At 45.6% G+C, this 43,221-nt stretch carries 33 protein-coding genes, 2 tRNA genes and 3 pseudogenes; 7 read left to right on the forward strand and 31 right to left on the reverse strand.

The window, feature by feature from the left end:
- Positions 1–154 precede the first annotated feature (154 nt).
- From nfo to DXA15_RS13855, 3 genes are all read right to left on the reverse strand, one after another.
- Positions 155–991, reverse strand: a complete 837-nt coding sequence (gene nfo, locus DXA15_RS13845) for a deoxyribonuclease IV (RefSeq protein WP_010802820.1) — start codon at positions 989–991, stop codon at positions 155–157.
- 29 nt (positions 992–1,020) lie between these two features.
- Positions 1,021–1,506 (reverse strand): PaaI family thioesterase, encoded by a 486-nt coding sequence (locus DXA15_RS13850; protein WP_128134420.1) that lies wholly within the window; start codon positions 1,504–1,506, stop codon positions 1,021–1,023.
- 171 nt (positions 1,507–1,677) lie between these two features.
- Positions 1,678–2,217 carry a pyruvoyl-dependent arginine decarboxylase gene (locus DXA15_RS13855; protein ID WP_007655998.1) on the reverse strand — a complete coding sequence of 180 codons (540 nt, stop codon included), beginning with the start codon at positions 2,215–2,217 and terminating at the stop codon, positions 1,678–1,680.
- Positions 2,218–2,511: 294 nt separating this feature from the next.
- Here DXA15_RS13855 and DXA15_RS13860 point away from each other — a divergent pair, with 294 nt between their 5' ends.
- Both DXA15_RS13860 and trxA read left to right on the forward strand, forming a co-directional pair.
- On the forward strand, positions 2,512–3,177 hold the full coding sequence (locus DXA15_RS13860) for a superoxide dismutase (protein ID WP_007655997.1): 666 nt from the start codon (positions 2,512–2,514) through the stop codon (positions 3,175–3,177).
- Between the two features lie 202 nt (positions 3,178–3,379).
- A complete protein-coding gene (gene trxA / locus DXA15_RS13865; protein WP_007655995.1) occupies positions 3,380–3,742 on the forward strand; it encodes a thioredoxin in 363 nt (120 codons plus the stop codon).
- Positions 3,743–3,860: 118 nt separating this feature from the next.
- Here trxA and DXA15_RS13870 read toward each other — a convergent pair whose 3' ends face one another.
- A complete protein-coding gene (locus DXA15_RS13870) occupies positions 3,861–5,237 on the reverse strand; it encodes a Gfo/Idh/MocA family protein (RefSeq protein WP_128134421.1) in 1,377 nt (458 codons plus the stop codon).
- 229 nt (positions 5,238–5,466) lie between these two features.
- On the opposite strand from DXA15_RS13870, the gene DXA15_RS13875 reads away from it, so the two are divergent.
- A tRNA-Thr gene (locus DXA15_RS13875) sits at positions 5,467–5,540 on the forward strand.
- Between the two features lie 44 nt (positions 5,541–5,584).
- A tRNA-Tyr gene (locus tag DXA15_RS13880) sits at positions 5,585–5,667 on the forward strand.
- Positions 5,668–6,245: 578 nt separating this feature from the next.
- Here DXA15_RS13880 and DXA15_RS13885 read toward each other — a convergent pair.
- The 24 genes and pseudogenes from DXA15_RS13885 to DXA15_RS13995 form a co-directional block, all read right to left on the reverse strand.
- Positions 6,246–7,244 carry a glycoside hydrolase family 130 protein gene (locus DXA15_RS13885; protein ID WP_046147332.1) on the reverse strand — a complete coding sequence of 333 codons (999 nt, stop codon included), beginning with the start codon at positions 7,242–7,244 and terminating at the stop codon, positions 6,246–6,248.
- A 34-nt stretch (positions 7,245–7,278) separates the two neighbouring features.
- Entirely contained in the window at positions 7,279–9,225 is a 1,947-nt protein-coding gene (locus tag DXA15_RS13890; RefSeq protein ID WP_048316226.1) for a sodium:solute symporter family protein, read from the reverse strand.
- Positions 9,226–9,370: 145 nt separating this feature from the next.
- On the reverse strand, positions 9,371–10,258 hold the full coding sequence (locus DXA15_RS13895; protein WP_007655987.1) for a hypothetical protein: 888 nt from the start codon (positions 10,256–10,258) through the stop codon (positions 9,371–9,373).
- Positions 10,259–10,342: 84 nt separating this feature from the next.
- Positions 10,343–11,215, reverse strand: coding sequence for a 3-hydroxy-5-phosphonooxypentane-2,4-dione thiolase (gene lsrF, locus DXA15_RS13900; protein ID WP_128134422.1), 873 nt, complete (start codon positions 11,213–11,215; stop codon positions 10,343–10,345).
- A 38-nt stretch (positions 11,216–11,253) separates the two neighbouring features.
- Entirely contained in the window at positions 11,254–11,868 is a 615-nt protein-coding gene (locus DXA15_RS13905; protein WP_007655983.1) for a DAK2 domain-containing protein, read from the reverse strand.
- 10 nt (positions 11,869–11,878) lie between these two features.
- Complete coding sequence (locus DXA15_RS13910) at positions 11,879–12,895, reverse strand: dihydroxyacetone kinase subunit DhaK (protein WP_007655981.1); 1,017 nt, start codon at positions 12,893–12,895, stop codon at positions 11,879–11,881.
- Positions 12,896–12,931: 36 nt separating this feature from the next.
- Positions 12,932–13,252, reverse strand: a complete 321-nt coding sequence (locus tag DXA15_RS13915) for a hypothetical protein (protein ID WP_007655979.1) — start codon at positions 13,250–13,252, stop codon at positions 12,932–12,934.
- A 48-nt stretch (positions 13,253–13,300) separates the two neighbouring features.
- Positions 13,301–15,742 carry a cytochrome c biogenesis protein CcsA gene (gene ccsA / locus DXA15_RS13920; protein WP_128134423.1) on the reverse strand — a complete coding sequence of 814 codons (2,442 nt, stop codon included), beginning with the start codon at positions 15,740–15,742 and terminating at the stop codon, positions 13,301–13,303.
- A 112-nt stretch (positions 15,743–15,854) separates the two neighbouring features.
- A pseudogene (locus DXA15_RS13925) lies at positions 15,855–19,864 on the reverse strand (SUMF1/EgtB/PvdO family nonheme iron enzyme).
- A gap of 43 nt (positions 19,865–19,907) precedes the next feature.
- Entirely contained in the window at positions 19,908–20,645 is a 738-nt protein-coding gene (locus tag DXA15_RS13930) for a hypothetical protein (RefSeq protein WP_007655974.1), read from the reverse strand.
- Positions 20,646–20,713: 68 nt separating this feature from the next.
- A pseudogene (locus DXA15_RS13935) lies at positions 20,714–21,807 on the reverse strand (endoribonuclease L-PSP).
- Positions 21,808–21,819: 12 nt separating this feature from the next.
- A pseudogene (locus DXA15_RS13940) lies at positions 21,820–23,591 on the reverse strand (YVTN family beta-propeller repeat-containing protein).
- Positions 23,592–23,599: 8 nt separating this feature from the next.
- Positions 23,600–24,409, reverse strand: coding sequence for an IclR family transcriptional regulator (locus tag DXA15_RS13945; RefSeq protein WP_007655969.1), 810 nt, complete (start codon positions 24,407–24,409; stop codon positions 23,600–23,602).
- A 173-nt stretch (positions 24,410–24,582) separates the two neighbouring features.
- Positions 24,583–25,677, reverse strand: a complete 1,095-nt coding sequence (locus DXA15_RS13950) for an ABC transporter permease (protein WP_128134424.1) — start codon at positions 25,675–25,677, stop codon at positions 24,583–24,585.
- 11 nt (positions 25,678–25,688) lie between these two features.
- A complete protein-coding gene (locus DXA15_RS13955; RefSeq protein WP_048316211.1) occupies positions 25,689–26,804 on the reverse strand; it encodes an ABC transporter permease in 1,116 nt (371 codons plus the stop codon).
- A gap of 2 nt (positions 26,805–26,806) precedes the next feature.
- Positions 26,807–27,541, reverse strand: coding sequence for an ABC transporter ATP-binding protein (locus tag DXA15_RS13960; protein WP_010802809.1), 735 nt, complete (start codon positions 27,539–27,541; stop codon positions 26,807–26,809).
- Between the two features lie 134 nt (positions 27,542–27,675).
- Positions 27,676–28,575: an ABC transporter ATP-binding protein gene (locus DXA15_RS13965; protein WP_010802808.1), complete on the reverse strand. Its 900-nt coding sequence runs from the start codon at positions 28,573–28,575 to the stop codon at positions 27,676–27,678.
- Between the two features lie 30 nt (positions 28,576–28,605).
- Complete coding sequence (locus DXA15_RS13970) at positions 28,606–29,520, reverse strand: HlyD family secretion protein (RefSeq protein WP_128134425.1); 915 nt, start codon at positions 29,518–29,520, stop codon at positions 28,606–28,608.
- A gap of 12 nt (positions 29,521–29,532) precedes the next feature.
- Positions 29,533–30,825, reverse strand: coding sequence for a TolC family protein (locus DXA15_RS13975; protein ID WP_128134426.1), 1,293 nt, complete (start codon positions 30,823–30,825; stop codon positions 29,533–29,535).
- Positions 30,826–30,836: 11 nt separating this feature from the next.
- Positions 30,837–31,064 (reverse strand): hypothetical protein, encoded by a 228-nt coding sequence (locus DXA15_RS26565; RefSeq protein WP_233567274.1) that lies wholly within the window; start codon positions 31,062–31,064, stop codon positions 30,837–30,839.
- The gene (locus DXA15_RS13980; protein WP_233567275.1) at positions 31,034–31,474 is read right to left on the reverse strand and encodes a TetR/AcrR family transcriptional regulator; all 441 of its coding nucleotides are present in this window, start codon (positions 31,472–31,474) and stop codon (positions 31,034–31,036) included. Before DXA15_RS13980 ends, DXA15_RS26565 begins: the two co-directional genes overlap by 31 nt.
- Positions 31,475–31,604: 130 nt before the next feature.
- Positions 31,605–32,837, reverse strand: coding sequence for an L-serine ammonia-lyase, iron-sulfur-dependent, subunit alpha (locus tag DXA15_RS13985; protein ID WP_128134427.1), 1,233 nt, complete (start codon positions 32,835–32,837; stop codon positions 31,605–31,607).
- Between the two features lie 27 nt (positions 32,838–32,864).
- On the reverse strand, positions 32,865–33,998 hold the full coding sequence (locus DXA15_RS13990) for an acyltransferase family protein (RefSeq protein WP_128134428.1): 1,134 nt from the start codon (positions 33,996–33,998) through the stop codon (positions 32,865–32,867).
- An 11-nt stretch (positions 33,999–34,009) separates the two neighbouring features.
- Positions 34,010–35,125, reverse strand: a complete 1,116-nt coding sequence (locus tag DXA15_RS13995) for an acyltransferase family protein (RefSeq protein WP_128134429.1) — start codon at positions 35,123–35,125, stop codon at positions 34,010–34,012.
- A gap of 103 nt (positions 35,126–35,228) precedes the next feature.
- On the opposite strand from DXA15_RS13995, the gene DXA15_RS14000 reads away from it, so the two are divergent.
- Entirely contained in the window at positions 35,229–36,710 is a 1,482-nt protein-coding gene (locus tag DXA15_RS14000) for a cobyric acid synthase (protein ID WP_128134430.1), read from the forward strand.
- On the opposite strand, the gene DXA15_RS14005 is transcribed toward DXA15_RS14000, so the two are convergent.
- Together DXA15_RS14005 and DXA15_RS14010 are read right to left on the reverse strand one after the other, a co-directional pair.
- Positions 36,711–37,436 carry a tyrosine-protein phosphatase gene (locus DXA15_RS14005; RefSeq protein WP_233567276.1) on the reverse strand — a complete coding sequence of 242 codons (726 nt, stop codon included), beginning with the start codon at positions 37,434–37,436 and terminating at the stop codon, positions 36,711–36,713. It abuts the gene before it with no gap.
- A 38-nt stretch (positions 37,437–37,474) separates the two neighbouring features.
- Positions 37,475–37,969, reverse strand: a complete 495-nt coding sequence (locus DXA15_RS14010) for a UpxY family transcription antiterminator (RefSeq protein ID WP_007655929.1) — start codon at positions 37,967–37,969, stop codon at positions 37,475–37,477.
- Positions 37,970–38,105: 136 nt separating this feature from the next.
- On the opposite strand from DXA15_RS14010, the gene DXA15_RS14015 reads away from it, so the two are divergent.
- Positions 38,106–39,374, forward strand: coding sequence for a Gfo/Idh/MocA family protein (locus DXA15_RS14015; RefSeq protein ID WP_233567277.1), 1,269 nt, complete (start codon positions 38,106–38,108; stop codon positions 39,372–39,374).
- Between the two features lie 104 nt (positions 39,375–39,478).
- Positions 39,479–41,638, forward strand: a complete 2,160-nt coding sequence (locus DXA15_RS14020; protein WP_128134433.1) for an ATP-binding protein — start codon at positions 39,479–39,481, stop codon at positions 41,636–41,638.
- A 15-nt stretch (positions 41,639–41,653) separates the two neighbouring features.
- Here the strand turns inward: DXA15_RS14020 and DXA15_RS14025 are convergent.
- Positions 41,654–43,221 (reverse strand): Helicase associated domain protein (locus tag DXA15_RS14025; protein ID WP_128134434.1); only part of this gene is annotated, 1,568 nt, incomplete at its 5' end.

Raw genomic sequence — 43,221 nt, forward strand, 5'->3', positions numbered from 1 at the left:
AGCAGACGGCAAATAAACCTGTAACAAGGCTTGTTTTATTGACTGGCTTTAACACACCCCCTACCCCCTCTCAAGAGGGGAGCCAGGTACAACCAGTCAATAAACAGATAGCTCAATTATTTCTAGCTTTGAGACTCACTTTTTTCTACTTCTATCACAATGTATACAGATAACCGATCTCTTCCGCCCAGATCGATTCGTCAGGGGTTTCAAGGATCAGAGGGATGTCGTCAAAACGAGGATCGGCCATCAACATCTTAAAGGTTGTCATCCCCATCACCCCTTTTCCGATACTGTCATGCCTGTCTACCCGGGTCGCCAGGTCTTTCTTCGAATCGTTGATATGCATTCCGCGCAAATAGGAAAATCCGATCACTTCATCGAAGTGGCGGAAGGTTTCGGTAAAGCCTTGCTCCGTTTTAATATCATAACCGGCAGCCAGCGTATGAGCCGTGTCGATACAGACACCGACGCGCGTTTTATCTTCTACCCGATCGATGATGGCTGCTATTTGTTCGAATGTATATCCCAGGTTCGTACCCTGTCCGGCCGTATTCTCTATAACGGCACAAACACCTGCGGTCTGGTCCAACGTCCGGTTAATCGACTCGGCAATACGAGCCAGGCAATCGTCGACCGACAATTCGTTCAGATGGCTTCCCGGATGGAAATTCAGCCGGTCCAGCCCCAGTTGTTCGCAACGCTGCATTTCGTCCAGGAAAGCATCGCGCGACTTCTGCAACCCGTCCGGGTCCGGATGTCCGAGGTTAATCAGGTAACTGTCATGAGGCAGGATATGTTTCGCCTCGTAACCGAACTCCTCACAACGTTCTTTGAATAAGGAGATACTTTTCTTCGTCAACGGGGATGATTTCCACTGACGTTGGTTTCGGGTAAAGAGGGCGAATGCTTTTGCCCCGATAGCATTCGCGTTCAGAGGGGCATTCTCAACCCCGCCCGACGCACTTACATGTGCTCCGATGTACTTCATTTGTTAATCGTTTACTTTATTCTTTTTGTCTACTGTTCATTTTTTTCATCTTCGGTCTTACAACCGGCAAAATGAAACTTCTCCGTCGCCTGTTCTTTTGTGACGACAAAATATACGATGTCCGCCCGCGAACAAAGTTCGTTCTGCGAATTGTATATCTCCGTCTCTATGAATATGGCATTCCGTTTCTGCTCTTTGATACGCCCCCGTATCATCAAGCGCGGTTCCCGGGTCGAGATACTTTTCAGGAAACGGGCATCCAGCCGTGAAGTCACGCCCGACGTCTGTAATTTCCTCAATACCACCCAACCAGCCAGTTCATCCATCATGGTAGTCTGGATTCCCCCATGCAATGTCTCCAACCATCCCTGGTAATGGCTTTCCGGCTCCCAGAAAGCAACTATATCTTCACCATCTTCGTAAAACTCCATGTGCAGACCCTGCGGATTTTCGGGTGCACACCCGAAGCACATATAGCTATCCAACCCTTTCCAGGGATTAATAATCTTTTTCATACAACAACAGCTTTAAACGGATTGTTTCTTAAATAAAGAGAATTTTATACTATAAGCCGATTACAAATATAACAAACTTATGCCGTTTTTCCCAAAGGCACAAAAAAAACAGAGATAAGGCCGGGGCCTTACCTCTGTTTCCATACTGATAATCAGATATTTTATTTTCTTTTAATCTTCAATCTCAGGCATCAGGAAATCTACGAAGCACAGGGCAGCCAAAGCTGTTCCGTATCTCTTTTCGATGGTAATACCTTCGGTAATGAAGTTCAGTTCACCCAGATAATACTTACCGTAAGTCTTCTGGTGCAAGTCGTTGATTACACGGATCAGACGTGATTCCAACTCCTCGATACGATAACGGCCGCTGACCTCGCATACCAGGCCTCCAACCTTCTCATCGAAGTTTTCGTCCTTGTACATCCAGGCGTAAACCACACCGGCAGATACAAACTCATCCTGATAACCATGCGATACCGCCATAATGGTTTTCAATTCCGTACCAAATGGAGGAAGATCGATCTCGTCCATGGTTGCAAGATGTGCAGTTGCTGGAATAACAGACGAATAAGTCATAATGTTAAAGTCTGAAATACCGGCATCATAAAGAGCCATGTGATAAGAACCTGCATGCTTTTCCAGGTCTGAATCACCACTACCCTTTGTAATAAAAAAGGTGTTTGGAATTAAATTCCCAACTTTCTTTACCATCTACAAATATGTTTTACTTAATTAATAATATGAGGGCACAAAAATAGAAACTTCTTTGGGATTATTTTCTTTACAAATGATAAAAAAACAGCTTTTTACATATTATTATTCATTTTATTTTAAGGCATATCGCATAAGGTATAATTATCAGCCGTCACGGAGACTTCCGCCAACGTCCATAAATTTCACTTATCGCCCGATTGACAAAAGTGATGGGAAATACCGGCTTTCCGGGTGAACAAATAAGAAACCCGCCGTGTTAGAATAGTAGAAACAACATAAAACTTATTAGTCATGCTTACATTATGCCTCAGTTTATTATTGTTGGTAACTAATAATAGTAATAATAGTAGTAGTCAAATAACAGATAAAAAAGAAGAAATTATGAAATTCGAATTAATTAAATTGCCTTATGCGGCAAATGCATTGGAACCGGTTATCAGTAAAGCAACAATTGAGTTCCATCACGGAAAACATTTACAGGCTTACGTAAACAACCTGAATAACCTGATTCCGGGTACAAAGTTTGAAAACGCTCCCCTGGAACAGATCGTAGCAGAATCCGACGGCGCTATCTTTAATAATGCCGGACAGATACTCAACCATAACTTGTATTTCACCCAGTTCTCCCCCAAAGGCGGCGGCGAACCTAAAGGAAAGCTGGCGGAAGCCATCAAAGCAACCTGGGGTTCGTTCGATAACTTCAAGAAAGAGTTCAACGCAGCAGGCGCCGGTCTATTCGGTTCCGGATGGGTATGGCTGGCAAAAGATAAAGACGGCAAACTTTCAATTACCAAAGAGCCAAACGGCAGCAACCCCGTTGCACACGGACTGGTTCCTCTCCTGGGATTCGATGTATGGGAACATGCTTATTACCTGGATTACCAGAACCGCCGTCCCGATCATCTGAATGCCTTATGGAATATCGTTGATTGGGATGCCGTTGGCGAAAGATATTGATATTAATAAGTAGTGTGATTTAAACCAGATAAGGCCGTCCGGGGGAAATGTTCTCCGAACGGCTTTTTGTTTACCGATCACCCCAAGGGAAAAATGTCAATTATTAAGGAAATACAGCAAACAGTTACAAGCATATAAGGTCGTAACTTTGTTATGTAAAATAGAAAGAGAAATAATAACTAAACAATAAGGAGTTAGAATCATGAAAGTAAAAGAGTTGACAAAACAAGAATTTCTGAGTAAAGTGGCCAATTATGAAGCAAGTCCCGATAAATGGATATACGAGGGTGACAAACCTTGTATCGTCGATTTCTTCGCTACCTGGTGCGGTCCTTGTAAAATGATTGCCCCTATCCTGGAAGAGCTGGCAGGCGAATATGAAGGAAAAATAGACATCTATAAGGTCGATACGGAAAAAGAAGAAGAACTGGCAGCTTCTTTCGGCATCCGGAGCATTCCTTCCCTCCTGTTCTGTCCGATGGGCGAACAACCGCAGATGGCAAGAGGTGCCATGAGCAAGGCTGATTTCAAAAAGGCTATCGAAGAAGTTCTTTTGAAGAAATAAACAATGCTATCATATTACTTACGGAACTCCTGAAAGTGCAGGCTATCGAAAGAGCAGCCGGCTTTCAGGAGTTTTATTTTGTCTACAATTTATCCGTGTAAAATATCTTTCATGTCAATCACAGGCCAGGCTTATAATCACGCCAGGCACCGCGGGTAAAATCAGGAACAGCCACAGAGCAGCTCTTGTTCAGGACAGAACGTTCGCTCAATTCGACGATACATGACCAGGCAGCCGCATCGTACACACTCTGATCCAGCGGATAACCGTTACGCAGGCAATAGATAAGACGCCAGTCCATGATAAAGTCCATACCACCGTGACCACCGACTTTCTTTGCCCGTTCGCCGATGTATTTGCTCAGAGGGTGTTCATAATCCGCCATCACTTCCTTTTGAGGCCCTTCTTTCAGGAAAGAATGCGTATCGGGCTGTACAGCCACCTTCTGCTCCGGATATTTAACAGCCATCCCTTTCGTTCCCTGCACCAGATGGATACGGGAATAAGGACGGGGCGATGTCGTATCATGCTGAATCATGATAGACTTGCCGTTCACAGTATGGATAATGGTCGTATTCATATCCCCCAGGGCATACCGTTCCGATTGGGTGATACGTTCGTCATCTTTCAGATTTTCCTTCGCCCAAAGAGCCAGGCCGAACTGGTTGGTCGAAACAGATGACAGGTAATCCATCCGGTCTCCCTGGTTGATTCCCAGAATCTGGGCAACCGGGCCGAGTCCATGTGTTGGATACGGGTTTCCGGTATGGTATTTACTGTATTCCAGGCGCCAATGTTTATAATAGCCTTTAAACTTCGAGCCTCTCAGGTCGTGGATATAAGCGCCTTCGGTATGAATAATTTCTCCCAGCAATCCCTGGCGGGCCATATTCAATGTGGCCAATTCAAAGAAATCGTAACAACAATTTTCAAGCATCATGCAATGAAGCTGCGTTTCTTCGGCCTTGTCGACCAACGCCCAACAATCCTTTACCGTTAGCGCAGCCGGCACTTCGATGGCAACATGTTTTCCATGATCCATGGCATAAAGGGCGATAGGCACGTGCATCTCCCAAGGGGTGGCATTATAAATCAGGTCGATATCATCGCGTTCGCACATTTTCTTCCAGTCTTCTTCTCCGGTATATGCGACTGCTTCTTTCCGGTTACTGTTTTTAAGTGTTTTTTGGCTATTCTCAATCCGTTCGGGATTCAGATCACAGATAGCCACAATCTCCGTTCCCTCGATCTGTGCCATACGCTTTACGGCGCCTGCCCCTCTTCCCAGACCGACAACACCGATACGGACGGTACTCAATGGTTTACAACGTAGTCCTAAAACGGATTTTCCTTTTGCCGGGGGAGACAGGTCTTCTGTCTGTGAAAAAGAACTCCCGCTGACCGGCGTATTGGCAGCATTCATCTCTTTGCCTACAACGATAGCTGCACTTCCCGCCAATGATCTTCTTAAAAATTGTCTTCTGTTAATGCTCATGATAATAGATTTTAGATTAAGTGATATTATATGAGTCGGCAAAATAAGAATTTATTTTCACTTCTACTATTTTTCTTAAAAAAATGTCTAATCTTTTCTTATTATTAATCAGGGAGATAGATTGTATTTGAAAAGAAAGATGAAAAAAAGTATACAAAAAAACACCCTCCCCTATTGCGAGATTAGAAATAATCACTACCTTTGCACTCGCAAAACAGAAATACTGAATGCCTCTTTAGCTCAGTTGGCCAGAGCACGTGATTTGTAATCTCGGGGTCGTTGGTTCGAATCCGACAAGAGGCTCAAAGGAAAAGAGAGATTTTCCTATAAAACGTAAGTTTTGCACTGGGCAGTTACCAGAGTGGCCAAATGGGGCTGACTGTAACTCAGCTGTCTTTCGACTTCGGTGGTTCGAATCCATCACTGCCCACAGAGAACCTCAGGAATTTAATTTCTGAGGTTTTTTGTTTTATGTCATTTCGTGTTTCTGACTATCCCATGAAGAACAGGAGTGTCAAGAGTCTCATCAGTCTCACCCCCATTTCTGAAAATACGCTTTTTCTAAAAAGCACATATAACACACTGATATACATTCATATACACCCTGTTTTAAGATTTAAATCCAAGCATAAAAACCCGTTTTTTCTCTTTATTTCGGACATTTTTAGTGAGTAGTTATCCGTTAACTCACCAGTGCCTATCCGTTCTTCCTCCGGTGCTTACCCGTTTTTCATATTATGCTTACCCAATATAACAGAATAACCATACTCCAAGAGAAGAAGTGCGTCCGAAACTTTAATAAAAAAAGGAATAAATTGAAGAGAGAAAAAAGAGAATACAAATATAATAAGCTATATTTCAGACACATAAGTACAGAATTCTTTATCTGAACCAAAATGCAGAAAATGAAAAAGGGGGGTGAGACTGATGAGACTATTGAGACTCTTTCCTTTTGACGCACCCCCCTTTTTAGAAAACGTATTCTCCTATTAATGGAAATATACGAATTTATACAATAGAATTTTTCTTTGTAAACTCGATGATTTCGCTGATATAACCGAAAGCAAGACCTGTCACGGTATCCGCACAGCCGTAATAGATAGCGATACGGTCAGATTCGGGATCATGCAGGGCGGCACACGGGAATGTCACGTTAGGCACGTCACCTACACATTCGTAATCCTTTTGCGGAGAAAGCAGGTACGGACCCGTGCGATATTTTACCTTCCAAGGCTGATCCAGATCCAACAGGGCGGCACCGAAGCTATATACATAGCCATTGCATGACTGCAACACGCCATGATAGATCAGCAACCAGCCTTCCGATGTCTCGATAGGAATAGGACCTGCCCCGATCTTCAGACATTGCCAGGCGCTCACTTCAAACGGAGCCGGAGCCATCACATGACGATGTTTTCCCCAAAAGCACATATCAGGCGATTCGCTGTAGAAAATGTCGCCGAACGGAGTATGACCATTGTCACTCGGACGGTTCAGCATGGCGAAATTACCGTTGATCTTACGCGGGAACATCACACCGTTACGGTTGAAAGGCAGATAAGCATTTTCCAACTGATGGAATGTTTCAAAATCGAATGTATAAGCCACACCGATCGTCGGGCCATGATAGCCGTTACACCAGGTTATATAATAGCGGTCTTCGATGAAGCATACACGAGGGTCATACGCATAAACGAATTTGCCTATCTCTTCGTCGTCGCATTCGAACTCCAGCTTTGTCTCAGAAATATTCCAGTGGATAGCATCCGCACTGAAACCGACATGCAGACGCATACGGCGGTTGGTATCGTCGCAACGAAACACGCCGGCATAACCTCCCTTGAACGGAACGACAGCACTGTTGAACACACTGTTTGATGTAGGGATAATATCACGGGGGATCACCGGATTATTCGAATATCTCCAGATCACATCTTTACAATCAGCCGGGCGGTCTTCCCAAGGCATATCGGGCAGCGGTTCGCCAATAATTTTCAGTTTATCCATTTCTTATTGATTTGTTTTATTTGACAATACAAAATTACTTCTTTTCATTCAATTTCAGTTCTTCCATCAAAGCATTATACTCGACTTCATCCTTGCTCATCTTGTCGTACCAGTTCTTTTTCAGCACCAACGTAGTGATAGCCAGGATCAGGATGCTGGTTATCAACGGCATGCCTTCACGGATCACGATATACATCGGGATAATGGTCAGACACATCTGCCAGATAATACCGACAGCCACATTGAACATATCGCGTTTGAAGTTTTTATTTGCCTTCACCTGCGGATATTTGGCAACAACCTTATTATAAACTGGTTTCCAGTAACCCCAGGGACGTACGGTGATGTAGAAACGTTCCAGCGTTTCGTCTTCTACCGGAGGAGCCGCATAAGTACCGACGATACAACCGATCAGCGAAACAACCAGCAAAACCGGGAAGTAGAACAACGGCAGCATCGGAGCATTGTTGGCATACTCGCCCACCCTTTCCACAAAATGTCCGTCTACCATCGTATAGCCGTCGAAGATGAACGGACATACCATAGCGGCCAGGATACCGGTAATCATTCCCCAGAAATAACCGTTCCCGTTAAAACGCCACCAATGCCATTTCAGCAGGTTGGCTGCAATATATCCGCCATACAAAGCAGATGTGATCCATTGCAAGACGGAGTTTACGCTCTCGACGAAGAAACCGATCACCACACTGACAACAACCACCGCTACCGTTACGATATAGCTGGCACGGATCATCGTCTTGTTGCTGGCATTCGGGTTGATATATTTTTTATAGATATCATTTACAATATAAGCAGGCGCCGCGTTGGCCGTAGAGGCAAAAGTAGACATAAAGGCAGCAAGCAATCCGGCAAGCAGCAATCCGCATACTCCAACGGGCACGAACTGATTAATAGCATTCGGCAGGATCAGTTCAAAGTCGATCGCTCCGGTCTTTGTCGTCAAATCCAGGTCTTTGAAGAAAGCCAGCGCCAGGATCGTAAATCCCATAATCATCAGATAACGCGGGATAAGCAGGATGACAGGAACAGAACCGCTCATTAAGGCTGCTTCCTTACCGTTACGGCAGGAAAGGATCTTCTGCATATCGTAGTTGGGGGCAGGTCCCGCCATACTATTGAACACTCCTTTGAAAAGCATCATCATAATAAAAATCCCGAACAAACCAAACTGGTCGTTCATTATCTTTGTATTTACATCGCTGAAAATGTCGGTCCAATGCAAATCAAGGTTCCACCCAGGCATCAGGCTGTCCCAACCGGCAGGTACGATAGAAGCAATCGTTTCAGGGCTTACCTTCATCATAGCGATAACGGCAATCGTGATACCGGCAACCGTCATAATGGCAAACTGAACCACATCGGTCCATACGATACTCAGCATACCGCCCAGCATCACATAGATCGTGGCGATGGCTGTAAAGAATATACCGTAAGCATGCGGCACGTATTCAGCCGGTATATCAAACGGGACATACTGGGAAACAAAATCCCACGGGAAGAATATCTCCATAAATTTACCCACGCCGATAAAGCCGTAGCTAAGGAAACCCAGCACACCGATCAGGGCGTAGATAACGACAATCGTATGCGACAGGCTGGCGCCTTTGTTCTTTCCGAACCGTGTCTGTATCCATTCCGCCCCCGTCAACACATTCGACCGGCGCAGCCAGACAGAGAGATAGACCATCAGGAATATCTGGTTAAATACAGGCCAGAGCCAGGGCACCCAGGCACTTTTAATTCCATAAATAAAGGCTAGTGTAACCATCCACATAGTACCAGAGATATCGAACTGGCCGGATGCGTTAGACAAGCCTAACATATAAAAAGGTAGTGTTTTTCCTCCCAGGAAGTAGGAGTCCATGTTTTTCGACGCCTTTTTCTTTAACACTAATCCGATGACGATCATGGCCACCAGATAGAGTCCGATGATAAAGATGTCGATTGGTTGCAATTTCATGATATTAAGTTTGTTTTTAGGTTTAACGTTTAGCAAAGATATATAAAAAATGGAGAAAGTTATAAATCCTTCTGTGGAGAGTGAAGAAAGTAACTGTTTCCCTCTCGGGAGGGGAAACAGTTACAACCAGTTATAGATAATTTACTTAGTCGATCGGGCAGACAGAAGAGATCATGCCGAATGTATCGTTGTCATTCAGGCTCCAGATAACTTTGTTGTTACCGTCGATCTCCATCAACTGCGGATTGTTTGATTCTTTTGCACTGGGGTCATGTCCCTGCCAGTTACAGATATACAGACCGTTGTTTGAAGTAGGCAACAGCTGGGCAACAAAGAATAAAGAAACACCTTCGATGTCCTTTTCGCCGATCCGGCGGATTACTTCGCCTTTATCCAGATTTACTTCCATCAGAGAATGTCCGTCACCGCAAGCTACCATGTAATTGCCGTTGTTCAGCAATACAGTGCTGTACGGAGTACCTTCCAGCTTCGTTGTTTTAACAAGTTCGCCGGCCGGAGAGATTTCACGTACTTCAGATGTAGCGAAAAGAGGCATCAGATAGTTGCCTGCCTTGTTCTTGTTCACCTGGCGGAACTGAGCATGCGGGTGGTCGATACCTGTTTCGTATACAGTTTCTGAAAGTATCTCGCCTTTCGGGCTTACTTCCATGATCTTAGCCGGATGGCCGCACCATGCCAACAGGTAATTACCGTCGGGCAATACACGGGCTGTCTGCATCTCGCAAGTATCCGGAGCCGGAATGTTCCATAACTCTTTCTGATCGCGGGTAATCAGTTTTGCACCTTTTTTATAGGCGAACAGGATATTTCCGTCCGGAGTAGCAACGGCTGAATTACATTCCCAACCTTTTTGTATAGGATGCTCCCATTCTATCTGCTTTGTATTCTTATCGATGATAACGACTTTATTCCAGCCTGAACCGGCCAACAATAATTTCTGAGCCTTTTGCTGGCAGGAAGTGGCAGCAAATAAGAAAAGAGCAGAGCACAATAATGTGAATATTTTCTTCATGGCAATTCAATATATGTATTATGTTATGTTTAGATACAACAAGGGGCAGAGCAGAGCCCCGCCCCTTCGGAGTATAATAATTAATTACTTAGACAAATCCTGGAACTTTTCGAAACCTTGTTGCGGAGTCAAACCGTCATGAACCACTGCGTGAACAGCCTGGATCATAGCGACAGGATTTTCAGACTGGAATACGTTACGTCCCATGTCAACACCGGCAGCACCGTCGTTGATAGCCTTGTAACACAGTTCCAATGCTTCCAGTTCAGGTAATTTCTTACCGCCTGCAATCACAACAGGAACCGGACAAGCAGCAACTACTTTTTCGAAACCTTCGCAATAGTAAGTCTTCACGATATTTGCACCGTTTTCAGCACAGATACGGGAAGCCAGACCGAAGTAACGAGCGTCGCGTGCCATCTGTTTGCCGACAGCAGTCACACCCATTACAGGAATACCATAACGAGTTCCTTTATCTACAGCCTTGTACAGGTTAGCGATCGTCTTCGCTTCGTGTGCTTCGTCACCGATAGCCAACATCACAGCCATAGCTGAAACGTTCATGCGGATAGCATCTTCTATGTCGATCAGAACGTTGTCGTTCAGGTCAGTCAGGATAGAAGTACCAGCATCCGAACGCAAACAGATAGGTTTGTTTGTTGTTGTCGGGATTGAAGACTGAAGGATACCGCGTGTACACATGATACAGTCGGCATATTCAATCAGCGGTACAATATTCAGGTCGATACGTTCCAAACCTGAAGTCGGTCCCATGATGAAGCCGTGGTCGAAAGCCAACATTACGGCTTTGCCTGTTTTCGGGTTGAAGATACGTGATAAACGATCTTTCATACCCCAGGGAAGGTTTTCAGCACCTTTCACATGGAAACTCTGTTGTTGAGAGCTAACACCTAAACCGAAGTTACAGCCTTCTCTCAAATCATCTAAATCTGCCATTTTTCTATTTTCTATATTTAAAAAAGTTAGTTATTCTATTATAATGCTTCTGCGAAAGAGGCAAACATACAGCTCCAGGAAGTAGCACCGCTATCGGCGTAACCGATAGAACGTTCGCCGTAGTTACGGGCACGTCCGAAGTTTGCTTTCATGTTGACAGTTTCTTCAGCACCTCTGATAGCTGCTTCAGCACCTGCTGTCATGATTTCCTTGATATCGTCCGAAGTAGATGCTTCGATTGCCTCGATTGCGGGGATCAGGGCGTCCATCATGGTTTTATCACCCTTCTTAGCCTGTGTCTGTTTCTGCACATTTGCAAGGCCTCCGGCAAACATCTTCTTCACAGCGGCAGCATCCAGTTCAGTGCCGGCAGCGTTGTCGCTCATTCCAAGAAAAAATGCTCCTAACAGGGTACTTGTCGATCCGCTTGTTTCCAGCATCACGCCAAATCCCATGTCATTCAGCATAGATTTGAATTCTGTTCCTTTCTCGCCTGCTTTCACTACAACAGAGAAAGCAGTTACGATAGCCTGTCCGTGATCGCCGTCACCGATTACCGCATCCAGTTTAGAGAATTCGTCTTCGCGGGCTTTGATATGCGTTAAGGCGTTATTCAGCATACCTTTGAAAGCCTCAATAGTCAGTTGTTTCATGTTTATTTGTTTATTTACCGATAGTTGTCCAATACGGTGCGTTTGCACTCTTGTTCTTTAAATAGTCAATATGATCTTCATCCAAAATACCTACGATCATCTGGAAACCGGCTTGTTCCTGAACTGTCAGGATTTCCTGGATACGACCGAATACTACTTCCAGACCACGTGCTTCCAATTCTTTGTAAGCCTTGCGGAAGATGATATTCAATTCCATATGAGTAGTAGCACCTACGCCGTTGATGATAAGCATCATCTTGTCGCCAGCCTTCGGTTGCAGTTGCTGACACAGCAGGTCTACCATTTCGGCAGCAGTAGCATCGGCAGATACCAGCGGTTTCTGGCCGCCACCACCTTCACCGTGCTGTCCCATACCGATTTCCATGATACCGGCAGGCAGGTCAGTGATTGTAGCATCGTTTTGCGGATGAGTACAAGAACGCATAGCAACAGCCAAAGTAGCTACTTTTTCGTTGTAACGTTCGCCGATCTCGATCAGTTCGTCCAATGATTTGCCTTCGTCGGCAGCAGCACCCAGAATCTTATACAAAGGTACGCAGCCAGCCAAACCGCGACGATCGTTTGTCGGAGCACCGATACCGGCACTGATATCATCGTGAGTCAGAAGCTGTTTAACTTTAATGCCTACGCGTTCTGCCAGCTGGCAAGCCATGTTTGCACTCATCACGTCGCCTGAGTGGTTCAATACAACCAACAGGATACCTGCTTCGCGTTTCATCAATTGCAAAGCCTGGAACAGACGCTGTGCACCCGGAGCTGCAAATACGTCGCCTACAACGGAGCAGTCGAGCATACCGTCGCCTACGAAGCCGCTCAATGCAGGTTCGTGACCAGAACCGCCTAATGTAACGATAGCTACTTTGTCTTCGCTTTTCGGATTAGCGCGAACAACAACGTTTTCTGCAGCCAGCTTTACCTGATCAGGATAAGCCAATACATAACCTTCCAGCAATTCCGGAGTTACTTGTTCGGGATCATTTATAAATTTAGTCTTAATTTCTGCCATGGTGTTTTTCCTCCTTGTTTCGTTTAGGTTTATAAATTATTTGATTTCCATTAATTCGATTGCGATGCCTTCTTCTTCGATGAAAGCGATAGTCAGATGTTCGTCGCATACAGCCGGGCCAAAGATTACCTTTGCATCTTTCAGCGCTTCGTCCAGTGAAGGAACTGTATAAGCGATATGACCATTTGATTTAACCAATTCAGGCAGACAACTCTTTGCAGGATCGTCAAACTTCAGGAATTCGATCTTGTTAGGGCTCTTGCTGTAATCGGTTAACCATACGTTCAAACCTTCGTTGAACATTGCACCTTCTTGGTTTTCGTTGGTAATGATACCTACATGATTAAATGTTCTCATGATCACTAAAATTTAATGTTTAACTTCTATATTAATAATTCATTCGTTTTATTCTTCTTTCGTCTTATTATACCCGATCCTTGACAATACTCCGAGGATTATCACAACTGCACCGGCTATATACAAATAAGTAAAGATTCCATGTACATTATCGTTCTGTCCGTACGAGTGCATGCCACTCAGGAAATAATTCACTCCGAAGAATGTCATCAATACGGATGAGAAAGCAACGACCGAGCACAGATTGAATAACCAGTCGCTATACCAGCGTCTCACCAGATGAAGGTGAACAACCACGGCATAAACCACCATTGTAATCAATGCCCATGTTTCTTTCGGGTCCCATCCCCAGTAACGTCCCCATGACTCGTTCGCCCAAACGGCACCGAGGAATGTTCCGATCGTCATCAAAGCCAGACCTACCCAGAGCGACATTTCATTGACGATAGTCAGTTCTTTCACACGGGCTTTCAGTAATTCCGTATTTTTCTTTCCGGCGATACTCGTCATCACCAGGTTCGTCAGTCCGATCAGGCAGCTGATACCAAAGAAGCCATAAGCGGCAACGATTACGGCTACATGGAACATCAACCACGGCGATTTCAGTACCGGAACGAGCGGATTGATTTCCGGGTCCATCCAGTTCAGTCCGGAGACGAACAGGATAATACCGCCGAACAAAGTAGCCAGTGCAAAGGTCACCGTACTGCGTCTTACAAACAGCAGACCTGCCAAGACTGTCGCCCAGGCAACATATACCATTGTTTCATACGAGTTACTCCATGGCGCATATCCGGCAATATACCAACGCATCCCCATGCCGTACATGTGTAAAAGGAATACAGCCAACACGCCTATTCCCACTATCCAGAGACCTGCCTTCATCCACTTCTGCTGTTTGAACAGCATGGCGAAAGAGAGTACAAGCATCAATCCTCCCAGGATCAGATAGCCTTTCTTACACTGACGAAACACGTCCATCTTGTTATATTTCAATTCAGTCTCTATCTTTTTCGGAGAGATATCCAGTGTTTTGTTCTTTGCCTGCTGATAAGTACTGATCATGTCGATCACCTCATTGGCTTTCGACCAGTCGCCACCCTGCAAAGCATCCTGCACTTCGGCCAGATACCAGCCCATGATGCGGGAAACAAACATGGAGTCCTTGCCGGCAAATTCGGACAAGTCATCACCGGGAGCATACCATTTATGGTTAGGGTCGTCCTCTTTCGGGAACAGGTTCAACATCTGGTAATTGATCAACTGGTGGAAGATGTTGATCTGCTCGTCCAGTTTCAGCAAGTCCTTGTCGAAACGGGTCCGTTCGGCAGGCATCTTGTTGTAGGCTTCCTCCAGTTTCTGTTGCAATTTATAATCGCCTTTATTATCGAACGCCTGAAGATAGGCACATTCGCCGTCTGTCAGGTCGTAATAATTAGCCAGTTCTTTATTGGATAAAGCGATAAAAGGAACGCGCATCCACATATCCGGCATGGAAAGCAGGCTCAGCAGGAACTGGTCGGAATTCAGATTTCCGATCTTATCCGACTTATGCAACTTACGCAGGATTTCCGAAGAAAAGGTATTGATAGGCATCATACGGCCGCTATGCGACTGGATCGGCAATGCGCCGAACTTAGCGGCATGTTCCGGAGACACCACATATTTCTGTACGGCATCCAGCATGGACGAAGTTTCTTCTTTCGCATTTACCGACACCGATAATGCCAGCAAAGCGATAATCATTGTTGCCGATTGTGCAACAGAGCGAAATTCTTTCAAACGGCGGCTCAACGCCATAAAGCGGGAATTCTTCCCTACTAAGGATAAGATAAGACCGATTACCAACAACAGGTAACCTGTATACGTTATATTCCGTCCGGCTACATCGCGGTTGACGGAAAGTACGGTACCCTGTTCGTCCGGATCGTAAGAAGCCTGGAAGAAACGGTAACCTTTTACATCTAACACATTATTCATAAATACATGTTCGTGGCGTGTTTTACCGTCTACATGCACCAGCAATTCGCTTTCATAAGAAGACGGACTGGACGAACCCGGATAGCGGGTTAAAGTAAATTTCACCAATTCTACGGTGAAGGGTAAAGTGTGGAATGTTGTCAGATCGCCCTGGCGGACTGCTATCTGATCGGTTGATTCTCCTTCGCGGATATGAAGGATGCCTTCTTCGCCGAACTGGAAGGATGTAAGGGCGCCAAGAAGGATAATGATAAAGGAAGTATGAACTACCATTAAGCCCCATCTGTGCAGCTTGCAATATTGGTACTTAACAGCAATGACAATAAAATTAACGACTAAAAGAAACTGCAACAAAAAGAATAAGGGGGAATAATAAATCATTGCTTTGGCAGCTGCTGTTCCATGATACTTTTCTATAAAAGTGGCGACAGCCAGGCCAAAACCATAGAGGAGTAACAAGACAATTGTTGTTACAAAGGAAGATAGTATTCTTTCGAGAGTTGCTTTCATTTGTTGTTTTATTAAGTTATGCCGCCAAAGATAAGAATTTTCAATTAAGTGACCCCGGCCTTACCGGGGCCACCTAATAGATTTTATCTATATCTAGGACATATCTTAGGGATTAGTCTTCGATGATTACACGGAAACCTACGTTAAATACACGCTGGTACGGATAGTAAGCCTTACGTGCATAAGCAGTAGAGAATTTCGGACGTTCGATATATGAACCACCACGAACCACTTTATGATCTGAAGTCAGTTTTGTCTTCGGATTATACGGATAAGGCACATAGTCTGAACGGGTCCATTCTGAAACATTACCGTGCATGTTATACAAACCGAACGGGTTGGCTTCATACACCTTTTCGCCTGTCTGGATCAGCTGACCGTCGTCTACTCCTTCTTCTTTCGGCAAATAAGTATAATACTTATACCAATAAGAATTCGGAGACATCGGTTTCGGGTCTACACCACTTACTGCGAACAGTAAAGTAGTCTTGTCAGCCAGGTTTTCATATTTACCGAAGTCAGTATTCATATCACCATACCAGAAATCACTGTCGCTACCTGCGCGGCAAGCCCATTCCCATTGTGCTTCTGTCGGAAGCGTAATGTTCAGACCTGTCTTTTCGCTCAGTTGCTTACAATAATCCATTGCATCATTGTAGTTTACACGGATTACCGGTTGATTCGGCTCGTTAGCCGGATAACCCTGTACCACGTGGTCTTTCCACAACTGGTCTACGAAACGGCTGTCATGATCCGGATAAATCGCATTGAACTGCTGGTTGGTAATTTCCATTTCACCCATCCAGAACGGTTTGTCGATCTTCACCTTAGCAGTAGGATAAGCATCAGATTCGCCATTATAGCTACCCATTACGAATTCACCGGCAGGGATACGAACGAAATTGATCTTCACGCCCGGAGCGATTTCAACCTCTTTACGGTTGCTCGTTTCCTTTGCAAGCATATCTTTGATAGCTGCTTTGTCGAACGGCCAGCCTTTAGCTTTCACATTCTTCACCTTTACAGGAGCTGCCTTTTCAGGCATAACCGGAGTGATCGGGCCCTGAGCTTTCAGATAAGAAGCGTAGTCAGCGATTTCTTTCTTCCAGTCTACACCCATGCCATTAGCATATTTGTCAGTCAATTCTTTACGACGTTCGATCTGATCGAATCCCTGGTACGGGATGATTTCCTTACCCAGAACGTTTGCATCGAAGTAACCTTTATCAGGAGCATTATAGTCGATCCAGTTGTACAGTTTCAACCATTCTGCGTCAGTCAATTTCACGTTATGGTGACCCTTCTTCAGGATACGAACCAATTCGCTGGTGTTCGGATGATATTCATACGGCTGAAGAACAACCATATCGCCTTCACCACCCTGACGGTGTACGTACGGATGAATGTTCAGATAAGATGTGCCATAACCCAGTTTGTCTTTCTTACCGCCACGCAGGTCGAATGCCTTGCCTTCGCCATTATGACAAGCGATACAAGCACGATCCAGGATAGGCTGAATTTCCAGGTCGAATGTGAATGAACGAACACCACCTTCAGGAGCCTTCAACGGAACAGCCGCTTTCTGAGAAGCCATCACACGTTTCGGAATAGGAATCTGATTCTGGTCTTCGTGACAACCGATACAAGATACCACTTCACCCGGCTGGCCGGTTACCCAACTACGCATCCACTGAACAGCAACGCCGTCCTTGTCGATCGGCTGGATAGAAATCGGAGTATTAGCCGGAACTTTGAAGATAGCCGAACCGTCTTCTTCAACAGGTACAGTACCTAACAAACGTTTGATATCCCAACCACTCTGGATACCATGCCAGTTGTGGTCTGAACGAGTCTTCACATAAGCATATTCATAAGCATGCAGACGAAGTCTTTTACAGTTCCGCGAGGAATACCGCGCAGACCTTCACCTTCATAAATATCCTGAATAAAGATAGTAGCTTCTTTTTCATTCAGCTTCACACGATCAGGAATTGCCGGAGGTGTTTTTGTTTCCTTCACCAGGATCGGGCTGATATAACCTTCACCTTCTGCCTGCATCAGACAAGTAACGTTATCATAGATATCGACCAGATAAAGTCCCCACAAAGACTGCGGGTCTAACTTGGCTGCAACCAGGAAATATTTGTCATTCAGCGGAGTCGGTTTAACGAACTGAGGCCATACGCCATTTACCAATTCGTCTTTGATCAACTCTTGGATAGGACGGTTACGGTGAGGAATTTCCTGAACCATACCCTGTACATTCTTACGTCCCTTTGTCGGGTCGAAGATGATCAGACGTCCTGAACGGGCAACACCGTGGTGTCCTGAGATAATACCAACGAAAGCAGAACCATGTCCGGGCAACGGCTGAATGTCGAACGTACTGTTCGGGAACATTGAACCACTACCATACAAAGCCTTGTTTTCTGTTCCGTCCGGATTCATATGCATCACGATACGAGAATAATAGTGAGTCAGGTCAGTATATTCCCAACGGGTATACATCACACGTCCGTTATTCATTACAACCGGGTTCCAATTGGCATCCTGGTCAAATGTCAGACGACGCAGATTCTTCTGTTCCGGAGTATAAAGAACCATATTACCAACCGGGTCATCACCACTTACACAAGGAACACCCTGGTAACCGATGTTGGAGTTAGCAATAATACGTCCGTCCGGAAGATAAGTACCATCATAGAATTCCAAGTCAGGTTCTTCATTCTCGATCAGCTTTTTGCAGCCTGTTCCATCCAGTTTTACTTCGTATACATTCCAACGTTTGTCGTTCTCGCCCATCAGGGTTGTGAACATAACGCGGTTTGCATCCCAGTGCATTCTCAGGTCAGCGATAGAGGCATCGGGGACGATCGGTTTGAAGATACTCTTCATCTGCATGTCACCACGCAGGTTAGACAATTCAACGATCTCTGCATCGAAACCACTACGGCGGGCAGATTCCTGGTTACTCCAGTTGTTAGCTTGTGTTCCCAAAGAAGGAGCCATTGCCTGACGAGCAGTAGAGCCTAATTTATAACGTACGGCAACAATCTTGTCTGCATCCAACAACGGGTTGCCTAACAAAATAGCCTTCTTATTATCCAATGCCTTGCGGGCATCGGCAATAGCTTGTTCGTCTCCTTTATAAATACCACTGAAACCTTTCTGCTGAAGTTGTACCAATTCATTCAGCATCGGCTGATATTTAGCAGCATCAAAACCTTTCTGCTTGCTCATATCTGCAAATGCCAACTTGATAGCATCAATATTCAGCCATTCCAGTTCGCCCTGAAGCGCATAAACATCCTGAAGTTTTTCAAACAACTCCAGATATTTACGGATTTGTGTATTTACATCTTTTTCGTTAGCGATCTGCTGAACGACACTCTTATAATAAGAACCGTCTTTCAACTTACCTACCATTGCTTCTACTGCTTGTTTTTCAATAGAAGCATCCGGGGTGATCAACCAAGTGTCCAGACCGTCCATCATAGCGCCCAGCATACCGATCTGTTCCGGATATTTAGCGATCAGTTCATCGCCGACAAACTTCGGAACAACGTTCAATGCCTGGAAATACACACTACCGCCGGAAGAAGTATCGTCGATACCTACTTCAGCTTCAAAACGAACATATTCACCTTTAATAGGATAAACCAAAGTTCCGTTTGCATGACAGAAAACACCGTGTTTGTATTCTTTGCCTGCAATGAAAATCTCATGGTCGTAAGCATTAATATTCATTTTTGGCTTTGCCCAACCGGCAACACCATATTCGAAAGGAACTTCATCCAACCAAACAGCAGTACCGTCCGCTTTAATCAAACGGGCATTACCCCAAACAGCCTGGTCGTAATCAGAACCATCCGGACCTCCGGCAGTGATAAGCACCAGCTTATCTACGCCTTTCAAGTCAACAGCAAAAGGTTCTGCTTTTTCCTTATGCTTCTTGAAAGAGGAAATAATCGGCATTCCTGTTTTCTGAAGCTGGGTTTGCAGTTCCGTTTTTGCTTTAATTGATGCATCAATCCAGGTATCCACCTTCTTTTGTTTCGGCGCGGCCGAAACAAAGAAAGAAGTAGATAAAAAGAGTGATACTAATAAAAAATATTTATTCATGTATCTCAATATTAATATAAGGTGTTAACAACTACGATTGGAGTTAGAGAGACGCCTTCGGGTTTGTGAAACGCAAACCGTCATTGTCATGATAACAAGCCCATTCGTCAACGATAGCACCTTCCGGTCCTGCCATCATGAAATGGAATGATTCAAGTTCTTTCAGACGCAATACATCACCGACTTTCTGAACTACGAAGTTTTTGCTCTTGATAGGTCCGTGACTTGCAGGAATTGCAGGAGCGTTCGGAGTTTCGTCACCAAGTACAGAGAAGTTATAAACCCATCCCTTTTCAACCATCCATGATTCGTGTTTTGCAGGGAATTTAGTTTTTACGTGAGCGTGTTCAGGGATCATCTGTCCCGGAAGCAGATAGATAGCGTGAGCGAAGTATCCGTGTTCTGCATCGTTGATCCAGAAAATACCACCCATACCAACGTTTTCAAAGTCACCCAGACCGAAATCTGTAACCCACATGTCTTTAGCCATCAGTTCTGTAAAAGGAACATCATAGAACTTAAACATGTCTTTCATTGCTTCGATAGCTACTGCCTGATCGAATTTGCCGTCTTTGTAGAAGTCGGCGTTTGTGTACTTCTTAGAATAAGTCATTTCTTTATTAGTTTTACAATTAGAATTTTTATCGCATTTGCTCTGTTCAGTGCATTCGCCCTCTCCGTTGCAACAAGTAGCGTCACTTGTTTTGTTACCAGTACATGCAACCATAGAACTTAATAAAAGCCCCACAGCCATTGTTTTAATACTCAATCCTTTTTTCATTTTTGTTTTAATTTATGTTAGTAATATTTGCTTTATTTCGCCAAACGGTCAACATGATATGGCAGGGGTTACAACACTGCTATTCCCTCAATCTCAATTAATAATTCATCCCGACAAACATCAGCCACATATATGATATGGGGATATTCAACTCATACGCATTCAAAAGCCTTTCAGCTTCTTCAAAGAAAGATTTCTCTTTCAGATAGACCCGGAGCATTTTCAATTTCGCCTCACCGATCAGTTCAGCGATATTCTCCATCGTAATATGAAGCTGACGCTCCAACCCCACTCCTATCAAACTCTCCTCGCCACGGATAGCCGCAGTTCCGGAGATATAGATCACCTCACGTTCTCCAAATGTCATGCTCTTGGCGCGCTCGAACTTCGGAGTCGTCTTTTTGCTGTGGGCCGGCTCCAGTACTCCTTCGGAATAAGCGTGGGCAGCCACCTGCAATTTATTGTCGATCGGTGTTGCATAACAATCCGGATTCGAGAATACGGCAGCATCCAGATCAACCAGTATGCCTCCCAGATTCGCACCGATACCCGTTGCTGCCGGATAACCGTTTTCCCAGGTTGTCATGGCATAATAATCGCTACGGGCATTATTGAATATCTGATAATGCTGGTCTTCACCGTCAAACTTAGTGATCTGCTCGATATAGTTCCACTGGCGGATGATGCTGTTGATCGGGAATCCTTCCTTCCTCAACAACTCCGATACCAGCTTGAACACTTCTTTCGACTGTTGCTCGATACCGAAATTAATCACATCGCCATGGAAACCTCCGGCAAACAGGAAACGGCCGCTGCCATTTACCAATACCACATACGGGAATGTCCCGATATGTTTATATGTAATATGGTCTCCTTTATCCGGCGTATATGTATGAGCCTCCAGTATCAAACCTCCGTTCAATGGCGGCTGGGATACATAACTCAACACCGGTTCATGGTTCCCATAGTATTTACGTACCTTTTCACGCAACATTACGCGGCGCGAAACATATTGTTCATTATCATCCGGCATGCCGAAAAAGGCCAACCTGAATATTTGTTCGTTCTGCGGTAATTGGGCAAGCAGCTTATCCACCATTTCCTCAAAATCCGCTTTCTCAGTAGTGTAAATGTTATAACGTATCTTCTCGCAATAATTCATCGATCCCTCCTTTTAGAGTGAGTTTACATATTCAACCAAAGCCTCAATATCTTTCTTGGATACCTTCTTATCAATTCCATGCTTGTGCACTTCAAAGACTTCCTCCATTGTAGCTGCACGACCATCGAACAAATAAGGAGCCGTACGCCAGACTTCTCTTAAAGTCGGAGTATCCCACCCTTTTTCAAACTCGATATCTTCACCGATACGATGCATCTTCATGTCTGTATAATAAGGTCCGCTATGACATTCACCACATTTTAGTTTTTCAAAGACTTTACGTCCTTCTTTCGCCTTATCGGACAATTCGCCGTTCACCAGCAAAGGACTCGGCACCGGACGCAATGACGTCAGATATTCATCCACGCATTTTGCATCATCTTCAGTAATATCGAAGAACTGGATGAAGTTATATCCTGCACGCACAGCAACCTCCGCAGAAGCACGGATTCCTGAAATCATATTAGGAGGAGTCACATGGCTAAACAACAAACTTTTGCAGTTCTTTGAGTTTCCTACGCCATCGTTCATCAAATCCCAGTTCATGCCATCCGTACGGGCATCCCCCGGGTGGCAACCGTTACAACTCTGCCAGTTCTGGAAACAGTGGGAGGCGTCGTTGAAATATTTTTCTCCTTTATTTATATTGCTTTCCGTACGTCCCGGATTCAATTCTGTCGACGTTACTTCACGGGTATTAATATCCATTACATTCAGAACATCGGCAAAATATGTAGGAACAACCAGTTTCTCGTTAGTCAGAGCCATCGCACGGGGACCGTTACCCTGCAACGGAACACGTTCGCGGATGCCATACAGGAAATTCAGGTCATAATCCAGCATCGCCTTATTGGGATAGCTTCAAACTTTTCACGCAAAGCCGGATGATCGATCACACTCACCTCGTGAGTACCGGAATGTGAAATAAAGATATGATCGTCATTACAATCGATACTCCAGATACCGGCAGCACCTCTTTCCGGTTCGTCAACAACAACGGCACCGACAAACTCCTGCTTTTCCGTATCGATGATACTGAAAGCGCTCGTATTCATCCATCCCTGCTGCAACTGCGAAGTCGGTACGGCGAAACGTCCCAAATTATGCGACACATATACATATTTGCCGTCAGGCGTAATACAAATGCCACGCAAAGCATTACTACCGTTTGCCAGCTGAATATCTTTCACTTTGGTAAAACCATCCATTTCAATCACGGAAACACAGGCTGCCACATAATCCAGGTCCGCACGTTGTGCCGGCAGGAAGTTTGTTACATACATATATTTACCGTCTTTGCTGAATACGGCGGATTTCGGTTCGCGAAGTACCTTAACCGTGCGTAGTACTTTATGATTCACCGGATCAATTTCCGACACGGTGTTTTCGAACTGGTTACAGACATAGATTGTCTTTTTATCCGGTCCGAACATCGGATGGCAGGCACCCGACCCTGTAGGGATAGCAGCTTCCACCCTACCCGATTCCAACAATAAGATCTGTAACTTCCCCGTCTTCTCAAAGGTCGTCACATAGGCCTTATCGCCGTCAACCAAAATACCGGTCGGTGTTTCATCCATGGGGAAAGAACGCAGCAGTTTGCCGTCGGCTGAAAATACATCCACCCGCTTCATTCCTTTTTCAGTCAGAAGCATTTCCCCTTTATCATTCAGTTTTATATCAGTCGTAAAAAAAGGCGGATTATCAGCCGATGCAAATGAGATGCAACAACTGACAAAGCATGCCATCAATGAAGTTCTTAATATGTATTTACTCGTCCTCATGGTATTATTTATTTTTTTGTGTTTTTACTATATCCTAATTCAGCCGAAATATTCTGAGCGACCTCCTTGATGCTCGCAACCGTTGAATGGAATATTTCTTTTGTTAACCTGTCTTTGGGACCCGATATCCAGATGGCGCCACATGGATAGCCTGTGTAGTTAAAGATAGGAGCACCTACACAGATCACACCATTCAATTCTTCTTCATTATCCATAGCATAACCCAGCTTACGGACTTTTTCCAATTCTTCCAGGTAAGCATCCCGGTTAGTAATCGTCCGCGCATTATACTTCGCAAATGTCATATACGACAAATACCGATCGCGGACCGTGTTTGGCAGATAAGCCATAATCGCTTTTCCGGGTGCAGAACAATGTAATTCAAATGATTTCCCCGGCGATAGAACAAAGCGGAACGTATGATGTCCCTGCGCCTGCTCTATAAAAATTCCTTTCTCATCTCCTAGTACACCAAAACAGGCAGTCTCCCCTACTTTATCACGCAAATCACGCAAACAAGGCAATACTGTCTCCAACAAATTATGTTCATTCAACGATCTGAAGCCCAAAGTTAGCAATTTTCGGGACAATTTGTAGCGTTTCGTGTCTTCATTATAGTTAAGATAATCCAATCGAACCAATGTATTCAAAATACGATAAGCAGTAGTCTGGGAGATATCCAGCTTATTCTTAATATCTTGCAGCGTCTCACCCTGTGGACGAAGCGAAAGATATTCAAGCACCGCAATTCCTTTCTCCAAATTCGGCACCTTATAATTTTCTTCTCCTTTTTCCATATTTGGAATAACGCTTTCCATATTTGAAATATTGTTTCAGATTTGAATCAAATATAAAAGAGTCACGTTAAAAAGCAGTAAGATGTTTGTAAAATATCGTTAAGTATGCTGTAAAACATTCAACTAGCCAAAACCATTATCTCCGTTTGTCCGTTTCTACCATCCGGCACTCTATATTACGTATTTGGGATTTACTATTTTTTCCTATAACTTATCACAGCCAATACATTAAATAATACAGCAAAAAGACAAACGACAATGAAATGTCCGCTCAAATCGGAAAACGAACTGCCTTTCAGATAAACCATACGCATCACTTCTATAAAATAACGTACCGGATTAAATAATGTTATAGTCTGTGCCCATTGCGGCATACTGCTGATCGGGGTAAAAAGTCCACTCAACAAAGCAAATATAATCAAGAAGAAAAAAGCCGTGAACATCGCCTGTTGCTGGTTGGACGATATAGAAGATATTGCCAACCCCAAACCTGTAAAAGCAATCAGATAAACTGCCGCAAACAAATAAATAATCCCCATATTGCCGACCGGCAGCAAACCGTAAATAATCCATGCCACAATGGCTCCGATCGTCAACAGAATAAAACCGATTACCCAGAAAGGAATCAGCTTCGACAGCAAGAACAATGTTTTGGGGACGGGCGTCACATTAATCTGTTCGATGGTCCCTTTCTCCTTCTCGCTGACTATATTCAGGGCCGAAAGGAAACCACCGATAATCGTCAACAAAAAGACCAGGATACCCGGTACCATATAATTCTTATAATTCAGATGCGGATTAAAAAGAGCCGTTGCCCGCACTCCACTGCTCACGGCAGCAGAGGTGAAACCTTTATCCTGATTAAAATCCTGAATAATTTGTGTGAGGTAAGAGCTACCCATCCCTCCTTTTGTTCCGTTCACTGCGTTTGCAGCAATCAGGACATCCGCCTTTCCTTCCCGGCCGAGTTCCTGTTCAAACTTTGCCGGGATTTCAAGCAACAGGTCCGACTCGTTACTTTCTATCGAGGTGATCGCCTGATCATAACTGGAAGACACATCGGTCAGCCGGAAATAACCGGACGAAAGAATCTTTTCGACCAGCTGCACAGACACCACGGAATGATCATGGTCAATCACTCCCAGATTGATATTACGCATTTCGAAATTGGCGGCAAAAGGCAGGATAAGCAATTGCATCAATGGTACCAAAAAGATGATGCGCGGTAAAAACCGGTCGCGCTTGATCTGCTTAAACTCTTTTTCAAGTAAATATCGTAATGTTTTCATAACTTCTTATCTCACAAACGAGTCTTAAAACGTTTCACACTAAGAATCACCAGGAATATGACCATAAACGACAGTATCCCTATCTCCTTCAGGATGGCTCCGGCACTTAACCCTTTTATCATCACATCTTTCACTGCGATAATATACCATTTGGCCGGCACGATATTGGAAAGCCATTGCAATATATCAGGCATGTTCTCTATGGGAAATACCATGCCGCTAAGCAGAATCACCGGCAGCATCAACACCATAGCACTAATCAGCATGGCTGCCTGTTGCGTGTCGGCTATCGTCGATATCAACAGACCGAGGCAAAGGGAAACCAGGGCGTACAGGATGGAAACTGCCACCAGCAGAACCAGGCTCCCCGCAATCGGAACCTTCAGCAGGAAATAAGACAGGGCAAGGATTGTCGCCACATTCACTATACTCAATAAAAGATAGGGAATCGCTTTTGCCAGAATGATATAGACCGGCTTCATCGGCGAAACCAGCAACACTTCCATCGTACCCATCTCCTTCTCCTTCACGATGCCTACAGAGGTCATCAGGGCACATATCAGTATTAAGATCAATCCCATTACCCCCGGCACAAAGTTGTAGGCGCCTTTCATGGTGGGGTTGTAGAGAAGGTGAGTGACCGGCGTAATGCCAGCCTGCATAAGCTGCGCTTTTTCTTCCGGCTGAAGGAGATTTCCTTGTATCTCCGCTTTGGCAGAAGCGATGATGGTGGTTGCATAAGCGGTCAGCTGGGTCGCTTCGTTCGGGTCGGTTGCATCTGCCAGCAACTGGACATCCGCATCCGCCGTGGAAGCATATTGGGGCGGAAAAACAACGACCAGTTTAATCTTACCCTGTTTAAAGAGGGATTGAGCTTCCGCTTCGCTGTCTACCATTTTATACAAATCAAAATACTCGCTTGCCCCCAGATGTTCGGTGATTTTCCGGCTCACTTCATCCCGGCTTTGGTCGAACACGGCAATCGGCACACATTTTATTTCCGTCGTAATCGCATAGCCGAACAGAATAATCAGGATAATCGGCATAGCCAATAAAATCAACATGGTCCGTTTGTCGCGGAAGATGTGGAAGAATTCTTTGCGGATAAAAGATATAAACTGTTTCATAACTATTCACCTCTTGTTGCTTTTCGCGCCAGGGCACGGAACACATCATTCATATTTTCGGCATGGAAAGACGATTTCAAAGCAGCCGGACTGTCCAGCGCTTCGATTTTTCCGTCGACCATAATAGAGACACGGTTACAATATTCGGCTTCGTCCATGTAATGGGTGGTGACAAAGACAGTGATATTGCGTTCCGCCGCTTTATAGATCAACTCCCAAAACTGACGGCGGGTAACCGGATCGACACCACCCGTAGGCTCATCCAGAAAAACAATACGGGGTTCGTGGATGATAGCGACGGAAAAAGCCAGCTTCTGCTTCCAGCCTAAAGGCAACGCATCGACCAACGTGTTCCGCTCGCCTTCCAGATCCAGTACATCGAGCAGTTCATCCGTCTTCTCCGCCAGCTTTTTCTTCGACAGACCGTAGATACCGCCATACAAACGGATATTTTCCCAGACTTTCAAGTCGCCGTACAGGGAAAACTTCTGACTCATATAGCCGATATGGCGTTTGATCTGCTCGGTCTCCTTATATACATCAAAACCTGCCACACGGGCTTTGCCGGAAGTGGGTGTCGACAGTCCGCAAAGCATACGCATCGCCGTCGTCTTTCCGGCGCCATTGGCTCCCAGGAAACCAAAGATCTCTCCTTCTCCCACTTCAAAGCTGATATGATCTACCGCGGTAAAAGTTCCGAAGCGCTTAGTCAGACTGTCTGTTTCTATTACGTTCATTGTATATATACTTTTATCAGATAAAATTCTCATATATTATGATACTGCATTCTCATATATTATACAATTCCAATATCATAATATATGAGAATTTTCTATCACAATATATGGTATTACATTTCACTCTATCGTTTTTACAAAGCCATAAAGCAATCTTCCACACTTGGCTCGACCGGTTCAATAGCGACATCTGCATATCCTTTATCTTTCAAGAACTGCATCAGGGCATTCATCTCCCTGCCATCTTCCTTTAATGTCAGATGATGGGCATCGCCAAAGGCATAACAAGAATAGGTTCCCGGAAAAGAACGAAGGTCCGTCAGCAGCCTGAACATGGATGCCGACCGGACAGTCCACAGCTGCCTGCCGAAAGAGGCACGGATGCCTGCCGGCGTATCGACGGACAAGCACTGGCCGGAACGCATCAAAGCAATGCGGTCGCAACGGGAAGCCTCATCCATATAAGGAGTGGAAACCATAATCGTAATGCCCTGCCTCTTCAAGCGGTCCAGCATATCCCAGAACTCCACCCGGGAAACCGGGTCGACACCCGTTGTCGGTTCATCCAGAAAAAGGACTTCGGGGCGGTGAATCAAAGCACAGCTCAATGCCAGCTTTTGTTTCATACCTCCGGACAATTTTCCTGCTTTCCGTTTTTTAAAAGGTTCTATCTGAACATAAATGTCGTGAACCAGGTCATAGTTGGCTTCTACCGTAGTATTAAACACGGTAGCAAAGAAATCCAGGTTCTCTTCGACCGTCAGGTCCTGATACAACGAGAAACGGCCGGGCATGTAACCGACCATCGTACGTATCTTTTTATAATCACGCACGACATCCAGACCACAGACGGTAGCCGTCCCTTTATCCGCCAGCAATAAAGTCGTCAGGATACGGAACAAAGTGGTCTTCCCTGCCCCGTCGGGACCAATCAGGCCGAACAATTCACCGGGACGTATATCCAGAGAAATATCCTGCAAAGCCTCTACCTGCCCGTAGTTCTTACCAACCGCCTCCATCTTAACTCCATTCATCCCCATTAATTTTCAATTCTCAATTTTCAATTACTCAAACACCGTTTCCCCATACTGTCCAATCTTGAGATAACCGTCGTTCTTAACAGCAATCTTGATGGCATAGACCAGATTGGCCCGTTCGTCCTTTGTCTGGATTCCTTTGGGAGTGAACTCCGATTTATCGGATATCCAGGTAATCGTTCCCGGATATTCGCGCCGGTCGTTTTCTCCATAATCGGCAAAGACACGGACTGTCTGGCCCTGTTTCAATGTCGAAAGTTGGTCGGACGTGATATAGGCACGCAGGTAAAGCAAGTCGGTGTCGGCTATTTTATACAGAGGCTTACCGGCGGCTGTCACTTCACCCGGTTCAGCATATTTGACAAGAACGGTTCCTGCCTGGGGATTTACGATACGGCTTTTCTGTAACTGGTCATCCAGCTGCATAATCTGATACAGGATACCTTCGGCTTCCGCATCGGCACCGCCTGTCGTCTTGTTTAGCGTAGAATACTGCGCATCCAATTGTTTCTGGAGGTATTTGATATTGTTGACGATGTCGTCCACCTGTTTCTGGTTGCCGGCTTTTGCCTTTACCAGATTCTCCATACGTTGTTGTTCCGTACGTGCGGTAGCAATCTGTTGCTCCAGGGCGGCAATTTGCTTGCGAATATCCGGTTTACGGATATCGACAGAGCGCAGACCGGCCGAGAGTTGCATTTTCTTCAAATATAATTGAGTGCTGTCGACATATCCTACAAGGGCGCCGGCATCCAGGCGGTCACCTTCCTCTACATTCAATTCCATAATCTTTCCGTTTGCTTCGGAAGATACGAGGATTTCCGTCGCTTCAAACGTGCCGGTAGCATCGAAGTCGCCGTCTCCCCTGTTACATGCAGCCAGACTTAATAAAGCGGTTGCTATTAATGTATAAGAATTCAATCGTTTCATATTCTTCTTCATGATTCTTTGTGATTATTCATTATTCGTTGTATACATATAATTATAGACGGCATTCAGATGCTGGATGCGATGGGCGGCAGCGGCTTGCTTCGCCAGATCTTCCGCATTGATTTCGCGGATAAGGTCGGTGACGGAGATAACGCCGTTTGCCAGCTTCACCTCCGCAGCATTTTTGATGCTGGTACGCAGGCGGATTATTTCGTCATCCGCTTTCATCAAATCGGAGATTTTCTGTATTTCCGTATTTTGCAGCATCAGTTCCAATGAGGTATTAAACAGGAATGTCTCACGCTGCACCTCCACCTGCTGACGTGCCGTAGTCACTTTACGGCGGTCATTCTTCAAGGTGTACAATTTGCCCATATTCCAGGAAAGGCGTACTCCCGCTATATAAAACGGATTAAAGTCATCCTCCAGCATATTCAACCCCGGACGGCCATATCCGCCCTGTACAAATGCCCCCAGACGAGGCATTAAACCACTTGTAATCTGTTTGTTTTGTACTTCCAGCAAATAGCTTTTTGCATCCAGCGCCCGCAATTCGGGACGGTTTATGTCTCCGGATAACGGATTGCCCGGTATGGAAGGGACAACCAATATCCTGTCTTTATCATAAGGCTTTCCTATCAGTGCACTCAGCATTCTGCCGAAGGCGACACGGGAGGCTTTCAGTTCGATTTCTTTCTGACAGGCATTCAAGAGTTCCACTTCCATACTTTCGCGGTCGGACTGGTTGGCCACACCATTATCCATCATCGCTGCTATCCGGTCGATATTAATCTGCAACTCTCTCTGGAGCAATGCGTTCTGGCGGATCAGTTCCTCCAGAAGCAGACAACCGAAATAAAGTTGGTTTACCCGGTCGTTCAATGTATAGAGGTCGCTTTCCAGCTGTTCGCGGTCGGCAGCAGCCTGTGCTTTCGTCAACTGCCGGGTGGAATGAATTGTTCCGCCATCCCAGATATTCTGATTCAGTTCGGCCACCACCTGATACTGGTCTTTGCTTAATGTCGGAATCTCCAGTCCCGGAACAATCGACGAGAGTTTGTCCGCATCAAAAGGTAGTTTAGTCATATCACTCTGATAGGTTGCCTTTGCATTCACCGTCAGTTGGGGCAACCAGCCTTTTCCGGCATTCGAGAGATTGTATTGCTCCGTCTGCCCGATCAAACCGAACTGCCGTATCTGGGGATAATTGGCACGGGCCCATTCATAACATTGTGTCAATGTTATCTGCTCCTGCCCTTTTACGGTACCCGACAACAAGGGGAAGCATAAGAATAAAATTACACAAATCCGTTTCATAGGGGTATTTATTAATTCGATGTATTATCGTCCGGTGTCAGCAACCGGATCATTATATCAATAACGAAGGGAATCCGTTCCCGCAGAAATTCTTCATATTTCTCTGCATCGCCTCCCATAAAAACAGCCGTAAACGGATTACGAACCAGCATGGGGAAAACCAGCAGGCTTATCAAGGTAGTCGCCGCATAATATACCGGCAGTTTCTTCAATACACCTCTCTCCATCTCATCCTCCATCTGTTTACGCATTCGGATGATTGGTTCAACCGTGCGGGATTCTTCAGTATGGAATGATAAATATGCTCCGGATCACGTTGTAGTTCATTTATAACAAACACAGGGAACAAAGGATTCCTCTGCAACGTTCTTACATATTGATCGATAATCTTCGGCAGCTTCTCCAGGAAAGAGGTATTCTCTTCCATAATCGCTCCCAGGTTCGGAAGCAAGGCATCTATCAACTGGTCGAAGATCGCATCGAACAACATTTCTTTCGTACGATAATAATAATGTAGGGCCGTACGCCCGATACCTGCTTCGGCAGCCACGTCGCCCATCTTGGTCGCTTCATATCCTTTCCTGACAAAGACCTGTTTGGCCGCTTCCAGGATTCGGTTCTCCATTGTGATTACTTCTTCTGTACTCATTGTATATCTTGTTTTACCACATTTGTCATCACTGACTGTCAAATATGTCTGACACTTTTGTTTGACAGACATGTCAAAAGTAATATAAAAAAATAAGGATGCAACTACTGTACCCTTATTTTAATATCTTTTATACGATGAGGAGAATATTCTTTTTAATCTTATTCCCCGTATTTCTTAGCCAGACCGCCTCGGAAGTTTCTTTGTATAAACTCGGCAGGTCATTACCCGTCTGTCGCATCACCTCTACCACCTGGTCGAAGCTCACACGATGTTTGCCGTCCGAGAAGTTCGAGAAAGTATTTGCATCCAGTGCACGCGCTGCGGCAAAAGCATTACGTTCGATACAAGGTATCTGAACCAAACCGCAAACCGGGTCGCAAGTCAACCCCAGGTGATGTTCCAACCCCATCTCGGCAGCATACTCGATCTGAGCAGGCGTTCCACCAAACAACTGACTGGCAGCACCGGCAGCCATCGCACAGGCAACCCCTACTTCTCCCTGGCAGCCTACCTCCGCTCCGGAAACCGACGCATTGGTACGTACCACATTCCCGAACAATCCGGCCGTAGCCAATGCACGCAGGATACGGGAATCGCGGAACTCACGGGTATCTTTCAGATGATATAGCACCGCCGGCATCACCCCGCAGGAACCGCAGGTCGGAGCCGTCACAATCTTACCGCCGCAAGCATTCTCTTCGGATACAGCCAGCGCAAAAGCGTAAACCATACCACGGCTTTTAATGCTGCTGCCATATCCTTTGGCACGAATCAGATAGTCGGATGCTTTCCGGCGTATACCCAAGCCGCCCGGCAGGATACCTTCTGCTTCCAGGCCGCTCTGCACCGCCTTTTGCATCACGTCCCATACTTCCGCCAGGTAATCCCAGATTTCCGGTCCTTCGCATTGCTCCACATATTCCCAATAGGAATGTCCGGTCTTTTCGCACCAGGCTTGTATATCTTTAATCGTGCTCATCTCATAGACCTGTGCCGTTTTAAGTTCGTTAAAACTTTCGTTGGCAAGCGTACCGCCGCCAATACTGTACACAGTCCACGATTCCAGCTCTTCGTCGTTCTCATTGAACGATTCGAACAACATTCCGTTCGGGTGGAACGGAAGAAATATCTTGGGTTCCCAGGTTATAGTCGTTTTAGCAACCGGCTGCAACACTTCCAGGATGGCAGCATCCGTCATGTGGCCTTTCCCGGTAGCAGCCAGACTACCATATAAAGTCACATTAAACCGCACGGCACCTCTGTTACGTTCCACGAACATCTGGGCAGCACGCATCGGCCCCATCGTGTGGCTACTCGACGGACCATGTCCGATCCGGTATATCTGCTTGATTGATTCCATTTCTCTTTCTCTCTAATTTTGTGTTTTCTATACTTTAAGAAATATATTACGTTTATAAAGCTGCCACAAAATTACATAAATAACCAATACGTTTGACAAGCTTATCAAAAAGGAATAATAATTACCCAGATATTGCTCCAGCCCATAAAACAAAGACTGTCCCAGGCAACTGAAATTGATGACGTTCGCCAGCATATAGGCTACAATCGAGTTCATCCCGTACACTTTCAGCCAGGTTATATTCTTATTGTATCCTTTATAATCTATCAGATAATAAAACAATCCCATCAACAGGAAGCAATATCCGCTACTCACCAGCACCATGGAACTGGTCCATATCGTCTTGATAACCGGCATCTGCAATCCCCAAAGCCATCCGGCAGCCACCATAGCGGCTCCTGCTCCGAAATACCATTTCAGTTTATGGATATCACTGGTCTTATCCTTGGCAATATAGCCGGCAAACAAACCGGTCAATACCGTCACGCCAAAGTTCAGGGTACTCAAAATCCATGTATAATGATACCAAGGCGCAAAAACGACTTCACCATCCACCACTTTCGCCCCGTCCCGAAAACGTCCCAGCATCGTACGGTCTATCCATTCCGCCAGGTTTCCTTCAGGTGTGTAATTACCACCTCCATAACTGCCGACCGTAATAAACTGCATCGCCGCCCAGTAAACAAGCAACAAAGCCACCGCCACACCGATCTGCGTCCTCCGGCTGGTATAAAGGAACAACACAGCCGTAATCAAATAACCGGCGGCAATCGACTGCAACGTATTCGAATATAAATAAATACGATCCGGATCAAGTCCCAGCAGATTTCCCTGGCACATCATACCGAATATCCACAACAACAAGATACGTTTTCCCAAGCGCCGGAAAAGAGATTTTTTGTCGGAAACACCTTTAAAACGTGACAAAGCAAACGGCATCGAAGCCCCCGACATAAAAAGAAACAACGGCATAATCAAATCCCAGGGAGAAAAACCCACCCATTGTACATGATCAAAAGCCCACATACAATCATTCAGCCATCCCACATCCGCAGCCCGTGCCAATGAATGTGCCAACGGTCCTAAAGCAACCAGAAAGAAAAGATCGAATCCTCGTAAAGCATCAAGCGACTCCAGCCGCTTGTAAGTAGTTTTTTCCATTTGTTATTATTTTAGACTTTTAAGAAAATACGTTGACGATACAGAAAATACAAGAATCCCCAGCACACAGCGATATAAGCAATCGCCCCCAGCAATGGTTGGGCTGTTTCCGGGAATAACCCGATGAAACCTCCAAAAATGGCATTTGCCGTAAAGGTAAAATTAATGAACACCTGTGCCAAGTAAATAGTGATCGAGTTCGTACCTATGACTGTAAAGAAAAGAGTCCATCCCCTACACTCCTTCACATCGACAATATAATAGAAGACGGCAAACAGTATCGCCGAGATACCACCGACCGTACAAACAAACGAGCTTGTCCACAAATATTTATTAATCGGGAAAAACAATCCCCACAACAGACCAATCACTAACAGGCAACCACCAACAGCCAGCATATAAACAACCTTTTTCGTCTCCGTCAGTCCCTCTCTCCGCAGTTTGACAAACTCACCAGTGAACATTCCCAGCAAAGCGGTTCCGATGGCCGGCAAGGTAGATAAAATCCCTTCCGGATCATAATTTCCTCCATGCAAACGCCCCGGCAATAACAGACGGTCGATATAGCAAGCCAGATTCCCTTCACGGGTAAACAACTCCGCCCCGTTCCCGTCGGGTGCCGGAATAAATAACAGCAACCAGTAACCTATCAGGATGACAGCAACGATCCATACCCGTGTGATCGTCCGCGTATTGACAAAAATCAGCGCACCGAACATCCATCCCAGACCGATACGCGCCAGTACGCTGGCATAACGCTGTGTTTCAAAATTCAGATTCAGCAACCCGTTATAAACAAACCCTAATACAACCAGTGTAATTCCCCGGCGAATAATCTTTTTATAAATAGCCGCTTCCGACATTCCCCGCTCCCGCTGCTTTTCCAATGAAAAAGGAAAAGAGATACCGGCAATAAACAAAAACAAGGGGAAAATAATATCTTCAAACGTAAACCCCGCCCCCCATTTGGCATGGCTCATTTGGGCAGCTATCGACTCAAAAAAAGGCGTCGGGACCAACGTCGCCAACGCAACAAAAAGGGAACCTCCCCCCATAATAAAGAACATATCAAATCCCCGCAATGCATCCAACGACAACAGCCGCTGGCTTTGTTTCTGTTTTTCCATGGTATTCAATTTAGATAATCGTATAAAATTTAGAAATAAGTAAGCGCAAATATAGAAAATAATATAAGAACTATCCTGCTTTTTCACTAGTTTTGCAGCCATTATGAAACAGCATTTGAAACCGATCATGTTCGTTGGCACTTGTTCCGATGCAGGAAAGAGTGTGATTAACGCAGCCTTCTGCCGTATCTTTAAGCAAGACGGATACCAACCTGCCCCTTTCAAGGCGCAGAATATGTCGTTGAACTCCTTCTCCACCCCCGAAGGTGGCGAGATGGGACGCGCCCAGGTAGTACAGGCCGAAGCATGCGGTATCGCTCCGCATACGGATATGAACCCGGTATTACTGAAACCGACTAACGACAAGAGTTCGCAGGTCGTACTGAACGGTAAACCGGTCGGCAACATGTCCGCCAAAGACTATTTCGGCGTACAAAACCAGAAGGAAGCACTTTTTAGAAAGGCTATCGAAGCCTTCAACCGCCTGGAATCTCGCTATAACCCAATCGTACTGGAAGGCGCCGGAAGCATTTCCGAACTGAACCTGCGCGATCGCGATATCACCAACATGCGTATGGCGATACAGGCAAACGCCTCTACCTACCTGGTTGCCGATATAGACCGGGGCGGTGTATTCGGTTCGGTTTACGGTACTATCGCACTGCTCAAACCAGAAGAACGGGCACAGATGAAAGGTGTCATCATCAATAAATTCCGCGGAGACGCATCGCTGTTTGAAGAAGGACGGACGATACTGAAAGAATTGACCGGCCTCCCCGTCGTAGGCGTTATCCCCTGGTTCCGTGACATCAAGATAGAAGAAGAAGACTCCGTCGCCCTGGATATGAAGACAAACACCTGGCAGGACGGCAAGATCAATGTCGCCATTATCCTGCTGAAACGTATGTCTAACTTCACCGACTTCGATGTCCTGGATATGGACCCGCGCTTCAATCCCTATTATACCAGCAACATCGACGAGATAGAGAAAGCGGACATCATCCTGCTGCCCGGCTCGAAGAACACGCTGGCCGACCTGCAAAGCATCCGCGCCAACGGCATAGCCGACACCATCGTCCGCGCCCATAAGAGAGGGAAAAAAGTGATCGGTATCTGCGGCGGTTACCAAATGATGGGTGCCCGCCTGGAAGATCCGGAAGGTATAGAAGGAAACCTGCCTGCCGTTCCGGGATTGGGACTACTCCCCCAATGCACTGTTATCGAACAGGAGAAAGTCACCAAACAAAGCCGTTTCACTTTCCGCAACGGTTCCCCGATGATCTGCAAAGGATACGAGATACATATGGGACAAACCTCTTTACTCGGCAACGCGCCCGAAAGTCCGGTTGCCCTGCTGGAAGACGGTAGGAAAGACGGCTACTACCTGAACGACCATTGCTGGGGAAGCTATATGCATGGCATTCTCGATAATCCCGAAGTGCTCGACAATCTGGCTGAGGGTTTCAACAAAGAGACCGACGATGCCCCGTTCGATTACGCAGCATTCAAAGAAGAACAGTATGACAAACTGGCCGACCTGGTAAGAAAACATGTGGATATGGAGTATATTTACAGTACGCTGTAATCATCCCCACAACTCCCCGTTCGCCCGAATCAACAGTTTTACAGCCTCAAACTGATCTTTTTTCAGAGAAAAAGATTCATAGGCTCTGCAATAGTTCAGTGAATGTATATCTGTTCCGGTATAATCATAACAACCGTTTTTCAGTAATGAACCGGCTGTTTTTCGGGGAAGCGTTCCGTAAAAGCCTGCCAGGGAAAACAAATTAAGCTGAAATTTGCATCCGTGCTCTTTCAGCTTCATCAAATCTTCCATCTTCCAGAAACCATAGCGTTCCGGATGGGCAAAAACCGGTACAAAACCATTCAATTGGATATCGTACAATTTCTCAAACAGATCACCGGGGGCCTGCAAACAGGAAACCTCTACCAATACATGCTTCCCGTCATACGACAGCAACCCTTCTTTCATCCGCTCGTAGAAGCATTCATCCAGCATATATTCGGCTGCCAGATGAAGGTCTATATGTATATGTGCACAGTCTTCCCGAAATGTTTCAAACCGGTCCCGAAGAAAATCTTTCCGGTTCTTAGCCAAATCAGCCATTATATGCGGTGTCAGGAAAATACGTTCCACTCCCTGCCCTTCCAGAAAAGCCAACATGGCAAGACTGTCTTTCTCTGACGAAAATCCGTCATCCACCCCGGGCAGCAGATGAGTATGTACATCAGTCATCCCCGGCCACAAAAGTTTTTTCCGGGTAAATAAATTTGAAAGAAATGTGCTCATAATATACTTATATAACAATACCTGCAAAGGGAAAAGGATCATTTCAACCGGTTCACCCGCGCCACATCATCCATTTTCACACAAACGGTTGCTCCAAGTTGCTCCAGGTAAAGCAGCAAATGATTCTTCTTTATCTTCTTTACCTTGCCGGATACATGCTTCATGGCCCCGGTAAGAATTTCCACTTCTTCACCCGCACAAAGTTCATGCTCGGCTGCCTGGCCCAGGAAATCCTCGATAGCGTCTATCTCCTTCTGGCGGACAATAGCCGGTTTACCATTATAAAAGACGATACGGATAACGCCATATACCTGAAGCAGGTCACGCAACACCGTATCCGGACAGCGCACAAATATATAAGAACTGAATAACGGGACTTCAACTATTTTCACACGATCGGACCACACACGCGGAGTCCGGTGTAAAGGTAAAAAGCATTCAACTCCTAAAGCAGCAATACGTTCTTTTACCTGTTTTTCTGCCCGCGGGGCAGTATATAATACATTCCAATTGGTATTTAAAGGGGGTATCATTATCTTTTTTTTGTTTCGGGCACAAATATAGGACTATTTTTCGTATTATTGCAAAACTGTTTGCGAACACAAATTTAAATACCATGAATAGAAGAAGTTTTTTGCAAAATCAGCCATTTCGGCTGCAGGACTTGGTTTGTCACCCCTGTTTGGAGGTGCTTATCAGTCAGTTTACGGACAAACGGCAGCAAGCAACAAAGTGAAAGTTGCTCTGATCGGATGCCGCAGTATGGGTTTCTCCAACCTGAGTAAGTTCCTGGAATATCCGGAAGTGGAATGTGTCGCCCTCTGCGATATTGACGACGAATGGCTGAACAAGCGGGCCGCCGATGTAGAAAAAAAAACCGGAAAAAAAGTTCCTCACCTGTATAAGGACTGGCGCCACGTCATCGACAACAAGGATATCGACGCAGTCATTATCGGTACCCCCGACCACTGGCACTGCCTGCCGACTATCTTCGCCTGCCAGGCTGGTAAAGATGTGTATGTCGAAAAACCGCTTTCCAATACAATCGAGGAATGCAACCTGATGGAAAAGGCTGCCCGTAAATATAACCGGATCGTACAGGTAGGCCAATGGCAACGCAGCGATCCGCATTGGGACGAGGCCGCCAATTATCTGAAAGCCGGAAATATAGGCCGTATCCGTACCGTGAAAGTCTGGGCTTACCAGGACGGCAAACCGACCCTGCCTGTTGTTGCCGACAGCCCCGTCCCCGCCGGAGTGGATTACGACATGTGGCTCGGTCCGGCTCCGAAACGTCCGTTCAATATCTACCGTTTCCATTATAACTTCCGTTTCTTCTGGGATTATGCCGGCGGCCTGATGTCCGACTGGGGCGTACACCTGCTGGATTATGCGCTCGAAGGCATGGGAGCCGACCTGCCCAGCCGCGTATTCTCCGGAGGTGGCAAGTTCGCCTATCCCGATGATGCGATGGAGACGCCCGATACATTGATGGCTACATACGCCTACAAAGATTTCAATATCATCTGGGATCATGCTTGCGGTATCAACCACGGTCCGTTCGACAAAAAAGAAGGTTTGGCCTTCTTCGGTGAAAACGGCACACTGGTACTCACCCGCGCCGGCTGGGAAGTCATCCCTGTCGTTGCCGGAAAAGAGGCACGTATGGAAGCTGTCCCCTTCAAAAAGGGAGAAGGCAAAGGCCTGTACAACCATGTCGGAAATTTCCTGAGTTGCATCAAAAGCCGCGAATTGTCCAAAGCAGATATCGCCATCGGCGCACGTGTAGCCAAAATGTCGCATCTGGCAAACATCTCCTGCCGCCTGCAACGGGAAGTGCGTTGGGACGATGCCAACAGCGTGTTCATCGGTGATAATGAGGCAACAGCATTATCAAAGGCTTACTACCGCGCTCCGTGGGAATTACCCAAATTGTAAACGTAAAAATATAATTAGCAGGAAAACGCTAAACATCTTTTGATAATCAATTATTATATGTACTTTTGTTCCAGATACACGAACATATAAACTTGATATACCTAATGAGCAGCGTTTATGCTAATTATTCGAGAGAAGACCTGATCCGTGAAATAGAAATACTGAAGGCACAAGGCACCTCTGTTAATGATGAAGAAACATACCAAAGTCGTTTTCTGAACAATGCTGTCGCATTAAGGAAAACATTCTCGGATGTTTTATCATTGTTAATAACTCCAAGCCAAAAGGATATTATTGATCAGTCTCTACTGACCATATTGAGATTTTTTAATGTAGACAGGGTATACATCGGAAATTTCGATAATGACAAACCGACTTTCGACTTCACGCATGAAGTAACCAGCCAAGGTACTATCTCCATGCGTGAAGATCTTTTAGTTGGGTTGCCCAAAGCTGATTATGCCTGGTGGATAAAAACGATCAAGGAAGGAAAAGATATCATTATCAGAGACACTGATAATATGCCGGAAGAGGCCGCTGCCGAACAACAGATACTAAAAGTTCAGGAAATCGTCTCCCTGCTCGTTATACCTATCTATTACCGAGGATACGCCAATGGTTTCATCGGACTCGATTGTGTAAAAAAACACAGGGACTGGGATGCTTTGGATGTCGAAAACCTACGGATGCTCACCGATATTATCTCCATTGCCATCGAACGCGAACTGGCGCATGGTATGGTTGAACATTCGATGAAACAAACATTGAAGAGCGAAGCCAAGTTCCAGATCATTTTCGACAAACTTCCCTGGGGTGTCGAATTATACGACGAAAACGGGTATCTGCTGGACATCAATAATGCCGACCTGGATATTTTCGGAGTGACACGCGAACAGGTAATCGGCCTCAATGCGTTCGAAAACCCCAATATACCGGAATGGGTCAGCGAAAAGCTGAAAAAAGGGGAAGATGCGGCTTTTCTCCTGGATTATAATTTCAACAAAGCAGCTGAAAAAGGTTATTATACAAGTAAACTAGCCGATGAAGTTAAACATTTAAGGGTAAAAGGCGTTGTGCTGAAAGACCGGCAGGACGTGATACTCGGATTCTTTTATATAGTCTTCGACGATACCGAAAGTTATCATAAAGCAGAAGAGATACAATACAGCCTGGCTAAACTGAAAGCAGCTGTCGACACAGGCGAATCCATTATCTGGGAATATGATGTGGCAACAGATAAGTTAAGTGCGGATTTCAGCCTGAACGATCTGATCGAGGAAAGTTCCTTCCTGACCTATCTGAAAGAAGACAGATTCAGTTCCGTACGTGATTTTATAGAAACATTGCATCCGGATGACCGCCACAGGGTTTACAACAAACAATTCAAACGGCTTGTCGACGGAGAAATCGGCAAATATGTATCCGTATACCGCCGTGTATTCGACGGCAAGGTTTACTGGCTCAATTCAAATGTCCGCGCTTATAAATATTCAGAAGACGGGAAACCCAGCAAAATAGTAAGTTACACCTCCAACATCACCGAACAACGCGAGAAAGAGCTGGAACTAATGAAAGTCAAGGAGGCAGACAAACTAAAGTCGGCATTCCTTGCAAACATGAGCCATGAGATACGTACTCCGTTGAATGCGATCGTCGGATTCTCGGACCTGGTAGCCGAAACGGACGATCCCGAAGAACGGCAGACTTACCTCGACATTATCCATACAAACAACGATCTGCTGCTTAACTTGATCGGCGACATTCTGGACTTCTCAAAAATAGAAGCGGGTATGTTGAAGTATAACATTGAAGATACCAACATCAAGGAGTTGTGCATGGAAGTCTATCTGTCCGGATCGCTGAAGATAAAACCGGGAGTAAAATTACTCTTCGATAAAAACTCACCGACCATAATCCTCAGGACAGACCCGCAACGTATCCTGCAGGTAATAGCCAATTTCGTCAACAATGCGATCAAATTCACAAGCGAAGGGAGCATTACAATCTTTTATGAGACGAAAGAAAATGAAGTGAAAGTCTGTGTGCGAGACACTGGAATCGGCATTTCGGAAGAAAACAGGGCCCGTGTTTTTGAACGTTTCATCAAGATCAATGACTTCCACCAGGGTACCGGCCTGGGATTGACGATCAGTAAAACGATCATCGAATATCTGGGAGGTACCATCGGAGTAGATTCTGTTCAGGGTAAAGGTTCTACGTTCTGGTTTACGTTGCCTTTGGATTATAAAGGGATTAGTTCGTAATAACTAAAAAATAGATCATTTTAAACTCCAGGGAAAACCGATCCGTTCAAGCAATTCCCTGCGTTCAAGAGAAAGTTCGCCTTTCTTCATACTTCTGCGTTGCACAAAGCACCAACTGCCCAGCTTGTTTTCACGGGCGGTTGGCCAGCGTTGATTCTCTGTATAGAAACGTTTCAGCATCTCATAATTCTCCTGCCATTTTTCATCGACTGTCCAGATAAAACCTTCGGCATCCATTTGTCTGATGCGAAGAGGCGATAGTACTCCCTGTTTACGGGATCTTCGTTGCGTATTACACCACGCTCCCAACCTACCCTCCTGGCTTTTGGGCCAGTGCTCATGTTTTCTGTAGTAAGCAAGCACCTGCTGCCAGTTCTCCGTCCAGAGCGAATCCAGATCCTGCTCCCATCTGAATCCGATCGAATCAAGTAACCGGGTCCTTTCCTCAGATAAAAGTCCTTTTTTCCATGCCTGCCGTTGGGTGTTACACCAGGTATTCAGTTTGTTTTCACCGCGTTTGGGACAACGGTGTTCTACGGCCATAAAAACCTTTAACTCTTCATAGTACTGCATCCAGCGGCTGTCCTGCACCTCCCATTCGAAACCGATCCGGTCCAGCTGCGAGATATAATCTTCCGACAACGTCCCTTTCTTCCGGGCAATCCGTTGGGTGTTACACCAGTTTCCCAACTTCCCTTCGGCTGCCTGCGGCCAGCGCCCTTCACGTTCCTTATATTCGATCAGCCGTTCATACATTACCGGCCATGCATCCAACTCCGCCAGCATATCATCCACACGAGCACGGATATCAGACAGAAATCCAGTTACCTCAAACTCCATAAAGCCTTTAAAGTTCTTTGGAGCACGAATCGCCGGATGATAAACCAATTCCCTTGACATAGCCTCATAAACAGAACGCCCCGAAAGGTTATTAACGAAGTCAAGTACTACCGGATGACGATCCGACCCCGCTTTCAGGCAACGGCCCAGCTGTTGCAAGGCAACCACATACGACTCCGTACGTCGCAGGAACATGGCGGCATCCACTCCCTCCACATGCAATCCTTCGATCAGCATATTTATGGAGAAAAGAACATGCAGCTTTCCCGTTTCCCTACGAAAACGACGCAATGTCTTTTCATTCTCCCGGTTACTGAGTCCGTTATGGATCTCAAATATTTCCGTCTCAAAGCCGGCCTGCCCGAGCCAGTTCGATACTTCGGGAACCATATGCTGAAGATCTTCCTTGTCTTTACAGAAGACAAGCATTTTCTTTACCTCTTTCGGAAGATAACGCCGGATCAGTTCCGATGCACTCAATGAACCGCGAAAATCCAGTCGGGCAAAGTCTATTTTGTCCTGAATATGCTTGCGCCTTTCTGATGTACAGTCACTCCTGTTCAGCATTCGCTGTACCTTATCCAGTTGGTTATTCAGATCGAATACGCTCTGTACCAGAACAGGTACAGGCAGAATCTTATAATACCAAGCCATAGACAAAGACAGTTCATGGAACAGGTTTCCCTTGAAATAGACCTCTACCGTATCGAGCATCTCTTCGGGACGTATTGGAGTGGCCGACA

Source organism: Parabacteroides sp. AM58-2XD (genome assembly GCF_003463685.1).
Classification (GTDB): domain Bacteria; phylum Bacteroidota; class Bacteroidia; order Bacteroidales; family Tannerellaceae; genus Parabacteroides; species Parabacteroides segnis.

What these genes read in the sequence shown, in the direction of transcription:
- lsrF (WP_128134422.1), bottom strand. Translation starts at nt 11,215, where the DNA reads ATGGCAGATTTAGATGATTTGAGAGAAGGCTGTAACTTCGGTTTAGGT.
- DXA15_RS13970 (WP_128134425.1), bottom strand. Translation starts at nt 29,520, where the DNA reads ATGAAGAAGAATATGAAACGATTGAATTCTTATACATTAATAGCAACC.
- ccsA (WP_128134423.1), bottom strand. Translation starts at nt 15,742, where the DNA reads ATGAAAGCAACTCTCGAAAGAATACTATCTTCCTTTGTAACAACAATT.
- DXA15_RS13975 (WP_128134426.1), bottom strand. Translation starts at nt 30,825, where the DNA reads ATGAAACGGATTTGTGTAATTTTATTCTTATGCTTCCCCTTGTTGTCG.
- DXA15_RS14010 (WP_007655929.1), bottom strand. Translation starts at nt 37,969, where the DNA reads ATGATACCCCCTTTAAATACCAATTGGAATGTATTATATACTGCCCCG.
- DXA15_RS13905 (WP_007655983.1), bottom strand. Translation starts at nt 11,868, where the DNA reads ATGAAACAACTGACTATTGAGGCTTTCAAAGGTATGCTGAATAACGCC.
- DXA15_RS13850 (WP_128134420.1), bottom strand. Translation starts at nt 1,506, where the DNA reads ATGAAAAAGATTATTAATCCCTGGAAAGGGTTGGATAGCTATATGTGC.
- DXA15_RS13910 (WP_007655981.1), bottom strand. Translation starts at nt 12,895, where the DNA reads ATGGCAGAAATTAAGACTAAATTTATAAATGATCCCGAACAAGTAACT.
- DXA15_RS13930 (WP_007655974.1), bottom strand. Translation starts at nt 20,645, where the DNA reads ATGAAAAAAGGATTGAGTATTAAAACAATGGCTGTGGGGCTTTTATTA.
- DXA15_RS13855 (WP_007655998.1), bottom strand. Translation starts at nt 2,217, where the DNA reads ATGGTAAAGAAAGTTGGGAATTTAATTCCAAACACCTTTTTTATTACA.
- DXA15_RS14005 (WP_233567276.1), bottom strand. Translation starts at nt 37,436, where the DNA reads ATGAGCACATTTCTTTCAAATTTATTTACCCGGAAAAAACTTTTGTGG.
- DXA15_RS13960 (WP_010802809.1), bottom strand. Translation starts at nt 27,541, where the DNA reads ATGAACGTAATAGAAACAGACAGTCTGACTAAGCGCTTCGGAACTTTT.
- DXA15_RS14020 (WP_128134433.1), top strand. Translation starts at nt 39,479, where the DNA reads ATGAGCAGCGTTTATGCTAATTATTCGAGAGAAGACCTGATCCGTGAA.
- trxA (WP_007655995.1), top strand. Translation starts at nt 3,380, where the DNA reads ATGAAAGTAAAAGAGTTGACAAAACAAGAATTTCTGAGTAAAGTGGCC.
- DXA15_RS13985 (WP_128134427.1), bottom strand. Translation starts at nt 32,837, where the DNA reads ATGGAATCAATCAAGCAGATATACCGGATCGGACATGGTCCGTCGAGT.
- DXA15_RS13895 (WP_007655987.1), bottom strand. Translation starts at nt 10,258, where the DNA reads ATGAAGAAAATATTCACATTATTGTGCTCTGCTCTTTTCTTATTTGCT.
- DXA15_RS13870 (WP_128134421.1), bottom strand. Translation starts at nt 5,237, where the DNA reads ATGAGCATTAACAGAAGACAATTTTTAAGAAGATCATTGGCGGGAAGT.
- DXA15_RS13995 (WP_128134429.1), bottom strand. Translation starts at nt 35,125, where the DNA reads ATGGAAAAACAGAAACAAAGCCAGCGGCTGTTGTCGTTGGATGCATTG.
- DXA15_RS14000 (WP_128134430.1), top strand. Translation starts at nt 35,229, where the DNA reads ATGAAACAGCATTTGAAACCGATCATGTTCGTTGGCACTTGTTCCGAT.
- DXA15_RS13950 (WP_128134424.1), bottom strand. Translation starts at nt 25,677, where the DNA reads ATGAAAACATTACGATATTTACTTGAAAAAGAGTTTAAGCAGATCAAG.
- DXA15_RS13860 (WP_007655997.1), top strand. Translation starts at nt 2,512, where the DNA reads ATGCTTACATTATGCCTCAGTTTATTATTGTTGGTAACTAATAATAGT.
- DXA15_RS26565 (WP_233567274.1), bottom strand. Translation starts at nt 31,064, where the DNA reads ATGGAGGATGAGATGGAGAGAGGTGTATTGAAGAAACTGCCGGTATAT.
- DXA15_RS13945 (WP_007655969.1), bottom strand. Translation starts at nt 24,409, where the DNA reads ATGGAAAGCGTTATTCCAAATATGGAAAAAGGAGAAGAAAATTATAAG.
- DXA15_RS13965 (WP_010802808.1), bottom strand. Translation starts at nt 28,575, where the DNA reads ATGAATGGAGTTAAGATGGAGGCGGTTGGTAAGAACTACGGGCAGGTA.
- DXA15_RS13915 (WP_007655979.1), bottom strand. Translation starts at nt 13,252, where the DNA reads ATGAGAACATTTAATCATGTAGGTATCATTACCAACGAAAACCAAGAA.
- DXA15_RS13990 (WP_128134428.1), bottom strand. Translation starts at nt 33,998, where the DNA reads ATGGAAAAAACTACTTACAAGCGGCTGGAGTCGCTTGATGCTTTACGA.
- DXA15_RS13955 (WP_048316211.1), bottom strand. Translation starts at nt 26,804, where the DNA reads ATGAAACAGTTTATATCTTTTATCCGCAAAGAATTCTTCCACATCTTC.
- DXA15_RS13885 (WP_046147332.1), bottom strand. Translation starts at nt 7,244, where the DNA reads ATGGATAAACTGAAAATTATTGGCGAACCGCTGCCCGATATGCCTTGG.
- nfo (WP_010802820.1), bottom strand. Translation starts at nt 991, where the DNA reads ATGAAGTACATCGGAGCACATGTAAGTGCGTCGGGCGGGGTTGAGAAT.
- DXA15_RS13980 (WP_233567275.1), bottom strand. Translation starts at nt 31,474, where the DNA reads ATGAGTACAGAAGAAGTAATCACAATGGAGAACCGAATCCTGGAAGCG.
- DXA15_RS13890 (WP_048316226.1), bottom strand. Translation starts at nt 9,225, where the DNA reads ATGAAATTGCAACCAATCGACATCTTTATCATCGGACTCTATCTGGTG.